Raw genomic sequence first — 57,671 nt, forward strand, 5'->3', positions numbered from 1 at the left:
GAGCTAGGGCTTCTTTAGGGGTGTAAAACACCAATGCTAATGCGCCGCTAGCCATTGATATACTTGATAATTTGCCTGTGAGACTATTTACAACGCTTTCCAATATGCTTGGATTATCGTTGCAATCCACATAACAACCTAACAATACAACTTCTGATTCATTCTTGTGGCCTGTATCGGCGCCAAGAAATTAGATATCGGTCTGCTTAGAAATAAGAAAATTACGCTTATTCTATGCATCTTCATTTCTGTATCTCTTAATTTTCAATCCCTTAGCTCACTTTACTGACTACTGTTGTGCATTTAAATTTTATGCGCTTAAAAATGTAACTTTGAGGCAATCTGATTTTCTGGTGGCTACTTTAGATCTTGCTGCCTACAAGCTTGATGTTTCTAATTTATGTGTTGATGGCTGCGTCTGTTCATCTAAGCTGATTGCACGACGAAAAATGGTGATTCGTCTTTTCCTTCTGATTGGATCTGTATGTCTTGTTAGACAATTAGCGTCGCATGAGTTTGCTTTAATCTCATTGGTTTCTTTCGGTGTTCTTTCTATGCTTAACAAATGGCTTGTATAACTAACACTGATCTATTTACTGTTTGCGTTATGTTCTTTGTACTTACATCGCGTCATACGAGCTATGCTCGATGGCTTAACTTGTTGTTGGTTCGAACCTAGGAAAATAACGAGCATAATCTCCTGTTATTCTCGGTGTATAAAAGTGTTACACGGTCACGATGTGGGATTTTTTGTCAGATTATTCAAAGAGTATGTATAGCGATAGCACTTCTACCGCTATACGAAATGTTGAGGCAATCTTGATGGGTTAAAATGGAGATGCGTGCGCACCATATTTAACATAAAACCAAATGATTAGGCTTTTCTATGGTGCGCAAGTTACGTTGTTTATCGTGGTAAATATCGGTACTAAATTGAAAATTAGGCTTTCTTATTCCCTTTTGATGTAAAACCTTGATGGGGAAAAACATTGCGGATTCGCTGTTGTACCTTTTTGGGTACTGACTTAGAAAATACTAATTTATGACCGGCACGTTGGCGGTATACTTTAAGTACACCATCAAATGGCTGTTTTTCCGCAATTTCAACGACATTATGTTGAAACTTTGCTGGGAAATGGCCCTTAAACTGCTCAATGTGACCCGCTTTAAAGGTGACTTTGAGTACCGGTCTATCGAATGCGACGAGCCAAAAAATGATAACAGCGGCAATAATAACAACGTATACCATCGGCTACACTCCTTTAGTCTGACAACAATTTGCTTAAATCTTGTTTTAAACTAGAAACAGTTTTAGATGCTTTTTCACTACGTGATGCTTCTGACAATAGATATTCAATCGCATCTGATAACGTACAGCCTAACTCTCCAGCGCGATAAGAAAGCTTTTCCCAAACGCGATAATCAAGATCAATGGATTTTTTCTTGGTGTGGATCTGCTCTGCATTAAAGTGACGTTTACGCTTAGCACGAATGGCTTGTTTAAGCTTGTTGTCGAGATCAAGAGCCATGTTATCTTCAATCCATTCGAGCACTTTGGTTGGTTCATGCTCTAGTAGACGCAATTCTTCCACTGCGTGCTTATCTTCACTGCTATCGATGTGGCGGGTGATTTTATCCCCATCCTTCCATTTTTTAATGAGATACTTCCACTTCCATCCGCATTCTAAATTTTCAAGTTGTTGATATTTCATTTTTAATCACCCAATCACGATATGGGTGACAGCGTAACCCATAGCTGCGATAGACTCAATCACCAACTGTATAAATATCGACTCAGATCTTGAAACGATAAGCAGGAATAATATTAGGATTCGCTATAACCTTATGCGCTTTTTCTATATAATTTGTCTCCTTTCTAAGTAACTGAATGTATCGAATGATCCAAGAAAAATGGCAAGCCGTCACGCCACAGTATAGTGAATATAACGCCTATATAGAGAACATGCCTTCTCTACCTCTCATTAACCTTGGTGAAGTGCAGCCTAGACTTTCGAAAACTATCGAAACATTCACACGGTTACCTGGCTTAAGTCGATTGTTAGTCCTCAATGTGCCTGATAATTCATTCTATCGTGAGCAGATTCAACAAATCGTCATGAGCAAAACGGACAAATCGGTTTTAGTCACAGAATCTCTGGATACTAAAACTTTGTTTGGCAGTTACAGTGCTGATCATGACGGTAATGTCATCGTAAAAAAACAAGGATTACTCGAAAAAGCCGCAGATGGTTTTTTAATCATGCCAATCAATGTACTACTCGCGAATCCTGCCAGCTGGCCTGCTTTACGATCTGCATTGTTAGCGAACCATGCTCAAGCCATTAATAGCAACCTATCAAAACCCGCAATCAGTGAACCAGCATATCAAACACACTGCAAAATCATCCTAACTGGTGATCGCGCACAGATTGCTGATTTTGAGTATCTAGAGCCTGAACTGTATTCAGGCTTAGCTTTATACAGCGAGCTTGAGCTTGAAATTGGTTTAAGCACAGAAACCATTGAGTCTTATCTTGGGCACTTAAACTGGATCGCAGATAAATTTCACTTTCCAACGCTGACGGCTGATGCGATTCATCGCTTAATGACCGCTGGCGCACGATTTACTGAAGATCAGCGTTATATGCCACTGGATATTATGTGGTATTTAGGCTTGTTCCATGAAGCGAGTCTTGACGTCACAACCTCTCAACTCGATGAGTCTGATATCGATCGCACGTTCGAAGCCAAATACTATCGTGAAGCTTATCTACCTGAACGTGCTCGTTCGGATATTCTCGATGGGCAAGTCATTATTGAAACGCAAGGTGAATGTGTTGGTCAAGTGAATGGCCTAACCGTGATTGATATCCCAGGACACCCGCAATCCTATGGTGAGCCGGCTCGTATTTCCTGTGTCATTCACTTCGGTGACGGCGATATTTCGGATGTTGAACGTAAAGCGGAACTCGGTGGCAATCTGCACGCAAAAGGCATGATGATCATGCAAGCATTCGTGGCAAGTGCTCTGAAATTAGAAGAACCATTACCCTACTCTGCTTCGGTTGTTTTTGAACAGTCCTACTGTGAAGTTGATGGTGACAGTGCAACGTTAGCTGAATTGTGTTCATTTGTGAGTGCGCTATCGGAGTACCCAATCAATCAGCAGATTGCCGTCACAGGTGCAGTCGATCAGTTTGGTAAAGTGCAAGCGGTTGGCGGTTTAAATGAGAAGATTGAAGGCTTCTACCACGTCTGCAAACACCAAGGTTTTACGGGTAACCAAGGTGTGATCCTACCGAAAACCAATTTAAAACATCTCGCACTTCACAAAGATGTGGTTGAGAGCATCAAGAATAACGAATTTCATATATGGTCTGTCGAAACTGTTGATCAAGCGATTCCAATCATCATGGGTAAACCATTCCGCGGTGACGATGAGGAAAGTGTCATCAGCATGATTGCGCAACGTATTGAAAACTTTGAAAGAGATGTTCATCCTATTTCGCTGTTAGAGCGTGTAAAGAACTGGTTTGCTTAGTACTGATCGGACTTGTTTGGCGTACACGTGTTCTCTAATATGCAGGTATCAAAAATTGGAGTAATTGATAATGCAAAACAAACGTGAATCGTACAATCGCGAAGATCTTCTAGCGTCAAGTCAAGGTACGCTATTTGGTGAAGGCTATCCTCAACTTCCTGCACCAAACATGCTAATGATGGATCGCATCGCCAAAATGTCTGAAACCGAAGGTGATTTTGGTAAAGGCCTGATCTTAGCAGAACTCGATATCACGCCAGATTTGTGGTTCTTTGATTGCCACTTCCCTGGTGACCCTGTAATGCCTGGCTGTCTTGGTTTGGATGCAATGTGGCAGTTGGTTGGTTTCTACCTTGGTTGGGTTGGCGGCAAAGGCAAAGGCCGTGCATTGGGTGTTGGTGAAGTTAAGTTCACGGGACAGATCTTACCAACAGCGAAGAAAGTGACTTATGAAATTCACATGAAACGCGTAGTAAACCGTCGCTTGGTGATGGGTTTAGCCGATGGCCGTGTGCTTGTTGATGGTAAAGAGATTTACGTTGCGAAAGATTTAAAAGTCGGTCTTTTCCAAGATACGTCTGCATTCTAAGTAATTAAGTTTTTAAAGCGATTCAGTTGAGTCGCTTTTTTGTTTAATAACTCTTTAGTTATAGTGCGCTAAGCATATATTATAAAGCCCCTTTCGGGGCTCAGTTCCTTAGTGTATGTGAAGAGAGGGTCTATTTATACAAACCAGACATTTTATCATCTCTGGCGTCACGCCAACCACCAAGCCAGTAAGATCGAGCATCCATCTGTTGATACGGACAGTTTTCCGTTGAACGGCCATTTAGGCCAGCTTTGTATCCTTGAGATTGCGCTCGTTCTAGGCGGTCACGCTTTTGTCTCTTCATAGTGTCGTCCTCATACAATATGTTTTTGCTACCGTACTACTACTAACATTGTGGCGCTTTGATTACACCACTATTAAAGAATCGATCAAAAACGGCACTTTCTCAAGGTATAAAAAAAGCACAGGTCCAAAAGTGTGAACCTGTGCCCTCATTTACATTTTGATAAACTATTTTCTGCGGAAACCCAGCAGAGTTAACAGACCAAGCGCTAGCCAGCCTAGTGAGCCACCTTCACGTTTAACCGTACCCGATTCGCTGTTTGCCGAATAGCCACGAGCTGAAATAGAACGCTCTGTTGCATTCGCGATAGGGATCAATTTTACGGCAGCGACGGTTTCAGCGCCGATTTTCCCACCTTGACAAAGTGAGTCATGATCTGAGGTGTCATACCCACCTTCACATTTCAGTGCTGTGGCTGAGATGATACCGGCATCATTAATATCACTTGCATCAATGATACGGAATTCATTATTTGCGTTGAGACCGTTAGTTAAATCATCAAGTAGCCATGAGCGGTTTTGGAAGATCTGAGCGCGGCTAGAATCCGTACCCGTTAGATTGAGAGGATTAATAAAACCACGTTTTGGTCTAGGTGTTCCATCAATTTCACGTCCCGTAGTCATATCTACACTACCGACCACTTCATTGAAGTTGTTTATCGCACCAAGCGTACCACCGGCTTCATTAGCAAACACACCGCCAGAAAAATAAGTCGCTGACGGATTCGCAATATTACTTACGTAAAACAATCTGTTTGCGGCTGAACCATTTGCAGGATTTGACTTGGAAAGTTTAGCACTACCTACGGCTATTTTATTATCGTTAATAGATGAAACTACGGAATTGGTAAAGATGTAATCAGAGCCGCCTCTCGCGTTGGCTACAGGAGTACTCGTAATTTTATTGTTATCTGCGATATCAGCGACATTTGCCGAATAAATCGTCGCATCCATACGTTGGTCACTATAAGTGTTATAACCAACAGCATAGAACTTACCACTATCAATGATAAAGTCACGGATACTAGCCTGACCGAGGCGATTATCGGATAGATCATATCCACCAGAACCAAACTTGAGCTCGGTCGCTGCTGAACCATGCCAAATAACGGCTTGTGAATAGAACCAAGTTCCTTCATCGTTAACTCTTTCTCTGGAGACACTTCCTACTGTATAAGTACCATCTGTCTTCCAAGCATGAGTTTCAACAATCGCTGGACTTGCGCCCAGACCAACTAGACTCGAACTCGAAAATGCTTCATTCCGCACAGAACCCACACGTTTGTTACCTACTGGCTCTCCAGTAACGGCAATACTATTAATTACCGCATTTGTGCTAGAAACTGCTGCGCTGCCTTCAACAAAAGCGAGTGAATTCGGCACACTGCCGTCGTCCTTGGCATAACCCGCATACTGTTTTTTTGCCCAAGTATCACAAATCGCGTAGCCAAGTTGACCATCACAGTAATTTTCAAACTCTGCTTGATCATAAGGAGAATAATCAAAGCCATTGTCCATCGCGAAAGGGACTTCTTCACGGTAACTAAGGCCTGCTGGCCAATTGCGCGTTTCAGCAGAAATTTTAGAATCCGGACAAGAATAAGTATTATCGAAACAACCAAGAGGGTTACCACCAGGAACCGTTACAGATTCAACGGAAGTACCATGATACTCGGTTTTATACCCACCCAATCCATAAGCGTCTGTTGCTGATTCGTTAATCTCAACGACGTTATACAAAGCTGCTTGTGCGCCGAAGGATGCCGCGATCGTCGCGGCAATGGCTGAAATTTTAAATATGTTACTTCTCATGTAAACCTTAACTTTCCTGTTGCATTGCTTCGAGCTCTTCCCATCGTTCGAAAGCAATTTCAAGCTCCTGCTCTAAAGCAGCCAGCTTATCTAATACTGTTTGAGTTTGCTCAACGGGCTGTGCGAAAAAGTCACTGCTGTTCACCGTCTGTTGCATCTGCTCAATCTCTTCTTCCAACTGCTCAAGCTGTGCTGGCAGAGTTTCAAGTTCGCGCTGTAGTTTATAGGATAACTTCTTCGGCTTAGCCGTTACAGGAGCGGATTTGAGACTTGCCTCAACTACCGGCTTTGCTTTTGCTGGTTTTTCAGGCGTTCGTGATTTCAAAACTTGTGAACGTTGTTGCTGCGCATCATGGTAGCCACCCACAAATTCTTCAATTTTACCGTTGCCTTCAAAAATCCAACTGGTCATTACCGTGTTGTCCACAAACTGACGATCGTGGCTCACCAACAACAATGTACCCTGATAGTTGGCAAGCAAATCTTCTAAAAGTTCCAACGTTTCGATATCTAAATCGTTGGTTGGTTCATCAAGAATCAGCAAGTTATTTGGTTTAAGGAAGATACGAGCCAATAAAAGACGGTTTTTCTCGCCGCCTGATAGCGCTTTAACAGGGGTACGCGCACGGTGAGGTGCAAATAGGAAATCTTGTAAGTAACTTAATGCGTGGCGAGGTTTACCATTAACAGTGACTTCTTGCTTACCGTCGGCCAAGTTATCGATCACTGATTTTTCTGGGTCCAGAATTTCGCGATATTGATCGAAGTACGCAACTTCTAATTTGGTGCCACAGTGCAGACGACCAGAGTCGGCTTCAAGGTTGCCAAGCAGCAGTTTCAACAGTGTACTCTTACCACAACCGTTGGCGCCGATAAGTGCAATGCGATCACCGCGCATAATGTTGAAAGAGAAATCTGAAACGATCTGCTTACCATCAATCGCATAATGCAAGTTTTCCGCTTCGAAAACGATCTTACCTGAACGGCTCGCGTCGTCGATTTGAATAACCGCTTTGCCCTGCACTTCACGGCGGTTTGAACGCTCTTCACGTAGTGCTTTCAGGGCGCGTACACGACCTTCGTTACGAGTACGGCGAGCTTTGATGCCTTGACGAATCCACACTTCTTCTTGAGCGAGCTTTTTATCAAATTCAGCATTTTGCATTTCTTGTACGCGCAGCATCTCTTCTTTATCGACAAGATACTGATCGTAATTACCTGGGAATGAGGCTAGTTGACCACGATCGAGATCGATAATACGAGTCGCCATCGACTTGATAAATGCACGGTCGTGGGAAATGAAAATGATCGAACCACGGAAATCTTTGAGGAAGTTCTCTAACCATTCAATCGTAGTCACATCTAAGTGGTTGGTTGGTTCGTCGAGTAGCAATACATCAGGATCGCGAACCAGCGCACGCGCAAGTGCCGCTTTACGCTGCCAACCACCGGACAAATCCGTTAGTTTCGTGTGAGCATCAAGCTTAAGGGACTCAAGCACATTGTTAATACGATCTTCAAAACGCCACGCGTTTAAGTGATCAAGTTTCTCTTGAACACGAGACAGTTTATTAATGTTCTTTTCGCTTGGATCAACCGCGATCAAATCCAAAATGTCGTGGTATTCTTTTAAGAACTCACCCACTTCAGCTAAGCCACCAGATACGTAATCGAATACGGTGCCTTCTTCATTACGCGGTGGATCTTGTTCCAAGCGTGAAACAACCACATCTTGGGTAATGGTTAGTTTGCCATCATCCATCAATACATCGCCCGCAATCACCTTCATTAGAGTTGATTTACCAGCACCGTTTCGACCCACAAGACAGACGCGTTCGTTTTCTTGTAGGGCAAAATCTGCTTTGTCGAGCAATGGGTGGTCGCCAAATGCTAGCGAGCCATTATTTATTGTAAGTAATGCCATTATTGTCTAACCAAATTTGTAATTGTGGTGAATCGAAAGGCCAATTGAGTTCATTGCCTTGATAATTGAGGACGGGAATCGTGACCCCGTAACGAGAGAATAGCTCATCGTCGAAGGCGATATCAACAACAGCAACTTCAATATCAAGTTGCTGCGTTAACTCAAATGCCATCTCACAGAGATGGCATCCTTCAGTACTATAAAGTGTAATCAATCCCTTGCCCTTATAGTGTTATGCGTCTTTATGGGTAACAAGCCAGCAATTATGGATATGCTTGTTACGAGAGAAATCCAAAGGCAACGTCTGTGCAGAAATGTTCTTCGCTTGTAGGCCCAGTTCTTCAAGTTGCTCAAGATCCATTTTGAACTGACGTTTGTTGTTCGAGAATACGATCGTGCCTTGTGCTTTAAGCAAACGCTTCAGGTTTTTCATTAACTGAATGTGGTCACGTTGAACATCAAACGATTGTTCCATACGTTTTGAGTTAGAAAACGTTGGTGGGTCAATGAAGATAAGATCGTAACTGGTGGTTGCTTTTTCTAACCACTGCAGGCAATCCGCTTGAACATATTGATGCTGGCGGCCAACTTGACCGTTTAGCTGCATGTTCTCTTTTGCCCACTCTAGATAGGTATTAGACATATCGACAGTAGTCGTTGAACGTGCACCGCCATTGGCTGCATGTACCGTCGCAGAACCAGTGTAAGCAAACAGGTTAAGGAAATCTTTTCCTGCTGCCATTTCACCGAGGCGACGACGAGTCAATTTATGATCCAAGAATAAGCCAGTGTCTAAGTAATCATGTAGGTTGACGATAAGCTTCGCACCATACTCGTTTACTTCCAGCTTTTCAGACTGTTGAGACAGTTTTTGATACTGTGAACGACCTTTTTGCTTTTCACGCGTTTTGAGTACCACTTTGTTCGCATTGGTACCGGTCACTTGGATAGATGCACGGATGATATCCGTCAGGCGACGTTTCGCTTTTTCTTCAGGAACATCTTTTGGCGCTGCGTACTCTTGAATAACCAGTTGATCAAGATAAACATCGATCGCCACATTGTATTCAGGCAGATCCGCATCATAAATACGGTAGCAATCTAACTCTTCTTTGCGTGCCCATTTAGCAATTTTGCCAATGTTCTTTTTCAGGCGGTTAGCAAAGTCTGGTGCAATCACGGTTTCAGTGACATTGTCACTACCCGCTTCTACTACGCGAGCCGAGATTTGGTAGTTCTTTTGGTGACACGGTAACGCACCATTATTCAATTTGAACTGCTTATCTGCACGCATACGCAAACAACTTAGCAACTCATCAGAACCAGAGAAGATTGATGCTTGGCAACCGCCAAATTCAGATTTAAGCTGCGCACCGAACGCGGTGTACAGTGCAATCAAACCAGGATGGCTACCTAAACGTTCACCATAAGGTGGGTTACAAACAATCACACCCTCACCAAACTCTTGTGGTTTCTTAAGCAGTGCAGCATCACCCAACTCAAAGTTTACGATATCTGCAACACCAGCACGGCGCGCGTTATCACGTGCGGTTTTTAATACGCGTTCATCGTTGTCGAAACCAAAGAATTTAGTGTCAAGTTTATTGACGCCACGACGTGCTTGTACACTCGCTTCAGACTTCAGTTCCATCCAGGTATCAGCATCAAAATCTTCTAGTGACTCAAAGCCCCAAGTCTTACGGTTCACACCTGGCGCCATATTAGCCGCCATCATTGCCGCTTCAATTACTAGCGTACCTGAACCGCACATTGGGTCGAGGAAGTTCTTACTCGCATTCCAGCCACTGCGCAGGATAACCGCCGCCGCTAGGGTTTCACGCAAAGGTGCACGACCAGCTTCTTCACGGTAACCACGCTGGTGCAAACCGCGACCAACCATATCGATACCAAGAATCGCTTTATCTTTATGAAGACGAACATGAATACGAAGATCAGCAAGATCTTTACTGATCGACGGTCTTGGAAGGCTCTTCTTAGTAAAGCAATCCACTATCGCATCTTTTACTTTCATTGCGCCGTATTGGCTGTTACGAATTTCATTGTTGGTACCGTTGAAATCAACAACCAATTTTTTGGAGCTATGGAAATGATTTACCCAGTTCACAGCCGAAGCCGCTAGGTACAAGTCCATGTCATCCTGACAGGTAAATTCAGACAAAATACGGACAAAACGTGATGCAAGGCGACTCCATAAACAACAACGATAGATCTGTTCGTTAGTTGCTTTGAATCTCACCCCAGCCTGCACTGGTTTTGCATTGGTTATGCCTAGTTTTGTAAGTTCTTCTACCAACAGGTTCTCTAACCCGTTTGAAGTTACCGCAAGATATTGATGCATAGTGTTCTAATGTTTGTTTGAAATGACCTCTCATTATACCCGACACAGCGCACATTTCGTTAATTGATTCGCATTTTTCTCACTCAAAAACCTTCAGACGCTCATCATTCCACCAGCCGCAAATAAACATCCCGAATTTTTACACTACCAACAGCCTCTCAAAATCTTTGACCAACAGTCATCGCTCTCAGCGATAGTGAATACTTATTCACACCAATTCTGGTCTATACCACCTGTCATTTATAGCTGTAATTTAGTTACTAAAACCACCTAATTGGGGAATTTTCTATTTGGCAATGACTTAAGAGGAAATAATTGCTGCACAAAAAATGTCTAATTTGCGCAATTTTTGGAAGATTTATCACAACGAAATCAACCCGATTGGAGGGTAATTAGCGCATTAAATGGAGGGGGGTCTCTATTGTTCGCACAATAGAAACAAAAAAAGTCGGCACTTGGCCGACGAGAAATGATACTAAAAGGAACGAAACTATCTCTAAGGAGAACTATCTACACGAGAAAAACGTATGGTATTGAGAGAAACTACCCCACTAATCTCATTGGTTGTGTAAGGAACTGATGACTAATGATTTGCATACGGTCATGCATTACTTTTATCGCTTCGCCATATTGAATCGATTTGACACCATTAAGGTTGAATTCGTCCAAATTAATTGACGCACAAAGACTGGCGCACTCACCCACTTCTAAAACGATAAAAGCACCGTGGCCATGACTATTTTCTAATCTAACGAAGTCACCTTCAACCGGAGTACAAGAGCCATCAGACAAGCTGTCAAAGAACCAGCTTTTCGGTTGTACCGGTTTGTGGAAGCGTTTTGCTGCAACACAGTACAATGCCAACTGTGCTTGCCTTGGTTCAGAGAGTTCTAGGTGAGCAATCTGTTCTTTATAAGTTTGGTAAGCAGAAGCATCATCAACCGAAAATTCATTGACGCCTACTGCACACTCAACAATCAACTTACGAGAAAGGTTTGTTTTGAATACCATTTCATTGCCGAGATCGAGCATCAAGTGCTGATCAGCATCATCATAGTACCAAGTCCATTTGTCACTGGGTTTAAGCATCGTCCAATCTCTATGTTTGGGTTAATTTAGGTAAAACGCTTAATTACCTTCCAACATTTAGCCAAAGTGTATGCTCAGACAGAGAAAAAAAAAGAGGAAATGATTTCTCACTTCCTCTTCGATAGAACTTATGTGAATCAGTAATTCATTGTGACAGCGTCACGACTGATTAGATATTTTTGACGATCTCTTTAACGAGACCTGGACCATGGTAAATAAATCCAGTGTAAACTTGCACCAGTTTTGCACCCGCCATCATTTTCTCTTTCGCCGCGACAAAAGAATCAACACCGCCCACCCCAATAATTGGCAGTTTATCGCCCAACTCTTGATGAAGACGACGAACAACTTCGGTACTACGCAATTGTACAGGACGACCACTTAAGCCCCCTGCTTCATTGGCATTTTTCATGCCTTCAACAATTGAACGATCTAATGTGGTATTGGTTGCAATGACACCATCAATACCATTCGCAATCAATGACTGACAAATTTGACTGATTTCATCATCGCTCAGATCTGGGGCAATTTTTAGAGCGAGCGGAACGTACTTATTATGTTTCTCAGCAAGTTCAGCTTGTTTTGCTTTTAATGAAGAAAGTAGTTCATCTAAAGCTTCACCATACTGTAGAGAACGTAGTCCCGGAGTATTTGGTGATGAGATGTTTACAGCGATATAGCCTGCATATTGGTAAACCTTCTCCATACAGATCAAATAATCTTCTGTGCCCTTTTCAATTGGTGTGTCCTTGTTCTTACCGATGTTAATGCCAAGTACGCAATCAAATTTTGCTTTCTTAACATTCTCAATCAGATGATCAACACCTAGGTTGTTAAAACCCATACGGTTGATAATACCTTCTGCATCAAGCAGACGGAAAAGACGAGGTTTATCATTACCAGATTGTGGACGCGGAGTGACCGTTCCCACTTCAATGAAGCCAAAGCCCATTGCATCGAATGCTTCAATACATTCGCCATTTTTATCCAGACCAGCCGCAAGACCAACAGGGTTACGGAAAGTAAGCCCCATACATTCTACTGGACGGTGTGGAAGTTGTTGACGATAGAAGAGATCGAGTGGAGTGCCGTTGAAACGTTTGAAGTTTTCGATTGCAAGATCATGTGCCTTTTCGGCATCAAGTTGAAAAAAGCCAGTCCTGGCTAGACGGTAAAGCATTGTGCCTCCGAAAGAAAAAAGCCCCGTATAAACGGGGACTTATTATTTACTCATTTGAAGAACAATTCAAATTTAAAAGCATTAATTCCCGCAATGCGACCGAGAATTTTGCAAATTCATGCACTGAGCCCACTTTAAACTCATTCAGAATGTTCTCCCAACGATGTAAAGAGACTTCATTCGAGCTAATCCAATCTTCTAATGCTTGAATTTCATCGATCTCTTCGGGGTGGCAACCGCAACTTAAAACTTGTCCGGTAAGTTGACGTTGCTGCCAATCGAGATCTTCCCTAAAGGCTGCTCGTGCTAATGCTTGCCAATGATTATCTACCGCTTGGCCATTGATTTGTTTCAAGAACCAATGCAATGACAATCTATCACCTAAGTTAAAGTACAGTTTCGCAGTTTTCTCAATAGAAATGCCCTTTTCACGAGATACTGTGGATATATCCAGCACTGAGTATAAACTTGATAAACGCGCCACATAATTGGCTAACTCTGAACAAATGCCTTGTTTAACCCAGACATCCGCAACATCGTTATGTTCCCTAACCTCATTTTCAACCAGTAAACTATCTAGAGAGGCTTTCACTTTTGATACATCAGCTTGGTACAACTCAATCAACGCAGTTACTGATTGTTTACCACTACGATTGCGAAGTAACCAACGAGACAATCGACGTAGAGTACGACGGACATAAAACATCATTTCATACTGAGCTGATGTGGATGCCGTGTTATCAAGTTCACGTAATTGCTTCATGACTTCCGCTAAACCGAAGATTTCTCTGGAAGCGGCGTAAGCATTAGCAATATCGACAACATTTGCTCCGGTTTCTTCCTGTAAGCGGGTCGCAAAATTGCATCCCATTTCATTAACCATCTGGTTTGCTAAAGAAGTGGCGATAATTTCACGACGTAATGGGTGATCGGCCATTGCTTTTTCATAGTTACGTCGTAACTTAGTTGGGAAGTATTGAACCAGCTGTTCGGCATGATAACGGTCGTTAGCGATATCTTCATGGACCAATTCTTCTTTCAACACCATTTTACCGTAAGCAATAAGCACGGAAATCTCAGGTCTGGTCAGGGCTAAACCTTGTTTTTCCCTCTCCAATAACGTTTCATCATCCGGAATGTATTCGAGTGCACGGTCCAAATGTCCTGCTTTCTCTAAGGTATGAATAAAACGTATCTGCTCTTTGACTAAGGAAACCCCTTGATGCTCGGTCACAGAAATCGTTTCGGCTTGGCAATAAGCATCTTCTAATACGATCTCTCCTACCTCATCTTCCATCGATTCTAAGATCGTATTGCGCTGTTTGATCGTCATATCGCCATTCGCGACAAGACCATTCAAAAAGATCTTTATGTTCACTTCGTTATCGGAACAATCTACACCACCGACATTATCAACAAAATCGGTATTCACACGCCCACCAGCCAAAGCAAATTCAATTCGCCCTAACTGAGTCATACCTAAGTTACCACCTTCACCAACAATTTTGGCGCGTAGATCGCGGCCATCGATACGCAGCATGTCATTGGCGCGATCACCCACATCGGTATGGGTTTCCGTCGCGGCTTTGACATAAGTTCCTATTCCGCCGTTCCACAGTAGATCAACCGGCATCGTCAAGATCATCTTAATCAGATCATTCGGTGCCAATGATGCTTTCTTCGTACCAAGCAGTTTTTGAATTTCCGGCGTCAACGTAATGGATTTAGCTCGGCGAGAGAAAATGCCACCACCTTTAGAGATCAATTTCGGGTTATAGTCTTCCCAACTCGAACGCGGCAAATTAAATAGACGTTCGCGCTCTTGCCAACTACGTGCTGAATCGGGTGTTGGGTCAATAAAGATGTGCATATGGTTAAACGCTGCGACCATTTGGGTATGTTTCGATAGCAGCATGCCATTACCAAAAACATCTCCCGCCATGTCACCAATACCAATCGCCGTAAAATCGGTGGTTTGACAATTAATGCCCATTTCACGGAAATGACGCTTAACCGATTCCCAGCCACCTTTAGCAGTAATCCCCATCGCTTTATGGTCATAACCATTTGAACCGCCGGAAGCAAAGGCATCACCTAACCAGAAGTTATACTCTGCCGAGACTGAGTTTGCGAGATCCGAGAACGTCGCTGTGCCTTTATCTGCTGCTACAACCAAATAGGGATCATCTTCATCATGACGAACGACATTTGCTGGCGAAATCACTTCTCCTTCAATGATGTTATCGGAAACATCTAACAGTGCTCGGATAAAACGTTTATAGCAGCGTTGACCTTCAGCAAAAATTTCATCACGTGAAGTGAGATTTGGCTGACGTTTACAAACAAACCCACCTTTAGCGCCCACAGGGACGATAACGGTATTTTTAACTTGTTGTGCTTTTACCAAGCCAAGAATTTCAGTGCGAAAATCTTCTTGTCGATCTGACCAACGCAAACCACCACGGGCCACTTTACCACCACGTAGGTGCACACCTTCAATATCTGGCGCGTAGACAAAGATTTCAAATGCTGGCACCGGCTGCGGGATCTCTGGTATATCACGCGGTTTAAGTTTCAATGATAACCATGGTTTCGGTTGCTTATTCTCATCAAGCTGATAATAGTTAGTTCGTAGTGTGGCACTGATCATTTCCATATAACGACGAATGATACGATCGTCATCTAAGCTTTCGACCAAATCTAACTTATCGGTGATCTTTGCGATAATGTCGGCTTTCGCTTTTCCACTATTTTTCGCCTTTGGATCAAAGCGTTTTTTGAATAACTTCACTAGATCACTGGCAAGATCCGGATGATGAGTCAGTGTATCTTCGATGTATTGTTGACTGAACGGAAAACCGACCTGACGCATATAGCGTGCATAGGCACGTAGAATGGAGATTTCACGTCCGGTTAATGATGCACCCAGTACCAGATGGTTAAATCCATCGCTCTCTAAGTCGCCATGCCATACAGCAGAGAAAGCTTGTTGGAAACGATCGCGCGCTTCACGAAGATCAACGCTCCTATCACTCTTATGAAGCATCGAAAAATCTAAGATCCAGTAGACTTGTCCATTGGCCTTTCTTACTTCATAAGGTGATTCACCAATCACCCGCAAACCGAGATTTTCGAGCATCGGCATCACATCAGAGAGATGGATTGGTTCATCACGATGATAGAGTTTTAAGCGTACTGCTTTGGAATCTTTGGTTAATTCTTGTGGGCGGTAAAACAGCATACCCAATTTATGATCATCACTGAGTGACTCTAAACGTTCAATGTCTGCCACCGACGAACCCGGCATCACATCTTCTTTATATGAACGTGGAAATGCTCGCATATATTCTTTGGAAAGTGGCAGCCCTTTACTCTCTCCGTAGTTAGCAATGATCGCTTCTGACAAACGGTCATCCCAAGTCGATGATGCTTCCATCAAGTTCCGTTCTATTGCTTTGACATCAATATCCATATTGTTGTTATCTACCCGAACGATATAGTGAGTTCTCGCCAACGGGCTCTCTGAGAAGTAAGTGGTAAATTCCACTTCTTGTTCACAGCCAAAATACTGTTTGAAAATACGTTGAGTCTGACGACGAAGCTCGGTGTTATATCGATCTTTTGCCACATACACCATACAGCTAAAAAAGCGACCAAAAGGATCTCGTCGAACAAACAGACGTAGCATATCTCGGTCTTGCATCTGTACGACGCCCATCCCGACTTCGAGTAACTCTTCTTCGCGGGCTTGCAACAATTCGTCGCGTGGGTAATTCTCTAGAATATTGTGTAGTGCTTTGAAGGAGTATGAACCTTGACGATAACGACTAGCTGTTAAGATGCGCTCTACTTTTTCTCTGATCAACGGAATACCAGCCACACTCTGGTTATAAACCGCAGAGGTATAAAGACCAGTAAAACGGTGTTCACCAATCACTTTGCCATCTTTATCAAATTTCTTAATACCAATATAGTCTGTATAAGCTGGTCGATGTATACGCGAAGGCGTGTTGCCTTTCGTAATGATGAGTAAAAACGGCTTTTGAGCTTCTAAGCGTGCGGAATCTGGAAAATCAGAAAGCTTAACACTGCGTACGTGACGAGGATTGGAAAATAAGCCGAGCCCTTTCTCTTGCGTTGGGCACAGTTCAATCTCATCTTCGCCGTTCACAAGGTCATATTCTTTGTACCCCATAAAGGTAAAGTTATGATCCCCTAACCAGCGGAGAAATTTGACCGTTTCATCATAATGATCTCGTTCGATCTCAAACTTGCCCTGTTGCTTCTCTACTTGATCCGTAACTTGTTTAAGTTTGTCGACCATCTTTTTCCAATCAGCGACAACCAACTCGGTATCACTCAAGATACTAATGAGCTCTTGTTTTAATGAGCTCATTGCTTCCTTATCGCTTAAGCGGTCAACTTCGATATGGAAAAGTGAGTACATTTCACCCTCACCATTATTGATCCCGACGATATCACCATGCTTAGAATGTTGTACTTGAGTTGGTCCATGAAGCATTAAGTGTGATGCAAGATCGAGGCGGTTCAATGCCATTTTTACCGAATCAACCAAAAATGGGCTATCGTGTACCACAATTTCCACAATAGTGTGCGTCGATTTCCAGCCTTGGCGACTGACAGTTGGATTGAATACGCGAACCGAAAATTCATTCGCCTGTTTATCATTGATATGGTGCCAAAGGCTAACAACCGCACCATAAAGATCTGATTCATTTCGTTCTATCAAATCGTCATGGGCAATATTACTAAAAAAGTGTTGAGCAAGCTGGGTTACTAAAGGTCGCTGAGCAAGGTCGAGTTTGTCTTGAATCAGTTGATAGACTTTTTCAAGCAGCACCGGCATTAAAGTGTCACGCGCGGTCATAATCACACTCCACTATTAGAATTGTATTTTGTAGGGATGTCATAAGGCACCATTGCTAGTTCTTAACTGGCTAGTTGAGCATAGCTAGTTTAAGCATAGTGCTTTATACGTTTGATGCCGTTTTATTGTATCGATATTGCTGTGGGAAGGTTAATGTTTTGTATTCAGCAATAGAGGAAATGTTTAATAATGTGATTGCAGTTATGTTTAAACTTCTAATAAATCAGTGCATCACAGAACTTCTAACTTAACAAACTTATTATTTTGGTCAGTTGTTAATCGAAAACGACCTTTAAGACCTAATTGCGTAAGGAAAGGTCTAAAGCGAGACGCTGGCAATTGGATACGTAATCCTGTCTCCGTTACGACTAAGATAGACGTTGCCGCTCCGCTATAATGGGCAACATAAGTTTGGTATGGGATATCTAATCGGAAATGGTAATAATTCATATAACTGTATAAATAAACAGTACCACATAAAAGTGGTACTGTTTGGTTATGGAATATTCAATTAATGCTAATGCATGAACAAATTCTAAGCATCAAGCGCTTTACTTACCTTTTCAAACAAGTCTTTGGCGAGATTATCCATCGCTTTGAGTTGTTCAAGTTCGGCACGAATCATAGCTTGTCTTTGCTCGTCATACTTACCCAGTTTTAATAATGGATCAATTAATCGCGAAGCAACTTGTGGGTTACTACTATTCAATTCACGCAAAATCTCACCAGCAAACTGATAGCCAGAGCCATCTTTAGCGTGAAAATGCACCGGGTTCATATTCAAAAATGAACCGATTAAACTACGGGTACGGTTAGGGTTTTTCAAACTAAACGCTTCATGTTTCATAGTTTGCTTAATTACAGTGAGTACATCATCCGCTGGATTAGTACCTTGTAGCGCAAACCATTTGTCCATCACTAGGCCATCATGTTTCCATTTCGCACTGTAATCCGCCATCAAAGTTTCGCGACAGGCAAGTTGCGCCGAGTTAGCCGCGCTCATCGCTGCCATGGTATCTGTCATGTTATTTGCATTCGCGTATTGCTGTTCAGCTAATGTATTACCTTGATCGGTTAACGCTAAGTAGGACAAAGCCGTATTACGCAATGCACGTTGACCTATCGCAGCGTGATCAATGGTGTATTCATCTTGAACTAAGCTAAAGTAAATCGCACTGAGCTCATCTTGCAATGCAATCGCCAATTGCTGCTTGATGGCCTTTAACACGTGAGCGATAGCATCAACATCAACAGTTTTATACCAACCCGAAACTTCGTTATGACTTGGCAACGATAGCACTTCAGCGATGAATGCTGGCTCTAACTCTTGGCTGAGTAGTACACCACGGAAGGCATCGATCACGGCTTCAGGCAATTCAACATCACCGCCTTGCTGCACGACTTCTACGTTATGGCGAATATATTTTGCCAACAACATTTGGCCAGCATCCCAACGGGCAAACTCATTGCGTGCATGAACCATTAAGAACGTTAGTTCTTCATCGCTATAATCGTATTCCAATATCACTGGTGCTGAAAACTCTCGCAGTAGTGAAGGTACTGGTTTTTCTGATACGTTCTCAAACACAAAGGTTTGTTTATCTTGGGTAACGTTCAAGACATGATGTACTTTTTTACCGTTACAGCGTAACTCAATCACATCACCTTGTGGCGTGTAGAGCTCGATATCAAAAGGAATATGCAGCGCTTGTTTCTCTTTTTGATCTTGTGTCGCCTCGGTTGATTGTTCAATCGTTAACGCATAGGTTTTGGCTGATTGATCATACTGGCTAGAAACGCGAACCGTTGGCGTACCTGACTGACTGTACCACAGGCGGAATTGAGTCAGGTCAACACCCGTTGCATCTTCCATAGCAGAAACAAAATCTTCGCAAGTTGCAGCCGTGCCATCGTGGCGCTCAAAGTAAAGCTTCATGCCTTTTTGGAATCCTTCTTCACCCAATAAGGTATGGTACATGCGGATAACTTCACTGCCCTTTTCATATACCGTTAAGGTGTAGAAGTTGTTCATCTCGATCACTTTCTCAGGTCGGATCGGGTGAGACATTGGACTCGCATCTTCGGCAAATTGAGGGCCACGAATAATGCGCACATTGCCAATGCGGTTAACCGCTCGCGAGCCAAGATCGGATGAAAACTCTTGGTCACGGAAAACCGTTAAGCCTTCTTTCAAACTTAATTGGAACCAATCGCGACAAGTCACGCGGTTACCCGTCCAGTTGTGGAAATATTCATGGCCGATGACCGCTTCAATGCCAAGATAATCAGTGTCAGTCGCTGTTTGGTCATTTGCTAAAACGAATTTAGAGTTGAAAACGTTCAAGCCTTTGTTTTCCATTGCCCCCATGTTGAAGAAATCAACGGCAACAATCATATAAATATCAAGATCGTACTCTAGATTGAAACGTTGCTCGTCCCACTTCATTGAATTGATTAATGACACCATTGCATGATTTGCACGTTCCAAGTTGCCTTTGTCGACAAAAATTTCCAACTCAACTTGTCGGCCTGATTGTGTTTTGTATTGATCGCGCAACACATCAAAATCACCGGCGACTAAAGCAAATAAGTAAGATGGTTTCGGATGTGGATCTTGCCATTGCACCCAGTGACGTCCACCGTCTAAGTCACCTTGTGCGATACGATTACCATTACTCAATAGGAATGGGTACTGAGTTTTATCCGCGATTACTTTGGTGGTGTATTTCGCCAAAACATCAGGACGGTCAAGGTAGAATGTAATACGACGGAAACCTTCTGCTTCACATTGAGTGCAATACGCGCCACCCGATTTGTATAAACCCTCAAGTAAGGTGTTCGCTTCAGGATTGACTTCTGTCACGATCGTTAACGTAAACTCACTTGGCAATTGATGGATATGCAGTCCGTCATCGACTTGCTCGAACTTATCCCAAACTTGACCATTAACCTCTAGGCTCTTTAAAACCAAACCGTCGCCATCCAACTCAAGAGTCGTGCTCTCTGCTCGTTGTTTTACTTGCGATACGGCAGTGACAATCGTTGCGGTATCGTGCAACTCAAAAGTCAGGTCAATATCGGTGATGGTGTGAGATGGTGACTGATAGTCTTTACGGTATTTGGCTTGAGGAGTATGAGCCATGACTAAATCCTTCTAATGAATATTTTTGTTCAGTTAGCTTACAACTCTGAAAACAAAAAAACGAGGCATTCTCTATAATTGCCTCGTTTTTTACTGTAATTTGTTTGCTATACCAACAGATTGTCTAATCGCTCGTCGCTCGCTAGAGTTATCGAATCCGATTCAGTACCGCGAACATTTCCCCTTCTTCTGTTTCAATCGTCAAAGTATCTTGATTCAATTTATAACGGGTATTATGTTCACCATTTTCATATAGCAGTACGAGATTTTCACCCTCGGTATAATAAACACCTTGGTGGATGGCTTCATCTCCCTCTTTATTACTGACTTTAAACTGGAAAATGAAATCGGGTTGCAGCACTAAATCCATACGGTTAACATCATTCTCTTCCAAATCGTATCCCGCAAGATGCTCGCTCGACCACATCCCCGCAAGAGAATTAGACAACGCTTTAGTAAAAACGACGCCGTTGAGATTCAATAGATTATGGTTACCCGAGTATTGATAAACCTGAGGCTGGTCAGTATGAAGGCCCAGAATTATCGTATCGTCATTGGCGGTGTACATCCCTTCCCAATGATCGACACTGTAATCTCTTTTTTGAATATCAATTGTGAAATTGTATTTTGAATCGAGGGTCAGTTTAATCGCCAAAAAGTTCTCTTGTGAATCTTCAGGATTAGGATTAACTAAGTACCAATCTCCGAGAAGAAATGGATGATCGAAATAACTGAGTGCATCACTATCTTTCGCAGGAGCTCCCCATACACTTAAACTGAAACACGCAAGTAAAATCCCTAATAATTTCATAACGCTTCCCCTTACTTTTATTTTAAGCGTAGGAGCAACTGAGCTATAAAGCTAAATTTTTTGATCTAGATCACGTTATTTATGGGCACAAAAAAAGCGAGCTTAATGCTCGCTTTTATATTCATGTCGTTAATTATTGGATCATATCAACCATAATCGCGACAGATTCGTCTAAATATGCGTCTGGCGCTTCATAATCCTTCGGAATATCATCCAAAGTCTTATAAGGCTTTAAGCCTGCGGCTGCTTGGCGCTCATTGACTCGAGTTAAGCGTAAAACATCTGCTTCATCACTGATCCGTTGACGTTCTTTCTCATTTAAAGAAAGGGCGTTATCTTCTTTTTCAGCATTGTAGCGTTCGATGTCTTGAGCAATAAATCCGAACTCGAGATCATTGGCAATACGGGTTTGGTGCTGTGCATCTAACTTAGCGATAATATTTTCGTTACTCTGTAACTTTTTATAATTCGCTTTGTCGATGCTATCCCATGGTAAAGCATTATCCTCGACACTCTCGCCCGTTTCTGCCGGATCGATTGGCGTTGGGTATGCGATATCAGGAACGACACCTTTGTTCTGAGTACTACCACCATCAATTCGGTAGAATTTTTGTATGGTGTATTGAACGTAACCCAACTCTTTATCAAACAGATCGTAGATATGGTTCAATGAACGGTGTTGTTGAACAGTACCTTTACCAAAAGAGTTCTCTCCAACCACAATTCCTCGACCATAATCTTGCATTGCGGCGGCAAAGATTTCAGAAGCCGATGCACTATAGCGATTAACTAAGACCATTAATGGGCCTTCGTAACTGATCACATCATCAGTGTCATTGTTTACACTAACACGACCGTAGCTATCACGTACTTGAACCACCGGACCACTGGTAATAAATAAACCAGACAGTGCCGTGGCTTCCGTTAATGCACCACCACCGTTATTACGCAAATCAACGATAATCCCGTCAACCTTCTTCGCTTTAAGATCCACAAGTAACTTGTCAGTATCTTTCGCAAGGCCGACGTAGAAACTTGGCACTTCTAACACGCCAATTTTCTTACCATCTTGCTCGATAATTTCAGATTTTACCGCGCGATCTTCTAAGCGAACTTTATCTCGAACAATCGAGATAATTTGGCTCTTGGCATCTTTACCTTCTGGTAAGACTTCCAGTTTAACCGTCGTACCTTTCGGCCCTTTGATCAACTGAACGACATCATCAAGACGCCAACCAATCACATCGACCATCTCTTCGCCGTCTTGACCAACGCTGACGATACGATCTCCTTCACCTATTTGTTTACTTTTCGCAGCTGGGCCACCAGCTACTAAAGAACGAATAATGGTGTAGTCATCTGTCATTTGCAGAACGGCACCGATCCCTTCAAGGGATAAATTCATTTCCTGTTGGAATTGATCGGCATTGCGAGGAGACAAGTAACTGGTATGGGGATCAACTTCACGCGCAAAGGCATTCATATAAATTTGAAATGCATCTTCGTTGTGAGTTTGACTTAGGCGTTTGAGCGCGTTGTTATAACGTTTACCTAAAACCTCTTTGATCTCATCCCAGCTTTTACCTGTTAACTTCAGGTTCAAAGCATCGTACTTAACGCGCTTACGCCACAACTCATCAATCTCAGCCGTGGTTTTTGGCCAAGTCGCCTCACTACGGTCAAGTTCGATTGATTCATCAACATTAAAATCCATCTCTTTATCAAGCAGTGATAATGCGTATTCAAAACGCTCATAACGACGCTTGATCGATTGATTGTAAATATCGAAAGCAATCTGGTTATCACCAGACTTCAATTGATCATCGAGAGATTTATCCCAAGCAGAGAACTTATCAATATCCGCTTGAGTGAAGATGTTCTTGTTGTAGTCGAGCAATTCTAGATAACGATCGAAGATCGCTTGCGAGAATGTGTCGTCAAGAGTGAAATGTTTGTAATGAGAACGAGTAAATCGAGAAGTAACACGTTTACTTGCCGTCTTATGCTGAGTTTCAGGTACAAGGACAGGTAAATCAGTGATTTCGATATTCGCTTCGAGAGCGGCTGCTGGATTAGCTGCTAGCAATAAGCTAGCAGCAATCAGAGAAATATTTAAACGGCATTTCATGCGTAGGAGACTCTCCTTTATGCGCGAAGGTGCTCCGCTTTCACAACCATTTGTAGGCCGTTAGACAGTTGAACTCGCACATCTTCCTTATTGATTTCAACGATAGTCGCTGCCATGTTTCCTTTGCCCATGTTCACGTTTACTTCATTACCAACGCGTACTTCGTCAGCGTTTAGTGCACGTGTTTCTACTGGTGCTTGAGCTTTTGGCGCTTTATTCGCTTGTGGGCGACGCGCTTGCTGAGGCTTCTTGCCTGCTGGCTTCGCTTTCGCTTTTGCTTCTTCACGAGCTTTTTGCGCTTGCTCTTTCTTACGAGCTTGCACTTTTGCTTTGCTTTCAGCTAGCGCTGCTTTAGCGTGTTCAACGTGCTCTTCGTCTAGCTCACCACATGGGTTGCCATCTAGGTCAACGCGTACTGCACCTGGTTTAGCACCGTGCAGGTAACGCCATGATGAAGTGTACTGTCTTAACGCTGCGCGAAGCTGAGTTTTACTTACTTTCGGGTCATCAGATAGACGATCCGCAAGATCTTGAAAAATACCAATTTTGAGTGGTTTTGCTTCACCTTCTAAAGTAAAGCACTTAGGGAAACATTCAGCAACGTATGCAATGATTTCTTTGCTGTTTTTTAACTTTTCAGTGTTTTCCATGGGGGTTCCTGGTTCATGCGGACGTTCCGCGAGCATCATTAAGATAAATATTTCAGGTATTATAGTGACCTGAAAGCGAAAAACCACACTCTAACGCTAATTTATGCCTTGATAGCGTGTGAATTGAGCAGGTTTTCTACTTCAGCCATCAAAAATGTCAAACCTTGCTCGTCTTCTTCGCTGAATCGACCAATATTTGGACTATCGATATCTAAAACTCCGGCTATTTTACCACTAATTGAGAAAGGAATCACAATCTCTGAGTTACTTGCTGCATCACAAGCGATGTGTCCGTCGAATTGATGAACATCATAAACGCGTTGCACCGTGTTTGTTGCCGCCGCGGTACCACACACTCCTCGACCAACTGGAATTCGCACACAAGCCGGTTTTCCTTGAAATGGTCCCAAAACCAATTCGTCTTGTTCGAGAAGATAAAAGCCGACCCAATTGAGATCGGTTAATTCCATATTGAGTAATGCACTCAGATTCGACAAATTCGCGATAAAATTGCTTTCTGTTTCCAGTAATGCCAACGCTTGCTTGGTTAGACGCTGGTAATGTTCTATTTTCATATTATCTACCGAGTGTTTTTTCTATTTGAAAACATGAGACTTCTACTTCGATTCTACGTACAATTGCCATAACTATTAATAATAAGCATTATCACTTAAATGACAGCAGACGCTAACACTCTTAGCCGTTCTTGGCTTATAACTCAAGTAAAAAACAACAAGTCAAAATTGCTTGTTGCGAACCTTGTCGCCATTATTGCTACCCTCATTAGTGTTCCTATCCCGCTTCTTATGCCTTTGATGGTTGATGAGGTATTGTTAAACAAGCCAGGAGAAGGCTTGGCATTAATGAATGAGGTGCTACCCGCCGCTATTCAAACGCCAACCGGATATATCTTCTTTACGCTATTTCTCATTGTGCTAATGCGCAGTGGTAGCCAGGCGCTCAATATTCTGCAGAGCCGTCAGTTTACCTTGGTATCAAAAACCATCACTTATCAAATGCGCAGCAAGATGATTGATAAACTTGGTCGCATTAGTATTCGTCAATACGAAACGCAAGGCAGCGGTGGCATCAATGCCCATTTAGTCACCGATATAGAAACCATCGATCAATTTATCGGTTCGACGTTAAGTAAATTTATTATTAGCTTGTTAACGGTGCTCGGCACCGCTGGCGTTTTACTTTGGTTAGATTGGCGTCTGGGGCTATTTATTCTGTTGGTCAATCCTATCGTTATCTACTTCTCACGTAAGCTAGGCAGCAAAGTAAAACACCTCAAAAAACGTGAGAATCAATCTTTTGAGCGTTTTCAGAATCGTCTGGTGGAAACGTTAGATGGAATCTATCAATTGCGTGCGGCCAACAAAGAACGAGAATTTTTAACCGAGCTTAAACTGCAAGCAAATCAAGTTCGTCTCGATGCCGACAAATACGCATGGCAATCAGAAGCGGCTGGACGACTCTCCTTCTTATTATTCTTACTCGGCTTCGAACTATTTCGCGCCGTCGCGATGCTAATGGTGCTATTTAGTGATTTAACCATTGGTCAGATTTTTGCGGTATTCGGTTACCTGTGGTTTATGCTCGGCCCCGTTCAAGAGTTACTTGGCATTCAGTTCTCTTGGTATAGCGCCAAAGCGGCATTGGCCCGCATCAATACCCTGCTTCAATTAGAAGAAGAATATCGCCCAGTGAGTAAGGTCAATCCATTTGTCGAAGGGCAAGAAGTCGACGTATCAATAGAAGACGTAACTTTCTCCTATAATGAAGAGACAAAAGTACTCAATAATCTTTCTTTGCATATACCAGCGGGCAAGAAAGTGGCGTTGGTTGGTGCGAGTGGTGGCGGTAAGTCCACCTTGATACAATTGCTGATTGGTGTCTATCGACAAGACTCCGGTCACATAAAATTTAATCATCAAACCACCGATGACATTAGTTTTGATGTAATTCGTGATCAAATAGCCGTGGTTTTACAGCAACCTATACTATTTAATGACAGCTTGAGGCATAATCTCACGCTTGGTGGTCACTATAGTGACACTCAACTTTGGCAAGCACTCGAGATAGCACAAATGCAAGATGTCATCTCGCAACTTAGCCAAGGGCTCGAAACCCAAGTGGGTCGCAACGGTATTCGTTTATCTGGCGGCCAACGCCAACGTTTGGCGATTGCACGTATGGTACTGAGCGATCCTAAATTCGTCATTCTTGATGAAGCAACATCGGCGTTGGATACCGCGACTGAAGCGGCATTACACCGAGCTTTGACAGAATTTTTAAGCGGCCGCACAACCTTAATTGTTGCGCACCGTTTATCCGCGGTAAAACAAGCAGATCTCATCTACGTTTTAGAAGATGGTCAAGTGACCCAGTTTGGGACGCACGGAGAGTTAGTTGAACAACAAGGCTTATATCAAACCCTTTATGGGGCGATACAGTCGCACGGTTAAACGCGCGACGCTTTCCCTATGGGGGCTCAAATGAGCCCTCTCGCTCATCAATGCGCACCGAATAAAGTGCGTCTTTGTCAGGGCTGTGAACTACCTGTCGATGTGGTTGACGTAAAATTGGGTAAAAGTGCCTATTGTCCTCGCTGTCATACTCAACTTTATCGTGGTGGTCGACCATCGCTTTCAGGCAACCTGGCGGTGGCGATAACCTGCTTGCTGCTTTTTATTCCTTCTCATTTCTTTAACTTCATTAGTATCCGCCTTTTTGGCCAAATGATCCCTGCGACATTACCTTCCGGAGTCTTTTCGTTGTTCAACGAGGGCTTTATCTTTCTCTCTGCCCTAGTCGTCTTCTGTAGTTCAATCGCGCCGCTATTGGTTTGCAGCTCGGTGGTATTCGCTCACGTGGCGCTCAAATACCATCATTTTAAACTGCTCAAGTATTCACTATGGATTATTCAGCATCTTAAGCACTGGGTGATGATTGATGTCTTTCTGATCAGTGTTGCTATCTCGTGTTTTAAACTGCAAGATTATTCCGATATTTTCGTTGGCTATGGTCTATTCGGTCTGATTTTATTGCAGCTGTCGACGGTACTCCTAGTCAGCCGCGTTAGCATCCGTCGCTATTGGGAAGCCTATCAACAAGAGGCGCAATTTAATTTCGAACACAAAACGATTCACTGCACCAGTTGTCACCTCTCGCAACCTGAAAATGCATCCTGTGTTCGCTGTCATAGCCCTCTACATCATCGCAAACCTGATTCACTGCAAAAGACGGCAGCGCTATTGCTCGCGGCATCCATTGCCATATTTCCTGCGAACTTAATGCCAATTTCGGTGCTGCTGACCAATGGTAAACGTTTAGAAGATACGATCTTTTCTGGCGTGGCGGCGTTGATTAAAAATGGTATGACGGGGATCGCAGCGATTATCTTTATCGCCAGTATCGTCGTTCCTGTCGCAAAGATTTTGAGCCTTACTTACATACTGCTGGCAATCAAGTTTAAACGCAGCATATTTCATCGCCAACGCATGATGGTCTATTTTATCGTTAAGTGGATTGGTAAATGGTCAATGATGGACCTGTTTGTTATTTCGATCATGATGACCTTAGTTGACCGAGGTCAACTCCTTGACTTTACACCGGGTTATGGTGCTGTTGCTTTTGGTTTTGTTGTGGTACTAACCATGTTAGCAGCGGATAGCTTCGACCCGAGATTTATATGGGACAATTATCGCGACCAACGCACTGTTAACGACAGTGCACGCGCTGATTCTTTACAAAACGAGCCTAAACAACAAGAGTCTTTGAATGAGTAATTCTACGTCTTCGCAACCTTCTTATTCTCCCGATGTGAAGCGCAATAAGGGTATTTCCCCCTTATGGATTTTGCCTATTATCACCATGTTATTAGCAGGATGGTTGGTCTTTAAGGCGGTCCACGATGCTGGGCAAAAGGTGAAAATTCACTTTTCTGATGCGCAAGGACTGATTGCAGGCCGTACAACGGTTCGTTATCAAGGCTTAGAAGTGGGTATGGTTCGCTCAATCAATTTGAGTGAAGATCTGCAAAGTATCTATGTGGAAGCGGATATTTACCCAGAAGCGACCAAGTTGCTCTCTGATAAAACCCGCTTTTGGATGGTCAAACCGACGGCAACTCTCTCTGGCATTTCAGGTTTAGACGCTTTGGTTTCGGGTAACTACATAGCGATTCAGCCGAGTGAGCAGAAAGGAAAATTTGAGACTGACTTCGTTGCGCTCGACAGCGCTCCGGCAGATCTCTATGCCAGTGAAGGGTTAAACATCCGGTTAAAAGCTCGAGATTTAGGTGGTATTTCGATCGGCTCTCAAATCGTCTACCGTAAGATTCCTATTGGTGAGGTGTACGCTTATCAGCTTGATAAAGAAAACAAAAACGTCATTATTCAAGCTTCGATTAAAGACGAATACCGCACCATCATCACCGATGAAAGTCGCTTTTGGAATGTGAGTGGTATTGGTGCCAGCATCGGATTCTCTGGTGTCGATGTTCGTTTAGAAAGCTTAGCTGCGCTCATTGGCGGCTCAATTGCGGTGGATTCACCAGATCGAGGCGAACAAGTAAAAAACAATCAACAATTTAAACTTTACCCAGATTTGAAAACGGCTGGTCGCGGTATTCCGATTGATATCGTGTTACCGGATGACAATAAAATTAGCCCGTCGGGCGCCCCTATCATGTACCGCGGCTTAGAAGTTGGTCAAATTACCGACTTGCAGCTTAACAAAGACCAACAGCAGATCATCGCTTCGGCGGCAATCCAACCTGCGTTTAGCGATATGCTAACCGAAGGTAGCCGTTTCATTCTTGAAGAAGCTGAAGTCTCTCTGTCTGGAGTAGAAAACCTCGGTAACTTAGTGAAAGGTAACTTTTTAACCATCGTACCGGGTGAAGGGGTCAAAGCGCGAGATTTTACCGCCATCCGTAAAAATGAATTCAACAAACAGCAAGCAAAATCTATAGCAATACAACTCACCGCCGATAACTCATATGGTTTAGATCAAGGGGCTAAGGTTCTTTATCGCGGCATTGCCGTTGGTGAGGTTACCCGCGTGCAGCTTGATCAGGAACTGGTACGATTTGATGTCCTCGTCGATAAGCGTTACGAAACATTGATTAAGTCGCAAAATCGCTTTTTCGTCACTGGCAGTGCTAGCGCGGAGTTAACCGAGTCTGGCTTGAACATTACCGTTCCGCCAGCAAAGCAGTTATTAGCAGGTTCAATCAGCTTTGTGAGTGAAGGTAAGCAAAAGACCAACTCAGAATACAAGCTGTATCAAAATCGCTCATTAGCGGAGTTAGCCAAATACAACTTATCTGGGTCACACAAGTTAGTTTTAGTTGCTGATGAATTACCCGCCATTTCAAAGGGTAGCCCTCTACTCTACCGCAACTTGCAAGTGGGTAGTGTGTCAGACTTTAAGCTCAATAATGACCATGTTCGAGTGACCGTCAGTATTGAAAACCAATACAAACATCTGCTAACACCACAAACCGTTTTTTGGAATCGCTCTGGTATTGAAGTCGATGCCAGTTTAGCGGGTGTTAGTATTAAGGCCGACCCAATCAAAACCCTGATCAAAGGCGGGATTGCTTTTGATTCACTGCCAGGAATTGAAAATCGTCACGATGAGCAATGGCTGCTCTACAAGAACTTTAAGAGCGCGCGTAAATCTGGCTACGCGATTACTTTAACAGCCTCAGGCAGTAGCAACGTGAAAGTTGGTACTGCGATCAAATACAACAGCATCAAAGTCGGAGAAGTCGTCGATGTGCTACCCGACTTCAGCCAGAATGATGTGATAGTCAAAGCTCGTATCTTGCCTGAATACGCTTTACAAGTCGCACGCCAAGGCGCGTATTTCTGGGTACCTCAAGCAGAGCTTGGCTTAGCTGGAGTGAAAAACCTTGAAAGCATTCTTAGCCAATCAATCAATGTCTCGGTTGGCAAAGGTGCACAGGCCGATCAGTTTGAATTACATCAGCAAGCGCAAACCGTCAATGGTGTTCGCTTTACACTACAGAGCGAGACTCGTGGCTCTGTCACAGAAGGTACACCGGTGCTTTATCGCGAAATGGAAGTTGGCCATGTCGTCAGTGTTGAGCTTGGCGAGTTTGCTGACCGCGTGATCACCACCATCAACATTGATGCAGAATATGCCTATTTGGTTCGTCAAAATAGCGTATTTTGGAATACCTCAGGGGTCGATGTATCAATCGGCATTACCGGGGCGAACATTAAAGCAGGTACATTTGATAGTTTAGTTCGCGGCGGCATCACATTTGCGACGCCTGAGCAAAAGCAACTACAAGCCATCGCGAAACAAGGACAAGCTTTCTACCTCTATCCTCAACCTGAAGAAGGCTGGAAGCAGTGGCGTACTGCAATTCCTAAACCCTAACCCGACTTGATTAAAACGCAGCCTACGCTGCGTTTTTTTTCATCACGCTACCTGCAATTGTGTTGCTATCCCCCGCTGATGCTCGCGCAGCCATATAGTAAAGGTTATAATCGCGCTAATTTTTCCCCGTCGAGATAGAACATTGCATCAGAACGTATATCTACCTGAAGAGTTTCTTGCTGAAATGGCAGCGATTCTTCCTAGCCATCTAACGATGGCAGACTTTATCGCCGCTTGCCAACGCCCACTACGCAAAAGTGTTCGCGTAAACACGTTGAAACTCTCCGTTGAAGAGTTTAAACAGCGCGCTGCGAGCAAAGGCTGGCAATTATACCCGGTGCCATGGTGTGACGAAGGTTTTTGGATTGAAGCCGATGAATCGGTTGTGCCACTTGGTAATACCGCTGAACACATGACGGGATTGTTCTATATTCAAGAAGCCAGCTCAATGATGCCTGTCTCTGCACTTTTTATGGGTGAATCATCATACAATGCCGTTTTGGATATGGCGGCTGCGCCAGGATCAAAAACCACTCAAGTTGCAGCCTGTATGAACAACGATGGTATATTGATCGCTAACGAGTTTTCAGCAAGCCGAGTCAAAGTACTGCATGCCAACATCGAACGTTGTGGCGTAAGAAATACGGCACTTAGCAACTATGATGGTCGTGTATTTGGAGCTTGGTTACCAGAGCACTTCGACGCAGTGTTAATCGACGCGCCTTGTTCTGGTGAAGGCACGGTACGTAAAGATGCTGACGCAATGAAAAACTGGAACAAAGCGTCTGTCATTTCCATCTCTGATACACAGAAAGACCTGATTGAAAGTGCATTCCATGCCCTTAAACCAGGTGGTGTAATGGTCTACTCAACTTGTACCCTGAGTATCGAAGAGAACCAACAAGTTTGTCACCACCTCAAAGACACATTTGGTGATTTAGTTGCGTTTGATAGCTTAAAAGATCTCTTCCCTGAGGCAGAAAAGGCCATCACAGAAGAAGGCTTCCTGCATATTTTCCCACAGGTCTATGACTGCGAAGGCTTCTTTGTCGCCCGAATTCGTAAACTGGGCTCAGCTCCGGCACCTGAAGTTAAAAAGCGCCTTGGTAAGTTCCCATTTAGCAAAGCCAATGACAAAACTCAGCAAGATATTGCCACTCAATTGTTTGACGCCTTAAACATTGAACTACCAGCACAAACGCAGGTTTGGTTGCGTGACAACGATGTATGGCTTTTCCCAGCAGCACTCGAACCGATGCTAAGTGAATTCAAATTCTCTCGAATGGGGATCAAAATCGCTGAAGCGCATAAAAAAGGTTATCGCTGGCAGCATCAAGTTGCCACCACGCTTGCAACTGGCAGTGAAGCTAATTGCGTAGCACTTTCGATTGATGACGCTCGTGAATGGTTTATGGGACGTGATGTGAGACCAGAGGCACAGCCTAGTAAAGGCGAAGTGATCGTAACTTACGCTAACGATGTGATTGGACTAGGAAAATGGGTCGGTAATCGCGTGAAAAATGGTTTACCACGTGAATTAGTGCGCGATAAAAACCTGTTTTAATTGGGGTGAAGTTAGTAGCAAATTCCAGCCAAAACTCGCTAAAACGGAATAATGCACTACAATTAACTCTATCAATAGACATTTAATATCAAGCAGTTAGCGCAGGCTCAGAAAAGAGCCCTTCCCCTAGGCCCGGATCGGGATAAGATCTGGGCCTTTTCTTTTAGAGGGATGCTTTAGCTTAAGCGAATGCCATCTTTTTCGATGATAATTTTACCCGCTTTATAAAGACCACCGATGGTTTTCTTAAAGGTGCCTTTACTGGTACGAAACGCTGAAAAGATCGCTTCAGGTGTCGATTTATCATTAAGCGGAAGAAAGCCGTCTTTCTTTTCAAGTAGCTCGATAATACGAGTACTCAAGTCATCCATCTTAGCGACACCAATTTTTTGCAAAGACAAATCGATTTTGCCGTCTGCACGAACCGCTTTCACGTAACCTTTTAATTCCTTGCCAACAAACAGTTTGCCGAACACATCAGAACTGAAGATCATGCCCCAGTGTTCACCGTTCACAATCGCTTTGTAACCTAGCTCACTACGTTCTGCAATCAGAAGGTCAACTTGCTGGTTTGCTTCGTAGTTTGCCGGTGTTTTATCAAGCCACTTGTTAAATTTGGTCGTGCCAACAATACGGCCTGACGCTTTGTCTGTGTAGACGTACACCAAAATCGATTGACCTTCAACCAAACGGCCACGCTGCTCACTGTATGGGATAAGAAGATCTTTATCTTTTACGCCCCAGCTTGCAAAAGCACCGGTGCTGTTCACACCTTGGATTTTCATCAAACCCCATTGGCCCACTTGAGCAATCGGTGTTTCAGTCGTCGCAGCGATATGGTTGTCAGAATCAAAATACAAAAATGCATCAATAAACTGACCTACTTCAATTCCTTCCGGCGCAAGGCGATTTGGTAGCATAGTGGTGCCGTACTCACCTGCATCAAGAAAGACACCAAACTCTGCTTTTTTGACAACTTCTAGGTGGTTTATTTGACCTACATTAATCATCGTATTTTTTCTCTGTAACACTTAATTGGGGGCGATTATAGCGAAACTCTGATATGCTTGCGCCAGATAATTAGAACTTTTTTCCTCTCGGAGCTTTCTCTTGATTACCGTTGATAAGCTAGACGGCATCACCCTCAAGATTTCCCACTCGATGGCGTCCAGCAAGAAGGCCGATCTTGACCTCTATTTTTTCGTGCCTGGTGAGTTGGGACTCAGTCCTGACGTATTAAAAGAAACCGAATTCTACTACGAATCGATTGTGCAAAAACGCGCGTACTACAGTGATAAAACCCTGTTGCCATTGGTACACAGTCGCTTAGCAAAACGTGGTCGCCTATCTTCAACACAATATCGTGTCAGCTTGAGTTTGTTCGCCTATCAATATGTGATTGCATTAGATAAAGCGGTTAGCGAACTCAACAAACACGATCGTGAATCCGTCACCGATGAAGAGATTGATGCGGTTATCGAGCTGGCGATTGACATATTAAAAAAACTGCGCCGAGCCATTCCATATGAAGAGAACTTAAAACGCTACTACGCCAATATTGATAACTATCTCTCTTGGTACACCGAGCAAAAGTTTCTCTCACTGGTTGCCCACATGTCTCGTGATGGTGAATATAAAACCTTAAAAGAGCGTTTAATTATCATCGTCGAAAAAGAGAAAGCCCACCGTAAGCTTAATAATTATAACTCTGCTACCACACGTGACGATGTCACGCGAATGAGTAATAAAATGCGCTTACTACGCCGTTTGATCGAACATCCGATCGTTCTCAAAGAACGCACGACGTCACTGGGTAAAAACATGAAGCGCGTAGTGAAAGGGATCGCAACCGGCTTTGTGATGGTTTTCGTTACCAGCACCGCAATTCTTGCTCGTGATTACTGGGGGGAGATCACCGCGTCATTTATCATCGCGATGTCTTTTGTTTATGCATTACGCGAGATCTTTAAAGATGACTTACGTGATGTTTTATGGCGCTGGTTCCGTAAGGGTAAACCGAAATGGCGTCGCCGTTACATCGACCCAACCACCAATAAGACGGTTGGGCAAAAGACCGAATGGCTCGATTACACTCAATTGAATAAACTGCCTGATCGCATTCAATTTGTCCGTAAAAAGCGTACCGCACAGCGTGAAGAACAGATTTTGCATTATCGTTCACATGTCGAAATGGCCACATCTAAGTTCATGAGTGGTTATGAAGAAACGCGTGAATCTATGATGATCAGTATGCGCCCTCTTACCCGCTTAATGGATAAAGGTTCAAACAAAGTCTATCTATTGAATAATGGACAAGTCAGCCGTGAATCGGTAGAGAAGCGTCATCTGATCAACCTAATCGCGCGAGAAAATCGTTATGATGGCAAACCACGTTATTTCCGTTGGAAAATCGTTATGAATCGTTCAAAAATCGTGGCGATTGAAAAAATCGACGTCGACCCGAACATTCCGCTACCTTAACGTGCGCTCTTTTTTATAGACAGTGTTAATTGAAATATCGCCATTGGCTCATCACCATGCAGTGTTGGGCAAGTGGCGATAATCGTAACGGGTTGATTGATTCGCTCTCCGCTCTCAATCGCTTGATCCAACATTTCATCTATCAGCGCACCATCTTGACAAGTAAACAGCACGTCGGCTTCTGGGCGCTTTAAAAAATCCGCTTGTACTGATTTAAACGCCAATGATATTCGCTCCCCCCGTGCCTGACTTTTGCTCATCGCCATAAAACCACCCGCCACATCAGCCCCAACCGCCAATACACCAAAATAAAGACTATTGAGATGGTTTTTGTTACGCCTTTTGAACGGAATAACAACTTCAACTTTGTTCTCATCAAGGCTAATAATGTTCGGCCGACAATAATAAATCAGCGGCACTTTGAAAAAGCCAAATAATTTGAGATATAGGTTCGCTTTACGTAGTGGCGAAATCATCATAATCCTCACAACCGACTGGTCTGACGTGTTTCAACATGCCTTAATTAAATGTCGTCGCCGCTCAAAGTCAACATTGTATTAACAATTATGAGATTTACCACCATTTAAAGGTTACATTGTCACCCCGTTATGGTTACTTTATTTACTTCGTTATAAGTTAAAGCTTAAGAATTTGTATAATAGGTTTATTCCTTATTGCGTTTCCGTTATCTTTACCGCTTCGCAATAAAAGAATAGGCTGTGGTATGCCACTTAAAACCGACGAACTAAGAACCCAACCATTGGGACCAATGCCAGCTCCAGTAGAGTTGAGTAACGCTTACCCAATCACGGACGACGTTGCAGATCGCATAGCTCATTCTCGCCGCCAAATTGAACGCATTCTTAATGGCCAAGACAAACACCGTTTGCTGGTAATTGTCGGCCCATGTTCTGTTCACGATACTGAAGCGGCGCTTGATTACGCTAATCGACTCGCAGCAATTCAAGAACTATACAAAGATGAACTCTTTGTTGTGATGCGCACGTATTTTGAAAAGCCGCGCACTGTCGTAGGTTGGAAAGGTCTGATTACCGATCCTAACTTAGATGGTTCATACGCGTTAGAAACTGGTTTGCACAAAGCTCGTAAACTATTGCTCGATATCAACAAGCTTGGCTTAGCGACCGCAACCGAGTTTCTTGATATGGTTACTGGCCAATACATTTCTGATTTGATCACTTGGGGTGCCATTGGCGCACGTACCACGGAATCACAAATCCACCGAGAGATGGCATCGGCATTGTCTTGCCCAGTTGGCTTCAAAAATGGCACGAATGGTAATATTAAGATCGCCATCGATGCAATTCGAGCTTCAAAAGCGTCACATTATTTCTATTCCCCCGATAAAAATGGTCGAATGACAGTTTATCGCACCAGCGGTAATCCATTTGGACACGTCATTTTACGTGGTGGTGAGCAAGGAACGAACTTTGACGCAAAATCGGTTGAAGCCGCTTGCAAACAACTAGAAGAATTCGATTTACCACAACGACTTGTGGTAGATTTCAGCCATGCAAACTGCCAGAAAGAGCATCGCAAACAAATCGATGTCGCTCAAGACATCTGCGAGCAAATCAAATCTGGTAGTACTTTCATCGCCGGCATTATGGCGGAAAGTTTTATTGTCGAAGGCAACCAACCTATGGATGACCTGACTGCCCTTACCTACGGCAAGTCTATTACCGATCCATGTTTAAGTTGGGAAGACACAGCGAACATGTTGGAACTATTGGCGAACGCAGTAAAAGCACGCCCATAAATTTACTTAGAGGACATCTACATGCCATCTTTTGATATTGTTTCTGAGATTGATACCGTTGAATTACGTAATGCGGTAGACAACGCATCACGAGAGCTTACGACTCGTTTTGATTTTAGAAACGTTGATGCTGAATTTGAGCTACAAAAAGATGAAACAGTAAAACTGAGTGCTGAAGGTGATTTTCAGCTTAAGCAAATGCGCGAAATGCTTCGCGGCCACCTTGCTAAACGTGGTATCGATGCGGGTGCTCTAGAATCAAAAGAGCCTGAAGCAACCGGTCGTCGCTGGCATCAAATTATCGTATTCAAACAAGGCATTGATACACCAACAGCAAAAAAAGTAGTCAAGTCGCTGAAAGACGCCAAGTTAAAAGTACAAGCATCTATCCAAGGTGACAAAGTACGTGTTACTGGCAAAAAGCGTGATGATCTACAAACCGCTATCGCACACATCCGTGGCGCAGAACTTGGTCAACCATTCCAGTTTGAGAACTTCCGCGACTAACTTAGTCGTAGACTTTGATGACAGTCTTTGATTTAAAAACCCGCCATTTGGCGGGTTTTATTTTATTGGCTGGCGAGCTTCAAATGCAGTGCTTGCTTTATTAGCAAACTGAACTTGGTCGATGCCTGCGGGATCAGAACCACCACACGCAACTGTTGCTGTTGCGCCTTAGTAAGCATTGGAGATAACGCCACTTCATCATCAAAAGCAAGTCTCTCAGCGTCACGTCGCACTGAGTCGACAAACACAAATGGACACTCTTGAGCATGCAGCACCAACTCCGCTTGTTGCATCAAACGTAGTGCTTTTAACGATAACAATTCAACATCATTTCCAAACTCAATCCAAGAGACTTGTCCAACATCTGTTACAGGCTGGTCAATCAGCTGACGATAACAAGCTTCAAGCGCTTGATAAGAGGTCGCGACTTCCACTTCAGGCTGCTCAAAAAAACGCTCCCAAAACTTTCTTCTCGACTCAACATCAGGTAGTGCTTGCTTGATGTCATTGCGCTTTGACGCGGCAAAATCCGCTTGGACATTGAGGTTTTGCGGCAACTGCGCTTCTAGTTTCTGACGGATATTGCGAACTAGAACCGGCGACGCACCACCGCTCGAAATTGCGACTTGAATACGGCCGCGATTGATCATCGAAGGCGTAATAAAATCACAATACGGTAGATCATCAACCACGTTGACTAGCAAGCCTAGTTGCTTGGCATCATGATGAACTTGGTGATTAAGGTCTGGGTTATCTGTCGTCGCCCATACTTGCACATAGCGACGGCTCAGTTGATCTTTAGAATAGAAATTTTGAATCCAATGACACTCATCTTGTGCGACTAAGCCTTTCAAATAATCATCAATGGCTGGCGAAACGATGGTAACCATTGCACCGGCACGTACCAAGCTATCCACTTTGCGACACGCAACCTCACCACCACCCACAACCAATACGGGCTTTGCTTTCAAATCTAAAAAAATTGGAAAATATTGCATCGGACTCCCTGACACTCAATGTCGAATGTGACCTTCCCCATTAAGCAGATCCTGATCTACTCGATAGAAATAATAAGACTCATATTACGCTAGGGACTCCCATTCGAACCAGGCGTAGAACTACTTAAAGATTCTGTTTGAAAATTCAGCTTAATGACAAGTAATCACCACTCATCCGCCTAGAGAAGCAAGTTGATTGTAGAGAATAAGCTTGCCAACACCACAATATCGTCAAGTAGGACGGTTATATCATACTGATTTTACGCAACAACTGCGAGTTACACGCGAACTTGACGACAACTTTAGTCAAATTACACTTAAGTATAATTTACATAAATTTAACATATAAACATAATGAGAGATGTCTTAGTTTGTGATTTTAGTCAAAATACTATTTAAATTATACATTTGAGAAACATCGAATCCTTACCTAGGCTTATAACTGGTTGAATTGATATGTTGTGAAATTTCACAATTTTCAATAACACTGATAACAATACATGACGTTTTTTACGTTATTTCAGGCATTGCCTGTTTAACATGGAACATACAGGAAGTATAAACATGGCTAAAAAACTAACCCTTCTTGCTTCAGTCGCAGTTGCATCTACCGCTTTACTGTCAACTCAAGCACTTGCAGCAGATAGCACACTAGATAAAGTTAAGAAGCAAGGATTTCTCACTTGCGGCGTAAGTACCGGCTTGCCGGGCTTTTCTAACCCTAACTCTAAAGGCGAATGGGAAGGTATTGATGTTGAATACTGCCAAGCACTTGCCGCTGCAGTTCTGGGTGATAAAACAAAAGTGAAATATGTACCATTAACCGCCAAAGAGCGTTTTACTGCACTCCAATCGGGTGAAATAGACGTTCTATCACGCAACACTACTTGGACTCTGCATCGTGACACGTCACTCGGCCTCAACTTTGTCGGCGTAAACTACTACGATGGCCAAGGCTTCATGGTGAAGAAAGATCTTGGCGTCACTAATGCCAAAGAGCTTGATGGGGCCGCTGTCTGCGTTCAATCCGGCACTACCACGGAGTTAAATCTTGCCGATTACTTCCGTAATAACGGCATGAGCTACAACCCAGTGGTGTTTGATACCGCCGCTCAAACCTCAAAAGGTTTTGATGCTGGGCGTTGTGATGTTCTCACGACAGACCAATCTGGTCTTTATGCACTGCGTTTAAACTTAGCGGATCCTAGCTCGGCGGTGGTTCTACCCGATATCATCTCTAAAGAACCGCTAGGACCTGTGGTTCGTCAAGGTGATGACAAATGGTTTAACGTCGCTAAATGGACACTAAATACTATGATCAACGCAGAAGAGTACGGCATTTCCTCTGAAAATGCCGACAAAATGCTGAAATCCTCTGATCCAAACATTAAGCGTATTCTTGGCGTAGATGGCCCTAAAGGTAAAGGCCTTGGCTTGAATGATGATTGGGGTTACCAAATTATCAAGCAAGTGGGTAACTACGGTGAAAGCTTCGAACGCTCAGTGGGTGAAGACTCTCCACTGCAAATCTCTCGTGGTGTCAACGCACTATGGAATGCAGGCGGCTTCATGTACGCGCCACCAATCCGATAGTCACAACAAACAATGCCAAACCAGATAAGCACCTCTTTGCAAAGACTTATCTAAAAGGCATGACGATATTGGGCGGGTCTCCCGCCCTTTTATTACATTCGATGGATTAGAGGTTACTGCTGTATGAAACCTACACAAATCGAGGCGCCAAAAGCAAAACACTCCGCTACCAGCCTTATTTATAATCCCACTTTTCGCTCGGTCGTGTTTCAGATCATCGCTGTAGGCGCACTTGGCTTTTTCTTTTACACCATAGTTAACAATGCACTAAGTAATCTTGAATCACGTGGTATCGCCACTGGTTTCGATTTCCTCAATCAAGAGGCAGGCTTTGGGATTGGCCTAACACTGATTGAATATGATGAAACCTACTCTTATGGCAGAACCTTTATTATCGGTCTGCTCAACACTGCAATGGTCTCGGTTCTTGGTATAATCTTGGCGACCATACTCGGTTTTACTATTGGTATTGCCCGACTTTCTTCTAACTGGTTAGTCAGCCGCTTAGCCGCTGTTTACATCGAAGTATTCCGTAACATTCCCTTGTTACTACAAATCTTCTTTTGGTATTTTGCCGTTCTACAAGCACTGCCCTCACCGAGACAGAGTTTAAACCTTGCCGATGCGGTCTTTCTTAATGTTCGTGGCCTATATCTCCCTTCTCCTATCTTTGAGTCGGGATCATCGATTATTTTTATCACACTCGTTATCGGTATTGTCGCTTCTATCGCTATCAATACATGGGCCAAAAATCGCCAAAAGATCACTGGTCGTCAAACTCCCATGGTGCGAATTGTCCTTGGTCTGTGCGTTCTATTGCCTATTATTGCCTATTTTTTAAGTGGCACACCGATCTCAGCCGAATACCCTGAACTGAAGGGATTTAACTTCCGTGGTGGCATCAGTATTATTCCGGAACTTGCCGCTCTGCTACTCGCGCTGAGTATCTATACCGCTTCGTTCATTGCCGAGATTGTTCGGTCAGGTATCAATGCGGTTAGTCATGGGCAAACGGAAGCTGCGATGTCGCTCGGATTGCCCCGCTCTAAAACATTAAAACTGGTCGTCATTCCTCAGGCATTACGGATTATTATTCCACCACTGACCAGCCAATACCTCAATTTGACCAAGAACTCATCGTTGGCAATGGCGATCGGTTACCCAGATCTGGTGTCGGTTTTTGCAGGTACAACACTCAACCAAACCGGTCAAGCAATTGAAATCATCGCGATGACGATGGCGGTTTATCTCACTCTCAGTCTTCTTACTTCTGCGCTGATGAATGTCTACAACCGTAAAGTCGCTTTGGTGGAGAGATAATTAATATGAGTACACATCAATTTCAACCTGACCTTCCACCACCCTCAAACACAGTGGGTGCGATTGGCTGGTTACGACGTAACTTATTCAACAGCCCTATCAACTCCATTGTCACCATCATTCTTGGCTATTTTGCCTTTGTCGGCATTTGGTCTGCGGTGCAATGGGCGTTGATTGATGCCGACTGGTTAGGGTCCAGCCGTGACGACTGCTCACGTGTTGGCGCATGTTGGGTCTTCATCAGCGTTCGCTGGGATCAGTTCATGTTTGGCTTTTACCCACAAGCTGAGCTCTGGCGACCACAACTGTTCTACGCGACTTTAGCGATCTTTACCGCACTGCTCGCCTACGAAAGAACACCAAAACGCACCTGGATTTGGTTGTTTTTTGTTAACGTTTACCCGTTCCTTGCCGCTGGCTTGCTTTATGGCGGCGTATTTGGGCTAGAGGTCGTCGATACGCACAAATGGGGCGGCTTGCTCGTCACCCTCATCATTGCCTTGGTGGGTATTGTGGTATCGCTTCCTATTGGTGTTGCACTCGCCTTAGGTCGCCGTTCGGAAATGCCGATCATTCGCAGTATATGTACGGTATATATCGAGGTTTGGCGTGGTGTACCCCTCATCACAGTACTTTTCATGGCTTCGGTAATGTTACCGCTGTTTCTCGCAGAAGGCTCTGAGACGGATAAATTAATCCGTGCACTGATTGGTGTGGTGTTATTTAGTTCTGCCTATATGGCCGAAGTGGTGCGTGGCGGCTTGCAGGCGATTCCCAAAGGACAGTATGAAGCTGCCGATGCTCTTGGGCTGTCTTATTGGAAGAAGATGGGGCTGATTATTCTGCCTCAAGCACTGAAAATCACTATCCCATCGATTGTGAATACATTTATTGGTCTATTTAAAGACACCAGCTTGGTGTTAATAATCGGTATGTTCGACGTACTAGGAATCGGCCAAGCCGCAAACACCGACCCCGAGTGGTTGGGTTTTGCTACCGAAAGTTATGTTTTTGTCGCGTTAGTGTTCTGGGTATTTTGTTTTGGCATGTCTCGTTACTCGATATGGCTTGAAAACAAACTGCACACCGGCCACAAACGATAGCGAATAAGGAAGTAATATGACGCAACAACAAGATTACATGATCGAAATTGACGACATGAACAAATGGTACGGTGAATTCCACGTTCTGAAAAATATCAATTTAACGGTCAAGAAAGGTGAAAAAATCGTAATCTGTGGCCCCTCAGGCTCAGGTAAGTCGACCATGATTCGCTGCATCAATCGCCTTGAAGAGCACCAGCGCGGCCATATTTACGTTTCAGGGACGGAACTAACCGAAGACTTGAAAAACATCGAAGCGGTACGCCGTGAAGTTGGCATGTGTTTTCAGCATTTTAACTTGTTCCCCCACCTTACGGTCTTAGAAAACTGCACCTTGGCCCCTATCTGGGTAAAAAAAATGCCGAAAGAAGAAGCGGAAAGAGTCGCGATGCAATACTTAGAGCGGGTGAAGATCCCAGATCAAGCCGACAAGTATCCCGGTCAACTTTCAGGTGGGCAACAACAACGCGTGGCGATTGCTCGTTCTTTATGTATGAACCCACAAGTAATGTTATTTGATGAACCGACTTCAGCGCTTGATCCTGAGATGGTACGTGAAGTACTAGACGTTATGGTTGAGCTGGCCGATGAGGGGATGACTATGCTTTGTGTTACACACGAAATGGGCTTTGCTAAAGAGGTCGCCGATCGAGTGATCTTCATGGATGCAGGGGAAATTATCGAAGAGAACAACCCTATCGATTTCTTCGAAAACCCGCAGTCCGATCGAACGCAGAACTTCTTAGCGCAGATACTCCATCATTAAACTGTTACGAAACCATCGTTATCACGACCAATAAGACTAACCAGACTCTAAGGGCTCCCCTTAGAGTCTTTATTTTTCCGAGTATTGATACTCACCTGCTTGTGTTGGCATTTGCTATAAAGATGCCCTAGTTCATATAAATCGTGTGCTACAATCTTGTTTTCTCGCTATTGGACGAGAGGTTAGTTAAATTGTGTTACAACTTGAATCGTACATAAACGCCTAAATTTTATTATTATTTTAATTGCAGCTCACTTGAGGCTTGATCTTTTCGGCCAACACCCTCATAAATGTAGCTATAAGCATAAAACCCATATCGAGGAAGATTATGAACAGCCCTATGTTTACCCGATCAACAAGTGCAACCAATACACTTGAGATCAATAAAACACTCAAGAACACCTACTTCTTGCTATCAATGACATTAGTAACAAGTGCTGTTGCTGCGATGGCAACCATGGCAATGGGCATTTCGCCAATCATGGCAATTGTGATGCAAGTTGCTGCGATCGGGATTCTATTTTTTGTTCTGCCTAAGAGCATCAACTCTTCAATGGGCATCGTTTGGACATTCGTCTTCACCACACTAATGGGTGGTGCTCTAGGTCCAATGTTGTCTTACTACGCATCAATTGCCAATGGTCCATCGATCATCGCACAGGCACTTGGTTTAACGGGTATGGTATTCCTAGGCCTATCGGCATACACCATCACCAGTAAGAAAGACTTCTCTTTCATGCGTAACTTCCTAATGGCTGGTCTTATCATTGTCATAGTGGCGGCAATCATCAACATTTTCGTTGGTTCAACCATGGGTCAACTGGCTATCAGCAGCATGTCTGCTCTTGTGTTCTCTGGTTTTATCTTGTTTGACACAAGCCGTATCGTTCGCGGTGAAGAGACAAACTACGTGAGTGCAACAATCTCAATGTACCTAAACATTCTGAACTTGTTCACCAGCCTACTAAGCATCCTAGGCATCATGAACGACGACTAATTAGTCACCGTTGTTTAAAAAAAGCCCGATGGTGTATTGCCATCGGGCTTTTTTATTGAGCAAACTCTTCTGCTGAGCTACCCTATTTCTGACCTAATCGACTGGATTTCTAAAATGTTCGAATATAACGGCATACAAATTGAAACAGATGCTCAAGGCTACCTATTGGATCACAACCAATGGGAAGAAGGAATGATAGAGATCTTAGCAGAACAAGAAGGCATAACGCTGACTGCCGAGCATCTTGAAGTTGTACACTTTGTACGAGGTTTCTACCTTGAATTTAATACCTCTCCTGCGGTAAGAATGCTGGTTAAAGCGATGGCTAAGGCACATGGAGAAGAGAAAGGTAACAGTAAGTACCTATTTAAACTCTTTAAAGAAGGCCCGGCAAAGCAAGCGACAAAACTAGCTGGCTTGCCTAAACCGGCAAAATGTTTGTAATAGCGGCTCTCTAGTCATACGAACACTCCTGTAGCTTGACTAATCGTGCAAGTCGGCTACAGGGTTACAAATCCGTTATACGGTTTATATTCTAATTCTTCTTTGACTAACGAATCGACACGTGCACTTCTCGGCCCTTGTTGAAGATATTTTTCCATCATTGTAATTTGTTGTTCACTGCCACAAACCACTACTTCAACATCACCGTCATTCAGATTCTTTGCGTAGCCTGTTACCCCCAACTTTAAACCTTGATAGGCAGTGTGGTAGCGAAAACCCACACCCTGAACTCTGCCACACACCTTAAATTTCATACATTTAACTGTCATTTTTGTACCTCCTTTTATATCACAGTGATATAGTGCAATTACTCTACAAACTCTCCCCTTGCGTCTATCGAAGGAATTATAATTATGAAAGAAATACCGTTTCGTTGGATTGATAAATATCTCATTCATCTAAAGCTTCAAGAAAAATTTTACTTACTCTTTTTGCTGCCTATCGCGGCCCTGCTCATCTTAACTTTAGTTCTTGATAGCGCCTCTCAGTCAATGGTTGATAACCTTTATCACGATGAGCTCACTTTGATTGGAAACATCATTGAAACAGGCCAATTAACAAAAGAGCAAGTGGCTAACCTGATCGCGGGCTCTAACAACATTGCATTTGGCTACGGTGAAGGTTCAATTGCTGTGAACGGCGGCGAATTCAACCTGATCGCAACTCATGAGCAGAATGTATGGTCCGCTCTTTCATCAATGCAAATTGGCATTATCATCGCCACGCTTTCAATTATGGCTCTATCGGTTTACTACATCATGACCTTTATCGGTGGTGCGATGTTTACCATGAACAAAGCCCTAAATACGCTGGCAGATGGTGAACTCACAAATCGCATGAACTTTTTTAAAGTCCGTGACGAATTTAGCGAAATTGCCATCACCATCGATAAAGTCGCTGAACGCGAACAAAATATGGTGCTTTCCATTCAAGAGTCCATTGCACTTATGCAGCAAATCAGCTCTGAATTAAACCAAGCGACGCAAGAAAGCTCTCAGGTTTCCACTAATCAACAAGAGCACCTAGACTCCTTGGCGAGCGCGACAGAAGAAATGGCTTCCACTATTCGTGAAGTGGCCAGCTTAGCTCATAATTCTAGTGCGAATACTAGTGAAGCCCAAAGCGTTGCTCAGCAAGGCCAAGTCAAGGTTGCGAACACTCTGACTTCTATCTCTAGTTTATCATCCGAGATTCAATCGGCCTCTGAAGCTGTTGCGGAACTGGATGCAAATGCAGCTCAAATCGATGAAGTGGTCACGGCTATCAATGGCATTTCAGAACAGACTAACTTACTGGCACTTAACGCTGCCATCGAGGCTGCGCGTGCTGGTGAACAAGGTCGCGGTTTTGCGGTGGTCGCTGATGAAGTGCGCGCCCTAGCAGGCCGAACACAACAAGCAACAGTTGAGATCCAATCAATGATTGAAGCTCTGCAACGTAATAGCCAATCACTGACTCGTTTGATGGAAACTACCGTGATGAGCGCGAACCAAGGTCAACAACTAATGGCTGAAGTCAACGTCGAAATCGGTGAATTAGCGGATAAAAACCAAACAATCTCCGATAGCTCAACACAAATTGCAACCGCTGCCGAACAACAAGGTGTCGTGGCTGATAATATTGCTGCCAGTGTGGATGAAATTAGACATCAATCTAGTACGGTGAGTGGGATGATCAACGCATCTAAAGCGCATATTGAACAACTGCGCAGCCAAAGCACCACCATGGAAGAGATGCTTAGGGGCATAAAAGCCTAACCTAACGCAAACCCACCCAATAAGAGCCGCTTCAAGCGGCTCTTTTATTTGCTTTTCACTGACGCTTCCCCGACAATACTCCCCCTTTGTGAACAACCAATTGAGTGAACCCATGACCCCAGCAATTTACCTCGTTAAAGGCCGCGACAAATCTCTTCGTCGCATGCACCCGTGGGTGTTTTCCCGTGGCATTAACAAAGTAGAAGGTTCACCTGAACTTGGTGAAACGGTAGATGTATTTGCCGACAACGGCCAATGGCTAGCTAAAGCGGCATATTCACCAAATTCTCAAATTCGTGCTCGTGTATGGAGCTTTGAGAATACCCCTATTGATAAAGCGTTTTTTGTTAAACGTATTCGTGACGCTCAACTGCTTCGCGAAGACATCATCGAACGTGATGGTTTAACGGGTTACCGTTTAATCGCCGCTGAATCTGACGGCCTACCGGGCATTACCATCGACCGCTACCAAGACTATTTGGTTTGCCAGCTATTAAGCGCTGGCGCGGAATACAATAAAGCGACACTGGTTGAAGCTCTCCTCGAAGTTTTTCCAGACATCAATATTTATGAGCGCTCAGATGTGGCCGTTCGTAAGAAAGAAGGTTTAGCAGAGACGACAGGTGTACTTCACGGCCAAGAGCCTCCTAAGTCCGTTGTTATTGAAGAAAATGGCGTCAAGATCAGTGTTGATATCGTTGGTGGTCATAAAACAGGTTTCTACCTAGACCAACGAGATAGCCGCCAACAAGCGATGAAATATGTAAAGAATAAGGACGTATTAAACTGCTTTTCTTATACTGGCGGCTTTGGCTTATACGCCCTAAAAGGCGGAGCAAAACGTGTTATCAATGCTGACGTTTCACAACCAGCACTTGACACTGCGAAGTTTAATGCCGAGCTAAACGAGTTTGATATCTCTAAGAAGCGCGCTGTTTTTCTAAACGCTGATGTATTCAAACTACTACGCGAATACCGTGATCAAGGTACTAAGTTTGACGTTGTTATCATGGACCCGCCGAAATTTGCAGAGAGCAAAGCGCAACTAAATGGCGCTTGTCGTGGTTACAAAGATATCAATATGCTTGCCATGCAGATCCTAAATCCAGGTGGCACATTGTTGACTTATTCGTGCTCAGGTTTGATGGACCAAGGTCTATTTCAGAAAATTATCGCCGATGCTGCGCTTGATGCAGGACGCCAAGTTAAGTTTGTTGAGCGTTTTGAACAAGCCGCGGACCACCCTACTGACACTGCGTACCCAGAAGGTTTCTACCTAAAAGGTTTCGCCTGTAAAGTGCTGTAGTCGAACGTTGTTGAACGCAATATAACGATCATAATCATGATACAAAAAAGGGCCTAACGGCCCTTTTTTATTGCGGATTAACCTGTCCAAAAGAGTATTGAACGAGGTTAGTCTGGCAGGTTAATAAACAAATTGTCGAGAATAGGTGCGATGGCGTCACCGGTTTGTGGGCCTTTGTTGTACCCGCCAAACTCTGAACCGACCCCTTCAAGGGTAATGGAAATATCAACGTCGTCGCCGTTGTTAATGACGATCTCTACATCTTGACGAGAAACTTTTTCGATTGAAATGTTCTCCAGCAAATCTTGCATTGAATCCACATCACCCAGCAGTTCTGAAATATCAAGCTTATCAGTACCCACTTCAAAATCTTTGATGAGATCCTGGTCATTGCGAGACTCAGCTCCTTGATCTACCCATTTAAAGATATCCGCATCCAGTCCACCAGTTAGGATATCATTGCCAGTACCGCCGATCAGAATATCTTCACCAATACCACCATCAAGCGTATCGTTTCCTGAACCACCACGTAGGCCATCGACTCCCTCGCCACCTAGTAGAGTGTCATTACCTGAACCACCAAATATCGCATCTGCGCCATTTTGGCCATGAACGAAATCATCACCGCCACCAGCATGCGCAACATCGATATAGGCGTTGCTCACCGTTGAAGTATTCAGAGCACTATCTTCACCCCAAGCCGCGGCTAACAATTGATCATCATCAGAGCCAGACATGAAGTTACCAATCTTAGTTTGTGCATCCAATTGATTTGCTTGCGAATGGGCATTTTCATCTAAACGTGCGTGACTATCACCGAGTTTAATGTAGTCATTACCTGCGCCCATAAAGACATCATCACCGGCATCACCGACATCTATCATCAATCCATTCTGTTGATCATACTCACCGAGTTGATAAATTTGAGATTGACCGATTTCAGCCGCAGACCCTGACCATAGGTATTTGCCGTGACCTTGCATATAGTGCACGGTATCAACGCGATCACCGTCTGAAACCACGTCAATAATAGCAGTATCGCCATCATTAAGGATGTCGCCCAGCGCCGTTTCGTTCTCAATAGTTAGGCGGAAGCTCTCTGTTGGCTCATATTCAATATCGTCAACTGTCGGTAAATAGACTTCAAACTGGGGCACACCTGCGGGAACAACAAGCTGACCAAACTCATTCACTGTCACGCCATGAGAAAATGTGACTTTAGTTAAGTCAACATCATAAATACTTGCGCCATTTTCAGGGGTAAATGAATAGTTGAATATGGCTTCTTCGAGAGTGACTTTATCTAACTCGACCATGTAGACCAATGATTCACCCTCATTGACTGCAGAGCCCACGATTCCGGTCACTTCTGCTGGCTCAGGTAACGGATTAACAATCACATTGACCTTCGCCGAAGCCACACCACCATTGCCATCATCAATTTGATAAGTGAACTGTGTCTTACCGACAAAGCTATCGTCTAAATCAAATTCAACCATATCACCGACAATAGTCGCAACGCCGTGCTGCTCACCGTTGACGTAAGTAATCGTCAATGTATCACCATCGAAGTCGTAGTCATTAGCAAGTAATTCGCTTAGCGGAATTTTGAGAACATCCCCTTGATTGACTGCATAAGCACCTTCCGATGAAACTTCTATACCGGCTAAAAAGAAATCTGAAGAGTCGTTGGTCGTATCACCCTGGACACCATTTGTGTACTCTGTTGCTTGAAATACAACTTCATCAAACGCTTTACCATCGGTGTCGATCTCAAACAGTGTTTTTCCACCTTTGTATGAGCCTTCAAATGAACCACTTGCAACGGGTTTACCATCTAAGTAGGCAATCCAAACGCCAAATTCGTGGTTGTTCTGACCTTCACCTTCATTTTCATACAAATTCGTCGTCGCAAATTTACCGCTCGTCGCTGGTTTATCAAATTTGACGCTTAGCTTTTCTGATTCACCTTCAACGCGATCATACTGCACTTGACCAGATGGCCCCGCCCATGGAGCGCCTTCCGTCACGCCAACGCGATCTTCATCATCAATCTTAATTTCGACTTGCTCACCTTTGTACGATCCAGAAAGTGTGACTTCATCCCAACCCGCACCATTGATGCTTGAATCAAGCGTCATATCACCTTGAACTAAGGTATAACTGACTGGGTCATTGACTGCGATAGGTGGCTGATTCACACTTTGTTGCATCGCGTTATTGTTGCTGGCTGTTTTTACCAAGGTGTTGAGTTGGTCATTGTTTTGATCTGATTGACTAATCACTTTGCCGTCCTTTGATTACCTAGTGCACGTATATCCGCTATCGTTCTTAATCCATGACAAGTCGATGTTAGCAATTTGTGCTTATTCGAATGATATGGAAGCTTTGAATTATTACGTTCGTCGGCTTACATAGCTTATTAACCACACTATTATTAACCAATTTAACATCTCGTATTTAAGACAATTTGAAATAATTCCTAACCATATTTCGCAGAAGATCACTCACACTTTTCTAATACCTGTAATTCACATTCATCCATAAAAAAAGGGCCGTAAGGCCCTTTAGTGCTTAATTTAGGTTTAATCGGGTAGATTAACGAATAATGAATCCACTAACACTTTCAAATTATCGCCAGTGATAGGACCTGAATCGATAGAGTCAAATTGATTGTTACTATTTTCAAGCGAGATCTTAATCGCACTGCCATCACCATCAGAAAGCGTAATATCAAGATTACTACCCTTTTCAATCACGATATTATCCAACATATCTTGCATAGAAGGTTCATTGCCAAGTAATTCGGTCACATCTAACTTGTCAGTGCCCAACTCAAAATCAGTAACAGTATCGATATTTGTTGTTGATGATGATTCAAAATCAAGCCATTTAAAAATATCTGCTTCATCGCCACCGGTTAAAATATCCGCACCTAATCCGCCAATTAAAGTATCTTCGCCAAGGCCGCCCTGTAAAGTGTCATCACCAGCGCGCGCAACCAGCAAATCATCACCTGCTTTACCTTCTAGTTGATCATCACTCGCTTCTCCGACAATAATATCATTGCCATCTGTCGCGCTCTTTGTTGAACTTAACGTCTCTGCAGCAACAATGGTGGCATCACTTCCTGCAGGCAATTTATCCACATCGACATAGATATCGAAATCTTTTATTCCTTCAGGGATCTCCAAAATAAAACTTGAGCTGTCTTGCGAGATCACTTTGACGCCATTAGTAAACAAAAGGTCATTTGCAGCATCAATTTGGCCATTGATGAAAGAGAAATCCAATTGATACAAACTCGGCTCTAAAGTCACTTTGTCGAAGGCAACTTCAAGCTGTGAGTATTCATCCCCGTTAACCGCAATAGCAGTTAGATCTTCGGATATAACCTCCGCTGCATGTGGTGCCCCTTTAAGACTTACCGGAATCTCAGCAACCGTGCTACCGCCATGTTCATCAACGATTTCGACCGAAATTACGGTATCACCCTTATACGCACTACGAGAATAAAACTCGATATTACCATCGACAATCTTTACCCCGCCCGCCGCATAAGGAACGGAAATGTCACCAATGCTAAGCTTGTCCCCTTCAAGATCATGTGCATTATTAAGCAACAACTCGGCTGGGATAGTGAGTGTGGTACCACGAATAATAGTAAAGCCATCCTTAGCTTCAACTTCAATGCCCGCCAAAAAGTAATCTGACGAATCCTGCTTATCTTCTGCGCTTTCGGTTTGGACACCTTCGCTGTATTCGGTCGCAGAGAACACAACTTCATCAAACGCATAACCATTCGTCTCTATCTGGAATTCACCTTTATTTCCTCGACCTAAATCAGCACCATCAAAGGAACCACTAGCAACGGCAACACCATCTAAATACGCAATCCAGCTACCTGCTTCATGGTTGTCATTCCCTTCACCTTCATTGGCAAATAAACGAGAAATGGTAAAGCTGCCTGAGGTAGCTGGCGCATCAAGTTTAACGCTTAATTTTTCGGATGTGCCGCTTTCACGGTCATATTGAATTTGACCCGTAGGACCATTGTGCGGAGCGCCATTATCAATCCCCACTTGGCCATTATTACTATCAACACTCACATTCGCGGTTTGAGTTCCAAACTGCGCACTCAGAGTGACGTCCTGCCATTGCAGTTCATTATCTTCTGGCGCATCTTTTCCGTTATCTGCGGTGCGCATGTCACCTTGGCTCAATTGGTAAGCAAATGGGTCTGAATCAAAGCTTGGGGCGCTATTGTCAATAATCGTTCCGCTTCCTGACGATTCAACTAAAGCGCCATCACTGTTAGTCGAACCAACGGTCAATGTTAACTGCTCAGGATCTTCTTGCTGACCATCAACGATAGTTGGGACGTAAACATCAAACTCTTTAACGCCCTCAGGAACAACAAATTGAAATTCGCCTGGATTAGCGCCTTCCACCAGTGTCACACCGTTAGTAAAGGTTAAACTTGAGTAATCCACATCACTACCATCTGCACTTCCAGAAAACAATGCATCAAAGGTTGTTGGGCCAAATGTTGGTTTATCCAATACGACGGTATAAATCAACGACTCACCTTCATTGACTTGATTGGTGTCCTGCTCTACGCCATCAGAGTCACGTAAGAACACGCCGCTGACGAGTGAATCTTCAGGTTTAGGATTAACAATGACATTAATGATTGCTTCATCAAAACCGCCATTACCATCGGTAATTTGATACTCTAACTGAGTAGAACCAAACGTAGCGCCGTTTGGTTGAAATACAATTTCATCACCTTCAATACGAGCTTCTCCTCTTGTCCCGTCCGCATTGACAAAAGTAATGGTAAGCGTATCGCCATCGAGATCACTATCATTAGCGAGGATATCTGCAATCGGTATTCTTAACTCTTCGCCTTGGTTGGTGGCATAAGTATCTTTTGAACTCACTTCAATACCGGCAATATAAAAGTCTGAAGAGTCGTTTTGGGTATCATCAACGAGACCATTGCCATATTCATTGGCTTGAAATACCACTTCATCAAAGGCATAACCATCAGTGTCTATATCAACGAACGTTTTTCCGCCATTATTGGCCGCTTCTATCACCCCACTGGCGACAGCAACACCATTTAGATAAGCTACCCAAGTACCGGTTTCATGATTCGCCTTACCTTCGCCTTCATTCGTATATAAGTTAGTAACAGCAAAACGCCCTTCTGTGGCAGGTTGAGCAAACTTGATACTCAGTCTTTCTGATTGACCTGACTCTCTGTCGTATTGCAGTTGCCCAGTTGGCCCTGCCCAAGATGCACCATCTGTCACTCCAATTCTGTCATCATCCAGAATATTAATCGTCGCTCCAATGCCATTGAAGCTTCCTGATAACGTCACATCACCCCATCCACTACTCGCGCCCGTTGCTGGTGACATATCCCCTTGAGTAAGGCTAAAACCAACAGGATCATCAACTGCTGTAGGTGGGTTTTGTGGAACGGTTGGAATCGTAGGAGTAATCTCAGGTAATGAATCCGCAGGAGAATTAAGCAACTGAATCAAACCTTGGCTTTGAGTACGCGAAAGTAATAGAGGGCTGGCACCCTCAGTTTGAAATATTGTCTCAGCAAGTACTTCACTTCCATCACGGCCTACCGTTCCTGACAAGCCAAGGCTTGAGCCTTGTGGACCGCCGGCAGCAGGCGCAAGCTCAGGGTCAGACAAGGTCGGGTCTTCTCCCTGCTCAATAGCAGATATTATCCCCGCTATATCTTGAGATACATCATTTAGTTGACCATTATCGTCAACTTGCTGCGCGTTAATATGATCTGCTTGTTCCATACTCGGAAAATCGAGCACTAATTCCCCAGGTAGTGGCTGTTCTCCGTTATTAAGTATTCTAATGTCACCATTAATATCGATTACCAGAACCTGACCACTGGCCAAATTAGCCAATGACAAAAAGCCACCAATGCCCATAAATTTTGCCTCAACTGAAATATACGTTACTTTCGTCACAAAATTTGTTGCTTAAGCAAGCAAATCCTATTCATACTTCTCGGCAAATTAACACCCAAATTACAAATAAAAAAGATTTTAACTAACAAATTACTCCTAATTACCATCATTGAGACTATCACAAATAAAATACCAGTATTTTTTGATGATACCGTTGTCAGTAAGGATGGATAATGATGCGTCTGGTATCACTTATAAAAGTTACGTTCAAAAAAGCATCAATTTAATTTTCTCAAATGTAATAATCTCATCCAGTGTTGTAATTTTGTTAGTTATTTAAATAGCACTCTGCTCTCCTCAATGTTAATTTAGTTGATAACAAACGGGTTATTCTCAAATTTAAGACCCACTTTTGAGTAGTATCCTTCACCAAGGAGCATTTCTAGGAGAATAATGGTGAAAATAAGACAACTCAGCACGCTCAGTTTACTTGTCGCTGCTAGCTTGAATGTTCACGGCCAAACATTAGAACAAGCCGTTTCACTCACTCTAAATAACAATCCAGAGATAAAGGCGGCCTACAACGAGTACCAAAGTAAATTTTATGACGCCGAAGCTTCTGGTGGTGCGTACCTACCTAAAATCGACTTAGACGCAGGTATTGGTTATGAAAGTGTCGATCTAGCATCTGGCCCTGACGATGAGCTCACTCGTAAAGAAGCGACCTTAAGCTTAACGCAGCTACTGTGGGACGGTAACGCGACGTTAAACGACATGGACAGAACCGCGGCTGATGCTGAATCGGTACGCTTTCAGTTACTTGCTGATGCATCTGACATGGCGCTTGATGTGTCTAAAACCTATCTCGACGCAACCAAAGCCTACGATGTGCTAAAGCTTTCAGAGGCTAACTTAGCGGTCCACAAGAAAATTCATACTGACATCAAAAAACGAGTTGAATCAGGCATCGGATCAACCGCCGACCTTTCACAAGTCGAGGCTCGTATCGCAAAAGCCCATGGCAATTTGATTGCGGCACAAAACAACATGTTTGATACACACACGCAATTCAAACGTATTGTTGGGCAAGCACCACTAGGCCTTGTATTCCCGCATGCTGATGAAGCTTCGCTACCTTATACATTGGGAGAAGCACTCGACCTTGCTAAAGATCACCACCCAGTAATTCAAGTGGCCCTTGTTGATGTTGATTCAGCCAGATTTCAATACGACCAAAGTAAAGGGGTTAATTACCCAACACTCTCAGTAGAAGCGTCGCAAATTTGGCGTGATGATGCTGGTGGTATTGTCGGAGAAAGTGACGAGTTTTCTGCCATGCTAAGGTTGCGTTACAACCTTTTCAATGGTGGTTCTGATGCTGACCGTACTGAAAGTGCGGCATACCAACTGAATAAAGCGAAAGATCTGCGTGATAGAACTTACCGCTCAGTAGAAGAAGGACTTCGTTTGTCCTGGAGCGCTCTTGATCTTACCGTACAGCAAAAAGAGTTTTTAGCTGACCACGTAGATTCTGCATCAGAAACAGTGATTGCCTACGAAAAACAATACAAACTCGGTAAGCGAACCCTGTTAGATGTTCTCAATACTGAAAACGAATTGTTTGAAGCGCGTAAAGGCTACCTAGATGCAAAATATCAAGAGCAGTTTGCGAAATATCGAGTATTAAACGCGACCGGTCGATTACTCGAGTCACTACGCGTCGATACACCAACAGCATGGAATCAAGCAGCAGAGTACTAATATGATGAAAAATATACTTACTTTATCAATCATTAGCTTAAGCCTGACAGCTTGTGTCAATCGAGACAGTCAATACGATTACATAGCAACACCAGTGCCAACCCAAGTTGCTGATCTTCAAGATGATGACAACGATGGCGTCATTAACGCGCGAGATCTGTGTACCGAGACACCATTAAGTTCAAAGATCGATAACGATGGCTGTGGTTTGGTCGTCACTTCAAGTGAGCAGTTTGGCTTACATATCTTGTTTGCTAATGATTCAAGCTACATCCAACCGTTGTTTAACAACCAAATTCGTCAAATGGCAGAGTTTCTTAAGCAATATCCCGAAACGTCTATCGAGATACAGGGCTATGCGAGCAAGGTGGGCAATGCAGAGTATAATCTTGCCTTGTCAAAACAGCGTGCTATCGCCGTTGATGAAAGAATTGAGTCCTACGGCATACCGGCAGATCGTGTAACAATTGTCGGTTATGGTGAAACTCATCTTGAAGACTCTGGTGACGATGAGATTAGTCACGCACGCAACCGCAAAGTGATTGCAAACGTGATAGGTTACAAGGGAGATGTCGTTAAAGAATGGACTATTTTCACCCGGTTACCCAAATAACAACCAATTATTAAATTTAGGGAGCAATTGCTCCCTTTTTTATTGGTATCCACGCAATGCGGTGCTAACCTTACGGCAATTCTATCTATGAGAGTATAACTATGAGCAAATTAACGGCTGATATCGAAGCAAACTTGGCACTTTTTGTTGAAGAGACAAAGTCAACTCAACTTGTTTGGGGCTTGCGTAACGAAGAAGGTTGGTTATCTTGTGACTCGACTGAGTTTGAAGAAAGTGAAGTGATGCCATTTTGGTCAACGAAGGAAGATGCGCAAACGCATAACGTTGAAGAATGGGCAGATTTTGAAGTTCTCGAAATCCCACTCGACATCTTTGTTGAGGATTGGTTGCTGACTCTTGCAGAAGATGGGGTTCTTGTAGGTACTAACTGGAACGCGACATTAGAGGGTAAAGAGCTTGAGCCTAGCGACCTTGCTAAGCTATATCTATAAATATGCTCTTTAGAAAAAACGCCAACGCTGGCGTTTTTTTGCTTTTTATTGCAGGATTATCCCCACAAGCAACATTCTAATGAGACCTCCATCCCATTTACCATCACCACTAATACTATCAATAACCAATACGTTGTTCCTTAATTGACGCTCACCTATTATAGTCTGTTAAATCAATAACTAATGATTCACTGAGATTCATGAGCCGAATTCTGGTTAACCTCGCTTGCTCTTTCGCTTTGTTTGCTACCTTTCCATCAAATAGCCAAGATTTACATTCTCAATGGGAAGAGACGTACGCGAACGCATTAAAAAGTGACAAGTCGCGTGCATTATCACTACTGCAAGATCGTTACAATGCATTAGAGCCAAGCATTGAAAAGTTATACATCAGCAGTAAACTACACGGTTTCATGATCCTGAACGGTCAGCCTTACCATAGTAAAAAAACCTTATTTGATGCTGAGTTCACCGCACATGAAAAAAACTTCATTGACGCATTAAATGATGAAGAACAACTCGACTTTGCGTCCGCAAATCAACGCTATCGATCATTATTGAAATATGCAGAGAAAAAGGACTCACTCAATGGAAAGATTATTTTTGAATACCACCTTTGCCGAGCATTAAATCGTCAGGCGCAATATCAACAAGCTAATGTTTACTGCTCGTCGTTAAACACCCATATTGAAGATACATCAAGCTCTTTATTGCCCAAACACATGGCTCACCGCGTCATCGCAAACAATCAAGAGTTTCTCGGTAACTATCAAGCAGCCCTCGATACTTATCAAAAATTGTTGGCTTATATCCCGGACTACGTTGACTCATCCGGAATTTATAATGATGCAGGGTTATTACTATCGACTCTGGGCCATTTTGAAAAAGCGAAGCAATATATCAATATCGCGTTAACCATGCGCGATAAGCAAATGTCGCCATTAAAACTGGCACAATCGCATCACAGCATGGGAAAGGTTACCCTCAAACAGGGAGACTATCGAACCGCAATCGACCACTTTACGCAGTCGAAACAAATCGTTGAACAGTATAACCACCTCATTGGGCTCACTTTTGCACAACTCGGTTTAGGTCAGTCATACATTGGTTTAGGCCAGTTCGAGCAAGGCACCCGTTATCTACTCAGCGCACTAGATAGCGCAACCAAACAGGATAATCCTCAAATTCGTGGTGATATCTACCTAACCCTCGCGTTAGCTCATAAACAACAAGATAAACTTCTCGCAGCAAGAGAATTTGCGCTCCAGGCACTTGATCTCGCTGAGTCGGTGAGTAGTGAGCGACTCAATACCAAATCACTCAAGCTACTCGCAGAACTCTCTGAGTTACAAGGTAACTTCAGCCTTGCTCTCTCCTATTATCGC

General features: G+C 43.5%; 43 protein-coding genes (1 of these 43 running past the window's edge). 21 read left to right on the forward strand and 22 right to left on the reverse strand.

Annotation, left to right across the window (positions count from 1 at the left end; translation table 11 throughout):
• Nucleotides 1-940: 940 nt before the first annotated feature.
• Together RH88_RS14705 and matP are read right to left on the reverse strand one after the other, a co-directional pair.
• Nucleotides 941-1,249, reverse strand: a complete 309-nt coding sequence (locus RH88_RS14705) for a DUF3634 family protein (RefSeq protein ID WP_005597403.1) — start codon at nt 1,247-1,249, stop codon at nt 941-943.
• 13 nt (nt 1,250-1,262) lie between these two features.
• A complete protein-coding gene (gene matP / locus RH88_RS14710) occupies nt 1,263-1,712 on the reverse strand; it encodes a macrodomain Ter protein MatP (protein ID WP_005597406.1) in 450 nt (149 codons plus the stop codon).
• A 185-nt stretch (nt 1,713-1,897) separates the two neighbouring features.
• Between matP and RH88_RS14715 the strand changes: the two genes are divergently transcribed.
• Together RH88_RS14715 and fabA are read left to right on the forward strand one after the other, a co-directional pair.
• Nucleotides 1,898-3,541: a S16 family serine protease gene (locus tag RH88_RS14715; RefSeq protein ID WP_005597409.1), complete on the forward strand. Its 1,644-nt coding sequence runs from the start codon at nt 1,898-1,900 to the stop codon at nt 3,539-3,541.
• Between the two features lie 70 nt (nt 3,542-3,611).
• A complete protein-coding gene (fabA, locus tag RH88_RS14720) occupies nt 3,612-4,130 on the forward strand; it encodes a bifunctional 3-hydroxydecanoyl-ACP dehydratase/trans-2-decenoyl-ACP isomerase (protein WP_005597411.1) in 519 nt (172 codons plus the stop codon).
• Nucleotides 4,131-4,260: 130 nt separating this feature from the next.
• Here the strand turns inward: fabA and rmf are convergent, their stop codons facing one another.
• From rmf to RH88_RS14785, 14 genes are all read right to left on the reverse strand, one after another.
• Nucleotides 4,261-4,434: a ribosome modulation factor gene (gene rmf, locus RH88_RS14725; protein WP_005597413.1), complete on the reverse strand. Its 174-nt coding sequence runs from the start codon at nt 4,432-4,434 to the stop codon at nt 4,261-4,263.
• Nucleotides 4,435-4,601: 167 nt separating this feature from the next.
• Nucleotides 4,602-6,245, reverse strand: coding sequence for a DUF3466 family protein (locus tag RH88_RS14730; RefSeq protein WP_005597415.1), 1,644 nt, complete (start codon nt 6,243-6,245; stop codon nt 4,602-4,604).
• Between the two features lie 7 nt (nt 6,246-6,252).
• Nucleotides 6,253-8,169 carry an ABC transporter ATP-binding protein gene (locus tag RH88_RS14735; protein ID WP_005597417.1) on the reverse strand — a complete coding sequence of 639 codons (1,917 nt, stop codon included), beginning with the start codon at nt 8,167-8,169 and terminating at the stop codon, nt 6,253-6,255.
• Nucleotides 8,147-8,383, reverse strand: a complete 237-nt coding sequence (locus RH88_RS14740) for a glutaredoxin family protein (protein ID WP_081467382.1) — start codon at nt 8,381-8,383, stop codon at nt 8,147-8,149. The genes RH88_RS14735 and RH88_RS14740 overlap by 23 nt, the downstream gene beginning before the upstream one ends.
• An 18-nt stretch (nt 8,384-8,401) precedes the next feature.
• Complete coding sequence (gene rlmKL, locus RH88_RS14745; protein WP_005597420.1) at nt 8,402-10,528, reverse strand: bifunctional 23S rRNA (guanine(2069)-N(7))-methyltransferase RlmK/23S rRNA (guanine(2445)-N(2))-methyltransferase RlmL; 2,127 nt, start codon at nt 10,526-10,528, stop codon at nt 8,402-8,404.
• Between the two features lie 543 nt (nt 10,529-11,071).
• The gene (locus RH88_RS14750; RefSeq protein WP_005597422.1) at nt 11,072-11,617 is read right to left on the reverse strand and encodes a cell division protein ZapC; all 546 of its coding nucleotides are present in this window, start codon (nt 11,615-11,617) and stop codon (nt 11,072-11,074) included.
• Between the two features lie 169 nt (nt 11,618-11,786).
• Nucleotides 11,787-12,797: a quinone-dependent dihydroorotate dehydrogenase gene (gene pyrD, locus RH88_RS14755; protein WP_005597423.1), complete on the reverse strand. Its 1,011-nt coding sequence runs from the start codon at nt 12,795-12,797 to the stop codon at nt 11,787-11,789.
• A gap of 46 nt (nt 12,798-12,843) precedes the next feature.
• A complete protein-coding gene (locus tag RH88_RS14760) occupies nt 12,844-17,685 on the reverse strand; it encodes an NAD-glutamate dehydrogenase (protein WP_005597427.1) in 4,842 nt (1,613 codons plus the stop codon).
• A gap of 231 nt (nt 17,686-17,916) precedes the next feature.
• Complete coding sequence (locus RH88_RS23045) at nt 17,917-18,135, reverse strand: DUF2835 domain-containing protein (RefSeq protein ID WP_005597429.1); 219 nt, start codon at nt 18,133-18,135, stop codon at nt 17,917-17,919.
• Between the two features lie 85 nt (nt 18,136-18,220).
• Nucleotides 18,221-20,827 (reverse strand): aminopeptidase N, encoded by a 2,607-nt coding sequence (gene pepN / locus RH88_RS14765; protein WP_005597430.1) that lies wholly within the window; start codon nt 20,825-20,827, stop codon nt 18,221-18,223.
• A gap of 148 nt (nt 20,828-20,975) precedes the next feature.
• Nucleotides 20,976-21,638, reverse strand: coding sequence for a hypothetical protein (locus tag RH88_RS14770; RefSeq protein ID WP_005597432.1), 663 nt, complete (start codon nt 21,636-21,638; stop codon nt 20,976-20,978).
• Nucleotides 21,639-21,771: 133 nt separating this feature from the next.
• The gene (gene prc, locus RH88_RS14775) at nt 21,772-23,766 is read right to left on the reverse strand and encodes a carboxy terminal-processing peptidase (RefSeq protein ID WP_005597434.1); all 1,995 of its coding nucleotides are present in this window, start codon (nt 23,764-23,766) and stop codon (nt 21,772-21,774) included.
• 17 nt (nt 23,767-23,783) lie between these two features.
• Complete coding sequence (proQ, locus tag RH88_RS14780; RefSeq protein ID WP_005597436.1) at nt 23,784-24,416, reverse strand: RNA chaperone ProQ; 633 nt, start codon at nt 24,414-24,416, stop codon at nt 23,784-23,786.
• 101 nt (nt 24,417-24,517) lie between these two features.
• On the reverse strand, nt 24,518-24,991 hold the full coding sequence (locus RH88_RS14785) for a GAF domain-containing protein (RefSeq protein ID WP_005597438.1): 474 nt from the start codon (nt 24,989-24,991) through the stop codon (nt 24,518-24,520).
• Nucleotides 24,992-25,090: 99 nt separating this feature from the next.
• On the opposite strand from RH88_RS14785, the gene RH88_RS14790 reads away from it, so the two are divergent.
• The 4 genes from RH88_RS14790 to rsmF all read left to right on the forward strand — a co-directional run bounded on the left by RH88_RS14790 (nt 25,091) and on the right by rsmF (nt 32,400).
• On the forward strand, nt 25,091-26,887 hold the full coding sequence (locus RH88_RS14790) for an ABC transporter ATP-binding protein (RefSeq protein ID WP_005597440.1): 1,797 nt from the start codon (nt 25,091-25,093) through the stop codon (nt 26,885-26,887).
• Between the two features lie 30 nt (nt 26,888-26,917).
• The gene (locus tag RH88_RS14795) at nt 26,918-28,210 is read left to right on the forward strand and encodes a paraquat-inducible protein A (RefSeq protein ID WP_005597442.1); all 1,293 of its coding nucleotides are present in this window, start codon (nt 26,918-26,920) and stop codon (nt 28,208-28,210) included.
• The gene (locus RH88_RS14800; protein ID WP_005597443.1) at nt 28,203-30,836 is read left to right on the forward strand and encodes an MlaD family protein; all 2,634 of its coding nucleotides are present in this window, start codon (nt 28,203-28,205) and stop codon (nt 30,834-30,836) included. The genes RH88_RS14795 and RH88_RS14800 overlap by 8 nt, the downstream gene beginning before the upstream one ends.
• 142 nt (nt 30,837-30,978) lie before the next feature.
• Nucleotides 30,979-32,400 (forward strand): 16S rRNA (cytosine(1407)-C(5))-methyltransferase RsmF, encoded by a 1,422-nt coding sequence (rsmF, locus tag RH88_RS14805; RefSeq protein WP_081467383.1) that lies wholly within the window; start codon nt 30,979-30,981, stop codon nt 32,398-32,400.
• A 176-nt stretch (nt 32,401-32,576) separates the two neighbouring features.
• Here rsmF and RH88_RS14810 read toward each other — a convergent pair whose 3' ends face one another.
• Nucleotides 32,577-33,410 carry a CvfB family protein gene (locus tag RH88_RS14810; RefSeq protein ID WP_005597447.1) on the reverse strand — a complete coding sequence of 278 codons (834 nt, stop codon included), beginning with the start codon at nt 33,408-33,410 and terminating at the stop codon, nt 32,577-32,579.
• A 100-nt stretch (nt 33,411-33,510) separates the two neighbouring features.
• Here RH88_RS14810 and RH88_RS14815 point away from each other — a divergent pair, with 100 nt between their 5' ends.
• Nucleotides 33,511-34,881 (forward strand): hypothetical protein, encoded by a 1,371-nt coding sequence (locus tag RH88_RS14815; RefSeq protein ID WP_005597448.1) that lies wholly within the window; start codon nt 33,511-33,513, stop codon nt 34,879-34,881.
• Here the strand turns inward: RH88_RS14815 and RH88_RS14820 are convergent.
• Nucleotides 34,878-35,357: a PaaI family thioesterase gene (locus RH88_RS14820; protein ID WP_005597450.1), complete on the reverse strand. Its 480-nt coding sequence runs from the start codon at nt 35,355-35,357 to the stop codon at nt 34,878-34,880. The two genes, RH88_RS14815 and RH88_RS14820, sit on opposite strands and share 4 nt — an antisense overlap.
• A gap of 248 nt (nt 35,358-35,605) precedes the next feature.
• Here RH88_RS14820 and RH88_RS14825 point away from each other — a divergent pair, with 248 nt between their 5' ends.
• Both RH88_RS14825 and RH88_RS14830 read left to right on the forward strand, forming a co-directional pair.
• Nucleotides 35,606-36,661, forward strand: coding sequence for a 3-deoxy-7-phosphoheptulonate synthase (locus tag RH88_RS14825; RefSeq protein ID WP_005597453.1), 1,056 nt, complete (start codon nt 35,606-35,608; stop codon nt 36,659-36,661).
• 21 nt (nt 36,662-36,682) lie between these two features.
• A complete protein-coding gene (locus RH88_RS14830; RefSeq protein WP_005597455.1) occupies nt 36,683-37,168 on the forward strand; it encodes a YajQ family cyclic di-GMP-binding protein in 486 nt (161 codons plus the stop codon).
• 62 nt (nt 37,169-37,230) lie between these two features.
• Here the strand turns inward: RH88_RS14830 and RH88_RS14835 are convergent, their stop codons facing one another.
• The gene (locus RH88_RS14835) at nt 37,231-38,166 is read right to left on the reverse strand and encodes a precorrin-2 dehydrogenase/sirohydrochlorin ferrochelatase family protein (protein WP_005597457.1); all 936 of its coding nucleotides are present in this window, start codon (nt 38,164-38,166) and stop codon (nt 37,231-37,233) included.
• Between the two features lie 564 nt (nt 38,167-38,730).
• On the opposite strand from RH88_RS14835, the gene RH88_RS14840 reads away from it, so the two are divergent.
• From RH88_RS14840 to RH88_RS14865, 6 genes are all read left to right on the forward strand, one after another.
• Nucleotides 38,731-39,759, forward strand: coding sequence for an amino acid ABC transporter substrate-binding protein (locus RH88_RS14840; RefSeq protein WP_005597459.1), 1,029 nt, complete (start codon nt 38,731-38,733; stop codon nt 39,757-39,759).
• Nucleotides 39,760-39,882: 123 nt separating this feature from the next.
• Nucleotides 39,883-41,079: an amino acid ABC transporter permease gene (locus RH88_RS14845; RefSeq protein ID WP_005597461.1), complete on the forward strand. Its 1,197-nt coding sequence runs from the start codon at nt 39,883-39,885 to the stop codon at nt 41,077-41,079.
• A 5-nt stretch (nt 41,080-41,084) separates the two neighbouring features.
• Nucleotides 41,085-42,182 carry an amino acid ABC transporter permease gene (locus tag RH88_RS14850; RefSeq protein ID WP_005597462.1) on the forward strand — a complete coding sequence of 366 codons (1,098 nt, stop codon included), beginning with the start codon at nt 41,085-41,087 and terminating at the stop codon, nt 42,180-42,182.
• Nucleotides 42,183-42,198: 16 nt separating this feature from the next.
• Nucleotides 42,199-42,948 (forward strand): amino acid ABC transporter ATP-binding protein, encoded by a 750-nt coding sequence (locus tag RH88_RS14855; RefSeq protein ID WP_005597464.1) that lies wholly within the window; start codon nt 42,199-42,201, stop codon nt 42,946-42,948.
• Between the two features lie 328 nt (nt 42,949-43,276).
• Nucleotides 43,277-43,945 (forward strand): Bax inhibitor-1 family protein, encoded by a 669-nt coding sequence (locus RH88_RS14860; RefSeq protein WP_005597465.1) that lies wholly within the window; start codon nt 43,277-43,279, stop codon nt 43,943-43,945.
• Nucleotides 43,946-44,059: 114 nt separating this feature from the next.
• A complete protein-coding gene (locus RH88_RS14865) occupies nt 44,060-44,389 on the forward strand; it encodes a TusE/DsrC/DsvC family sulfur relay protein (RefSeq protein ID WP_005597466.1) in 330 nt (109 codons plus the stop codon).
• A gap of 56 nt (nt 44,390-44,445) precedes the next feature.
• Here RH88_RS14865 and yccX read toward each other — a convergent pair whose 3' ends face one another.
• Complete coding sequence (gene yccX / locus RH88_RS14870; RefSeq protein ID WP_005597468.1) at nt 44,446-44,718, reverse strand: acylphosphatase; 273 nt, start codon at nt 44,716-44,718, stop codon at nt 44,446-44,448.
• 84 nt (nt 44,719-44,802) lie between these two features.
• Here yccX and RH88_RS14875 point away from each other — a divergent pair, with 84 nt between their 5' ends.
• Nucleotides 44,803-46,206: a methyl-accepting chemotaxis protein gene (locus tag RH88_RS14875; protein WP_005597470.1), complete on the forward strand. Its 1,404-nt coding sequence runs from the start codon at nt 44,803-44,805 to the stop codon at nt 46,204-46,206.
• A gap of 112 nt (nt 46,207-46,318) precedes the next feature.
• Nucleotides 46,319-47,512 carry a class I SAM-dependent methyltransferase gene (locus RH88_RS14880; protein WP_005597472.1) on the forward strand — a complete coding sequence of 398 codons (1,194 nt, stop codon included), beginning with the start codon at nt 46,319-46,321 and terminating at the stop codon, nt 47,510-47,512.
• 107 nt (nt 47,513-47,619) lie between these two features.
• Here RH88_RS14880 and RH88_RS14885 read toward each other — a convergent pair whose 3' ends face one another.
• Both RH88_RS14885 and RH88_RS14890 read right to left on the reverse strand, forming a co-directional pair.
• Entirely contained in the window at nt 47,620-49,797 is a 2,178-nt protein-coding gene (locus tag RH88_RS14885; protein ID WP_005597474.1) for an Ig-like domain-containing protein, read from the reverse strand.
• A 300-nt stretch (nt 49,798-50,097) separates the two neighbouring features.
• Nucleotides 50,098-53,520 carry a cadherin-like domain-containing protein gene (locus tag RH88_RS14890; RefSeq protein ID WP_241212198.1) on the reverse strand — a complete coding sequence of 1,141 codons (3,423 nt, stop codon included), beginning with the start codon at nt 53,518-53,520 and terminating at the stop codon, nt 50,098-50,100.
• A 393-nt stretch (nt 53,521-53,913) separates the two neighbouring features.
• Here RH88_RS14890 and RH88_RS14895 point away from each other — a divergent pair, with 393 nt between their 5' ends.
• From RH88_RS14895 to RH88_RS14910, 4 genes are all read left to right on the forward strand, one after another.
• Nucleotides 53,914-55,221 (forward strand): TolC family outer membrane protein, encoded by a 1,308-nt coding sequence (locus tag RH88_RS14895; RefSeq protein ID WP_005597477.1) that lies wholly within the window; start codon nt 53,914-53,916, stop codon nt 55,219-55,221.
• A 1-nt stretch (nt 55,222) separates the two neighbouring features.
• Nucleotides 55,223-55,834: an OmpA family protein gene (locus RH88_RS14900; protein ID WP_005597480.1), complete on the forward strand. Its 612-nt coding sequence runs from the start codon at nt 55,223-55,225 to the stop codon at nt 55,832-55,834.
• 101 nt (nt 55,835-55,935) lie between these two features.
• Nucleotides 55,936-56,286: a DUF2750 domain-containing protein gene (locus RH88_RS14905; RefSeq protein WP_005597481.1), complete on the forward strand. Its 351-nt coding sequence runs from the start codon at nt 55,936-55,938 to the stop codon at nt 56,284-56,286.
• 200 nt (nt 56,287-56,486) lie between these two features.
• Nucleotides 56,487-57,671: the 5' portion of a diguanylate cyclase gene (locus RH88_RS14910; protein WP_005597483.1), read on the forward strand. It continues 741 nt past the right edge of the window; 1,185 of the gene's 1,926 nt are visible here — the first part of the coding sequence; the start codon lies at nt 56,487-56,489; its stop codon lies off the right edge, out of view.

The organism is Vibrio scophthalmi LMG 19158 (genome assembly GCF_000222585.1).
Lineage (GTDB): Bacteria > Pseudomonadota > Gammaproteobacteria > Enterobacterales > Vibrionaceae > Vibrio > Vibrio scophthalmi.

What these genes read in the sequence shown, in the direction of transcription:
- RH88_RS14850 (WP_005597462.1), top strand. Translation starts at nt 41,085, where the DNA reads ATGAGTACACATCAATTTCAACCTGACCTTCCACCACCCTCAAACACA.
- RH88_RS14825 (WP_005597453.1), top strand. Translation starts at nt 35,606, where the DNA reads ATGCCACTTAAAACCGACGAACTAAGAACCCAACCATTGGGACCAATG.
- RH88_RS14865 (WP_005597466.1), top strand. Translation starts at nt 44,060, where the DNA reads ATGTTCGAATATAACGGCATACAAATTGAAACAGATGCTCAAGGCTAC.
- RH88_RS14845 (WP_005597461.1), top strand. Translation starts at nt 39,883, where the DNA reads ATGAAACCTACACAAATCGAGGCGCCAAAAGCAAAACACTCCGCTACC.
- RH88_RS14810 (WP_005597447.1), bottom strand. Translation starts at nt 33,410, where the DNA reads ATGATTAATGTAGGTCAAATAAACCACCTAGAAGTTGTCAAAAAAGCA.
- RH88_RS14785 (WP_005597438.1), bottom strand. Translation starts at nt 24,991, where the DNA reads ATGAAAATAGAACATTACCAGCGTCTAACCAAGCAAGCGTTGGCATTA.
- RH88_RS14875 (WP_005597470.1), top strand. Translation starts at nt 44,803, where the DNA reads ATGAAAGAAATACCGTTTCGTTGGATTGATAAATATCTCATTCATCTA.
- RH88_RS14800 (WP_005597443.1), top strand. Translation starts at nt 28,203, where the DNA reads ATGAGTAATTCTACGTCTTCGCAACCTTCTTATTCTCCCGATGTGAAG.
- prc (WP_005597434.1), bottom strand. Translation starts at nt 23,766, where the DNA reads ATGAAATGCCGTTTAAATATTTCTCTGATTGCTGCTAGCTTATTGCTA.
- RH88_RS14840 (WP_005597459.1), top strand. Translation starts at nt 38,731, where the DNA reads ATGGCTAAAAAACTAACCCTTCTTGCTTCAGTCGCAGTTGCATCTACC.
- RH88_RS14820 (WP_005597450.1), bottom strand. Translation starts at nt 35,357, where the DNA reads ATGATTTCGCCACTACGTAAAGCGAACCTATATCTCAAATTATTTGGC.
- matP (WP_005597406.1), bottom strand. Translation starts at nt 1,712, where the DNA reads ATGAAATATCAACAACTTGAAAATTTAGAATGCGGATGGAAGTGGAAG.
- RH88_RS14860 (WP_005597465.1), top strand. Translation starts at nt 43,277, where the DNA reads ATGAACAGCCCTATGTTTACCCGATCAACAAGTGCAACCAATACACTT.
- fabA (WP_005597411.1), top strand. Translation starts at nt 3,612, where the DNA reads ATGCAAAACAAACGTGAATCGTACAATCGCGAAGATCTTCTAGCGTCA.
- yccX (WP_005597468.1), bottom strand. Translation starts at nt 44,718, where the DNA reads ATGACAGTTAAATGTATGAAATTTAAGGTGTGTGGCAGAGTTCAGGGT.
- RH88_RS14895 (WP_005597477.1), top strand. Translation starts at nt 53,914, where the DNA reads ATGGTGAAAATAAGACAACTCAGCACGCTCAGTTTACTTGTCGCTGCT.
- RH88_RS14795 (WP_005597442.1), top strand. Translation starts at nt 26,918, where the DNA reads ATGAGCCCTCTCGCTCATCAATGCGCACCGAATAAAGTGCGTCTTTGT.
- RH88_RS14900 (WP_005597480.1), top strand. Translation starts at nt 55,223, where the DNA reads ATGATGAAAAATATACTTACTTTATCAATCATTAGCTTAAGCCTGACA.
- pepN (WP_005597430.1), bottom strand. Translation starts at nt 20,827, where the DNA reads ATGGCTCATACTCCTCAAGCCAAATACCGTAAAGACTATCAGTCACCA.
- RH88_RS14735 (WP_005597417.1), bottom strand. Translation starts at nt 8,169, where the DNA reads ATGGCATTACTTACAATAAATAATGGCTCGCTAGCATTTGGCGACCAC.
- proQ (WP_005597436.1), bottom strand. Translation starts at nt 24,416, where the DNA reads ATGGAAAACACTGAAAAGTTAAAAAACAGCAAAGAAATCATTGCATAC.
- RH88_RS14790 (WP_005597440.1), top strand. Translation starts at nt 25,091, where the DNA reads ATGACAGCAGACGCTAACACTCTTAGCCGTTCTTGGCTTATAACTCAA.
- RH88_RS23045 (WP_005597429.1), bottom strand. Translation starts at nt 18,135, where the DNA reads ATGAATTATTACCATTTCCGATTAGATATCCCATACCAAACTTATGTT.
- rmf (WP_005597413.1), bottom strand. Translation starts at nt 4,434, where the DNA reads ATGAAGAGACAAAAGCGTGACCGCCTAGAACGAGCGCAATCTCAAGGA.
- RH88_RS14830 (WP_005597455.1), top strand. Translation starts at nt 36,683, where the DNA reads ATGCCATCTTTTGATATTGTTTCTGAGATTGATACCGTTGAATTACGT.
- rlmKL (WP_005597420.1), bottom strand. Translation starts at nt 10,528, where the DNA reads ATGCATCAATATCTTGCGGTAACTTCAAACGGGTTAGAGAACCTGTTG.
- RH88_RS14855 (WP_005597464.1), top strand. Translation starts at nt 42,199, where the DNA reads ATGACGCAACAACAAGATTACATGATCGAAATTGACGACATGAACAAA.
- RH88_RS14730 (WP_005597415.1), bottom strand. Translation starts at nt 6,245, where the DNA reads ATGAGAAGTAACATATTTAAAATTTCAGCCATTGCCGCGACGATCGCG.
- pyrD (WP_005597423.1), bottom strand. Translation starts at nt 12,797, where the DNA reads ATGCTTTACCGTCTAGCCAGGACTGGCTTTTTTCAACTTGATGCCGAA.
- RH88_RS14905 (WP_005597481.1), top strand. Translation starts at nt 55,936, where the DNA reads ATGAGCAAATTAACGGCTGATATCGAAGCAAACTTGGCACTTTTTGTT.
- RH88_RS14880 (WP_005597472.1), top strand. Translation starts at nt 46,319, where the DNA reads ATGACCCCAGCAATTTACCTCGTTAAAGGCCGCGACAAATCTCTTCGT.
- RH88_RS14705 (WP_005597403.1), bottom strand. Translation starts at nt 1,249, where the DNA reads ATGGTATACGTTGTTATTATTGCCGCTGTTATCATTTTTTGGCTCGTC.
- RH88_RS14760 (WP_005597427.1), bottom strand. Translation starts at nt 17,685, where the DNA reads ATGACCGCGCGTGACACTTTAATGCCGGTGCTGCTTGAAAAAGTCTAT.
- RH88_RS14715 (WP_005597409.1), top strand. Translation starts at nt 1,898, where the DNA reads ATGATCCAAGAAAAATGGCAAGCCGTCACGCCACAGTATAGTGAATAT.
- RH88_RS14770 (WP_005597432.1), bottom strand. Translation starts at nt 21,638, where the DNA reads ATGAAATTATTAGGGATTTTACTTGCGTGTTTCAGTTTAAGTGTATGG.
- RH88_RS14835 (WP_005597457.1), bottom strand. Translation starts at nt 38,166, where the DNA reads ATGCAATATTTTCCAATTTTTTTAGATTTGAAAGCAAAGCCCGTATTG.
- RH88_RS14750 (WP_005597422.1), bottom strand. Translation starts at nt 11,617, where the DNA reads ATGCTTAAACCCAGTGACAAATGGACTTGGTACTATGATGATGCTGAT.